At 61.6% G+C, this 57,671-nt stretch carries 34 protein-coding genes (2 of these 34 cut by a window edge); 14 read left to right on the forward strand and 20 right to left on the reverse strand.

Annotated elements, in window-relative coordinates; translation table 11 throughout:
- From JNK74_08005 to JNK74_08015, 3 genes are all read right to left on the reverse strand, one after another.
- Nucleotides 1-723 carry the start of a carboxypeptidase M32 gene (locus JNK74_08005; protein MBL7646115.1) on the reverse strand. Its footprint begins 780 nt before the window's first position, so only the first 723 of its 1,503 coding nucleotides appear in the window; it begins with the start codon at nucleotides 721-723; the stop codon falls past the left edge of the window.
- Between the two features lie 364 nt (nucleotides 724-1,087).
- On the reverse strand, nucleotides 1,088-1,912 hold the full coding sequence (locus JNK74_08010; GenBank protein ID MBL7646116.1) for a sugar phosphate isomerase/epimerase: 825 nt from the start codon (nucleotides 1,910-1,912) through the stop codon (nucleotides 1,088-1,090).
- A gap of 73 nt (nucleotides 1,913-1,985) precedes the next feature.
- Nucleotides 1,986-2,423: a hypothetical protein gene (locus JNK74_08015; protein ID MBL7646117.1), complete on the reverse strand. Its 438-nt coding sequence runs from the start codon at nucleotides 2,421-2,423 to the stop codon at nucleotides 1,986-1,988.
- Between the two features lie 863 nt (nucleotides 2,424-3,286).
- Here JNK74_08015 and JNK74_08020 point away from each other — a divergent pair.
- Nucleotides 3,287-6,178 carry a CHRD domain-containing protein gene (locus JNK74_08020; GenBank protein ID MBL7646118.1) on the forward strand — a complete coding sequence of 964 codons (2,892 nt, stop codon included), beginning with the start codon at nucleotides 3,287-3,289 and terminating at the stop codon, nucleotides 6,176-6,178.
- Nucleotides 6,179-6,284: 106 nt separating this feature from the next.
- Here JNK74_08020 and JNK74_08025 read toward each other — a convergent pair whose 3' ends face one another.
- On the reverse strand, nucleotides 6,285-6,692 hold the full coding sequence (locus JNK74_08025) for a DUF4259 domain-containing protein (protein ID MBL7646119.1): 408 nt from the start codon (nucleotides 6,690-6,692) through the stop codon (nucleotides 6,285-6,287).
- A 173-nt stretch (nucleotides 6,693-6,865) separates the two neighbouring features.
- Here JNK74_08025 and JNK74_08030 point away from each other — a divergent pair, with 173 nt between their 5' ends.
- Genes JNK74_08030 through JNK74_08045 form a run of 4 tightly spaced genes read left to right on the forward strand, consistent with a single transcriptional unit; the run spans nucleotide 6,866 to nucleotide 13,140 of the window.
- Nucleotides 6,866-9,991 carry a DUF1553 domain-containing protein gene (locus tag JNK74_08030; protein ID MBL7646120.1) on the forward strand — a complete coding sequence of 1,042 codons (3,126 nt, stop codon included), beginning with the start codon at nucleotides 6,866-6,868 and terminating at the stop codon, nucleotides 9,989-9,991.
- Nucleotides 9,992-10,035: 44 nt separating this feature from the next.
- Nucleotides 10,036-11,451 (forward strand): DUF1501 domain-containing protein, encoded by a 1,416-nt coding sequence (locus JNK74_08035; protein MBL7646121.1) that lies wholly within the window; start codon nucleotides 10,036-10,038, stop codon nucleotides 11,449-11,451.
- 39 nt (nucleotides 11,452-11,490) lie between these two features.
- On the forward strand, nucleotides 11,491-12,375 hold the full coding sequence (locus JNK74_08040; protein MBL7646122.1) for a hypothetical protein: 885 nt from the start codon (nucleotides 11,491-11,493) through the stop codon (nucleotides 12,373-12,375).
- A gap of 30 nt (nucleotides 12,376-12,405) precedes the next feature.
- Nucleotides 12,406-13,140: a DNA-processing protein DprA gene (locus JNK74_08045; GenBank protein ID MBL7646123.1), complete on the forward strand. Its 735-nt coding sequence runs from the start codon at nucleotides 12,406-12,408 to the stop codon at nucleotides 13,138-13,140.
- Between the two features lie 104 nt (nucleotides 13,141-13,244).
- On the opposite strand, the gene JNK74_08050 is transcribed toward JNK74_08045, so the two are convergent.
- Complete coding sequence (locus tag JNK74_08050) at nucleotides 13,245-14,477, reverse strand: sulfatase (protein MBL7646124.1); 1,233 nt, start codon at nucleotides 14,475-14,477, stop codon at nucleotides 13,245-13,247.
- A 242-nt stretch (nucleotides 14,478-14,719) separates the two neighbouring features.
- Between JNK74_08050 and hemL the strand changes: the two genes are divergently transcribed.
- Complete coding sequence (gene hemL / locus JNK74_08055) at nucleotides 14,720-16,003, forward strand: glutamate-1-semialdehyde 2,1-aminomutase (GenBank protein ID MBL7646125.1); 1,284 nt, start codon at nucleotides 14,720-14,722, stop codon at nucleotides 16,001-16,003.
- 157 nt (nucleotides 16,004-16,160) lie between these two features.
- Entirely contained in the window at nucleotides 16,161-17,858 is a 1,698-nt protein-coding gene (locus tag JNK74_08060) for a polysaccharide deacetylase family protein (protein MBL7646126.1), read from the forward strand.
- A 100-nt stretch (nucleotides 17,859-17,958) separates the two neighbouring features.
- Here the strand turns inward: JNK74_08060 and JNK74_08065 are convergent, their stop codons facing one another.
- The gene (locus tag JNK74_08065; GenBank protein MBL7646127.1) at nucleotides 17,959-18,312 is read right to left on the reverse strand and encodes an arsenate reductase family protein; all 354 of its coding nucleotides are present in this window, start codon (nucleotides 18,310-18,312) and stop codon (nucleotides 17,959-17,961) included.
- Between the two features lie 328 nt (nucleotides 18,313-18,640).
- Here JNK74_08065 and JNK74_08070 point away from each other — a divergent pair, with 328 nt between their 5' ends.
- The 3 genes from JNK74_08070 to JNK74_08080 all read left to right on the forward strand — a co-directional run bounded on the left by JNK74_08070 (nucleotide 18,641) and on the right by JNK74_08080 (nucleotide 29,020).
- Nucleotides 18,641-21,133 (forward strand): DUF4838 domain-containing protein, encoded by a 2,493-nt coding sequence (locus JNK74_08070; GenBank protein ID MBL7646128.1) that lies wholly within the window; start codon nucleotides 18,641-18,643, stop codon nucleotides 21,131-21,133.
- A 194-nt stretch (nucleotides 21,134-21,327) separates the two neighbouring features.
- Nucleotides 21,328-27,585 (forward strand): VCBS repeat-containing protein, encoded by a 6,258-nt coding sequence (locus JNK74_08075; protein MBL7646129.1) that lies wholly within the window; start codon nucleotides 21,328-21,330, stop codon nucleotides 27,583-27,585.
- A 151-nt stretch (nucleotides 27,586-27,736) separates the two neighbouring features.
- Entirely contained in the window at nucleotides 27,737-29,020 is a 1,284-nt protein-coding gene (locus JNK74_08080) for a DUF4145 domain-containing protein (protein ID MBL7646130.1), read from the forward strand.
- Nucleotides 29,021-29,259: 239 nt separating this feature from the next.
- Here the strand turns inward: JNK74_08080 and JNK74_08085 are convergent, their stop codons facing one another.
- Together JNK74_08085 and JNK74_08090 are read right to left on the reverse strand one after the other, a co-directional pair.
- Complete coding sequence (locus JNK74_08085; GenBank protein MBL7646131.1) at nucleotides 29,260-30,624, reverse strand: Gfo/Idh/MocA family oxidoreductase; 1,365 nt, start codon at nucleotides 30,622-30,624, stop codon at nucleotides 29,260-29,262.
- A gap of 184 nt (nucleotides 30,625-30,808) precedes the next feature.
- Entirely contained in the window at nucleotides 30,809-32,170 is a 1,362-nt protein-coding gene (locus JNK74_08090) for a Gfo/Idh/MocA family oxidoreductase (protein MBL7646132.1), read from the reverse strand.
- 385 nt (nucleotides 32,171-32,555) lie between these two features.
- Between JNK74_08090 and JNK74_08095 the strand changes: the two genes are divergently transcribed.
- The gene (locus JNK74_08095) at nucleotides 32,556-34,295 is read left to right on the forward strand and encodes a sigma-70 family RNA polymerase sigma factor (protein ID MBL7646133.1); all 1,740 of its coding nucleotides are present in this window, start codon (nucleotides 32,556-32,558) and stop codon (nucleotides 34,293-34,295) included.
- Between the two features lie 135 nt (nucleotides 34,296-34,430).
- Here JNK74_08095 and JNK74_08100 read toward each other — a convergent pair whose 3' ends face one another.
- The 3 genes from JNK74_08100 to JNK74_08110 form a co-directional block, all read right to left on the reverse strand.
- Nucleotides 34,431-35,783, reverse strand: a complete 1,353-nt coding sequence (locus JNK74_08100) for a Gfo/Idh/MocA family oxidoreductase (protein ID MBL7646134.1) — start codon at nucleotides 35,781-35,783, stop codon at nucleotides 34,431-34,433.
- Between the two features lie 241 nt (nucleotides 35,784-36,024).
- Complete coding sequence (locus tag JNK74_08105) at nucleotides 36,025-37,500, reverse strand: DUF1501 domain-containing protein (protein ID MBL7646135.1); 1,476 nt, start codon at nucleotides 37,498-37,500, stop codon at nucleotides 36,025-36,027.
- Between the two features lie 280 nt (nucleotides 37,501-37,780).
- Nucleotides 37,781-40,861 (reverse strand): PSD1 domain-containing protein, encoded by a 3,081-nt coding sequence (locus tag JNK74_08110; protein MBL7646136.1) that lies wholly within the window; start codon nucleotides 40,859-40,861, stop codon nucleotides 37,781-37,783.
- A 286-nt stretch (nucleotides 40,862-41,147) separates the two neighbouring features.
- Here JNK74_08110 and JNK74_08115 point away from each other — a divergent pair, with 286 nt between their 5' ends.
- The 3 genes from JNK74_08115 (at nucleotide 41,148) to JNK74_08125 (ending at nucleotide 45,697) form a co-directional block, all read left to right on the forward strand.
- Nucleotides 41,148-42,794, forward strand: a complete 1,647-nt coding sequence (locus tag JNK74_08115; protein MBL7646137.1) for a response regulator — start codon at nucleotides 41,148-41,150, stop codon at nucleotides 42,792-42,794.
- Nucleotides 42,791-44,185 (forward strand): sigma-54-dependent Fis family transcriptional regulator, encoded by a 1,395-nt coding sequence (locus JNK74_08120; protein MBL7646138.1) that lies wholly within the window; start codon nucleotides 42,791-42,793, stop codon nucleotides 44,183-44,185. Before JNK74_08115 ends, JNK74_08120 begins: the two co-directional genes overlap by 4 nt.
- Before the next feature lie 99 nt (nucleotides 44,186-44,284).
- The gene (locus tag JNK74_08125; protein ID MBL7646139.1) at nucleotides 44,285-45,697 is read left to right on the forward strand and encodes an O-antigen ligase family protein; all 1,413 of its coding nucleotides are present in this window, start codon (nucleotides 44,285-44,287) and stop codon (nucleotides 45,695-45,697) included.
- On the opposite strand, the gene JNK74_08130 is transcribed toward JNK74_08125, so the two are convergent.
- The 9 genes from JNK74_08130 to JNK74_08170 form a co-directional block, all read right to left on the reverse strand.
- Entirely contained in the window at nucleotides 45,694-46,527 is an 834-nt protein-coding gene (locus JNK74_08130) for a sulfotransferase (protein ID MBL7646140.1), read from the reverse strand. The two genes, JNK74_08125 and JNK74_08130, sit on opposite strands and share 4 nt — an antisense overlap.
- 129 nt (nucleotides 46,528-46,656) lie before the next feature.
- On the reverse strand, nucleotides 46,657-47,865 hold the full coding sequence (locus tag JNK74_08135) for a polysaccharide pyruvyl transferase family protein (GenBank protein ID MBL7646141.1): 1,209 nt from the start codon (nucleotides 47,863-47,865) through the stop codon (nucleotides 46,657-46,659).
- Nucleotides 47,866-48,094: 229 nt separating this feature from the next.
- Nucleotides 48,095-49,630 (reverse strand): polysaccharide biosynthesis C-terminal domain-containing protein, encoded by a 1,536-nt coding sequence (locus JNK74_08140; protein MBL7646142.1) that lies wholly within the window; start codon nucleotides 49,628-49,630, stop codon nucleotides 48,095-48,097.
- Between the two features lie 67 nt (nucleotides 49,631-49,697).
- Nucleotides 49,698-50,870: an alkaline phosphatase family protein gene (locus JNK74_08145; protein MBL7646143.1), complete on the reverse strand. Its 1,173-nt coding sequence runs from the start codon at nucleotides 50,868-50,870 to the stop codon at nucleotides 49,698-49,700.
- Between the two features lie 149 nt (nucleotides 50,871-51,019).
- The gene (locus JNK74_08150) at nucleotides 51,020-52,213 is read right to left on the reverse strand and encodes a glycosyltransferase family 4 protein (GenBank protein ID MBL7646144.1); all 1,194 of its coding nucleotides are present in this window, start codon (nucleotides 52,211-52,213) and stop codon (nucleotides 51,020-51,022) included.
- A complete protein-coding gene (locus tag JNK74_08155) occupies nucleotides 52,191-53,435 on the reverse strand; it encodes a glycosyltransferase family 4 protein (protein MBL7646145.1) in 1,245 nt (414 codons plus the stop codon). The genes JNK74_08150 and JNK74_08155 overlap by 23 nt, the downstream gene beginning before the upstream one ends.
- Before the next feature lie 4 nt (nucleotides 53,436-53,439).
- Complete coding sequence (locus tag JNK74_08160) at nucleotides 53,440-54,348, reverse strand: glycosyltransferase family 2 protein (protein MBL7646146.1); 909 nt, start codon at nucleotides 54,346-54,348, stop codon at nucleotides 53,440-53,442.
- Between the two features lie 27 nt (nucleotides 54,349-54,375).
- Nucleotides 54,376-55,455 (reverse strand): hypothetical protein, encoded by a 1,080-nt coding sequence (locus JNK74_08165; GenBank protein MBL7646147.1) that lies wholly within the window; start codon nucleotides 55,453-55,455, stop codon nucleotides 54,376-54,378.
- Nucleotides 55,456-55,578: 123 nt separating this feature from the next.
- Nucleotides 55,579-57,671, reverse strand: the 3' portion of a protein-coding gene (locus tag JNK74_08170; GenBank protein MBL7646148.1) for a glycoside hydrolase family 9 protein. It continues 487 nt past the right edge of the window; the window shows 2,093 of its 2,580 coding nt (coding positions 488-2,580); its start codon lies beyond the right edge, outside the window; it ends in the stop codon at nucleotides 55,579-55,581.

Raw genomic sequence — 57,671 nt, forward strand, 5'->3', positions numbered from 1 at the left:
GGTAATGTCGAAGTTGGTGCTGAAAGGATGGACGGACTTGTCCTGGCGCCCGGCCTCGAAGTCGTAGCCCATTTCCTTGAGGATCTTGACGCTGAGCTTCCACTGCGCGTCGGGATCCCATTCCTGATCGAGCCAGGCGAGGTCGGGCTGATTGGGCGCATTCACGATCCGCTCAACCAGGGCGCTCTGGCGCGGGGCGAGATCGCCGAAGAGCCCGCCAAGATAGTCGGCGGTCATGCCGCGCTCGTATTCGTCCAGAAGCGCGTCGTAGGGCGAATTCTCATAGCCGAGGTGATCGGCCTTTTCCAGCATGAGATCGACCATGCCCTGGAGGTGGGGCTGAAAGTCTGCGAAGGACGAAGCCTCGCGGGCCTTTACCCAGGCTTCATAGGCGCTGCTCTGGGCGATGGCGAGCTTCTGGACGAAGCTCTCGGGCAGTTTCGTGGCTACCGTGTAGTCGTGGAGGCCCTCAGAAACCATCTTGGCATCATCCCCCGTCAGGGTGCCGCTTTCGTGGAGATCCCGGAGCAGGTCGCCGATTTCGGGCGACGTAAAAAGTCGATGGGCGAGTCCGGAGAGGGTGGCGAGTTGCTGCCCGCGACCCGGTGCGGCCTTGGGCGGCATCATGACTTCCTGATCCCAGTGGAGGAGAGAAATGGCGCTGTGGATGTCGCTGACTTCGCCCAGAAGGGTCTTGAGGGTTTCCAACTTTTCCGAGGACATGGAGAGGCTCCTGATGTTATTGGGATTCTGCTATACTGCGCCGTCGATCGCGAATGGCGATCCTGGCACCTGGCGCTTTCGGGCCGCCAGCCGATTAAGAACGCGCGCCGCCCGGGCGCGCTGGAGCAGTACATGCAGATCTTGCTGGTGGTCTATTTGCTGGTACGGGATACGCTTTTCTTCGTGCTGAATTTTGTTACCGAGGGGATATCGGCGTTGAGTCTGCTGCTGGGCAGTTTGCTGTAGGGCTTTTACGGACCAGGGACCTAAAGGACTCAAAAGACTTAAAGGACCTTTGAAACTTCAGGCGCCATGAACACGTTTTGTCCTTTAAGCCCTTTCTGTCGCTTAAGTCTTTTGTCTCTCAGACGTGTTTCAGGTACGCATTTTTGATCCGCTTGAGCAGACGCTCCTGATCCATGGCCCAGAGGTCGTCGGAGAAGATCTCCACTTCGATGAAGCCTTTGAAGCCCGCCTTCTCCACCCAGCCTCGAATCTCGTTGATGCGGATGCAGCCGTCGCCCATCATGGCGCGGTCGGTGAGGAGGTTGCGCGTGGGCACACGCCAGTCGCAGACGTGGAAGGCGAAGATCGTGCCCGTGGCGCGCTCGATTTCGGCCTTGAGGAAGTGGTCCCACCAGACGTGGTACACGTCAATCGCGATGCCCACCTGCTCGCTGCCGAGCATGAGGATCATGTTGTTGGCCTGGTCCATGGTGCTGACGGCGGAGCGGTCCGCGGCATACATGGGGTGGAGGGGCTCGATGGCGAGGCGCACACCGGCGGCTTTCGCGTGGGGCACGATGGCGTGGATGCCTTCGGCGATCTGCTGGCGCTGCGTCTGCAAGTCCAGATCGGGGATCGCCCCGCACACCAGCACCACGACCGGCGCACCGATCTCGGCGGCTTCGTCGATGATTTTCCGGTTGTCTGTGCGCGCCTGCTCGCGGGCCATGCCGGCGGTGGCGGGGAAGAAGCCCCCCCGGCAAAGGCTGACCACTTCCAGGCCGGAATCGCGAAGCATCTTGCCAGCTTCTTTTGCGCCATAGGGCTCGATGTGGTCGCGCCACACGGTGATGCCCTTCACGCCGGCGGCTTCATACGCGGGCAGGGCCTCCTTGAGGGAGAGGGGCTTCGTAGTCATGGTGTGCACGCAGAGGCGCGAGGTGTCGGTAAGCTGGTCGGGCATGAGAAATCCTACTTGGGCCTGATGGCGCGGTTATTTAGTGCTCAATCACAACAGGCGGCATGCAGCCGCTATTCTATTCGCTGTATCGCCCGTAAGCGGCCTTCACGGATTCACGGCTCAAAACAACAATGGTGAGAATCCCGAGAACGGTTCCGATGGGAACGCTCGTACACACTATACAGGCGAGCACAAAGCTGAACATGTAGCCCGTCCTCCGTGTCAGATGACGGCCCGACACGATCATGGCAATCGAGATGCACTCGCTCAACGTAAACAGGAAAACGCCCATCGCAACTTCGATAAATCCCGATGTCGGCGAGACCCACGGCCTCTCCGGGTCGCCCGCCACACTCTTAATGCCCTCCCAAACAAGGTCAAGGTAGAAGACGGAAACGAGAGCATAGATGCCGCCGAGGACATAGTAAGCAATGCTCAAGCCGCGCAGATGGGATCGGTCATCGGGTGTAAGATAAACGTCATCATCCTGGTATTCCGTGTATTCCATACTCATGGATTGAGCCTCTTATGGAGATTGGCCATGAAAGCTTTCATAACATGCTCATTGTCGAGCCAGTCAGGCAACTAATTTATTGCGACAGATGGGGCGCCCGTACCTGTCCAAGGGCGATGCGAGGGCGTGCTGCTGCCATGGGAATTCCTTCGTGCGATGCGGATGTTGCGGTGTACAGGCGGGATTATAGCAGGCGGAAGGTGCCCGCATCATATGCAGACGCCCCTCAAGCTTGATAGCGCTGAGCGATGCTCTTGTTATTCATCCGGAAGGGCCGGACGAAGAACCGCCAGGCTCCCCGGCGCTTCAAGAACCACAAGGTTTTGACGTAAGCCATTTGTCGCCGCATGGATTCGAGGATGAGCACATCGGTCCTGACCATCTTCCGGCATGATCTCGACAAGTTCGATGGCGTTCAGCAAGCCATCTGGACCCCACATTTTTTTGAAGCGATTTTACAAGGGTCGAATTGATGGCGGAAAGCATTCGGACCAGGATCGCGCCCACTCCAAGGAGAAAAAGTCCGAACAGTACGCTGAGAACGCCGAGTAGCCACATCGCCCATCCTCCTGATGGGTTTCGGTCTCGGAAAGGTCGCTGCAGTACAGCCGTGATTCCAGTCGTTCGCCGAGGGGCCGATCGGTACTTGTTTATATTGGAGTGGGCCCTCGTTTTATTTGGCCAAGACTGTCAGAAAACTGGCGTCAACGGCCTGATTGGGGCCGAAGCGCGACCCCACCGAGAACAACGATAGTATATAAAACGGCTATTGCGCATTTTCCTCTTTCGTGTTACTGTGATCTCCGCGTTCATTTCGGAGTGTTTGTCGCAGCCAATGCACCCATACTGGAGGAGTCACCGTTATGTGTCGCGTTTCCCGTTACTTTGGGTTGTTCCTGGGGACGGTTCTATTCATGTCGGTCAGCGCCGCGGCCGCGCCCAAGGGAGACGGTCCAGTGCTCTGCGAGTTTTCGCTCAGCGCCGCACAGGAGGTTTCCGAAACGCCTGTGGAGTCTGAGGCGACCGGATCGGCCGTGTTCACATTGCTCCAGAGCGGCAATGTACTGGTAACCGTGACACATGATGTCAGCGATCCCACGGCGGCTCATATCCACGGGGCGGCGGAAGGGGCAAATGGTCCGGTTGAAATTGAGTTTGAGAGCGCGGCCAGCCCGATAACGAAAGAGCTGACACCTGCGGAGTACGCGCAAGTAACAGCGGCGCCCCATTACATCAATGTGCACAGCACGAACTTTCCCGGCGGCGAGATCCGCGGCCAGTTGAGCTGTATCGATAGCAAGCCATTTTGCGAATTTCATCTGGAACCCAGCCAGATCGTATCCGAAACCGCCATTGAGTCCAGCGCGGAAGGACATGCGTCCTTAAGTGAACTACCGGGCGGGTTCGTGCGGCTCATCGTAACGCACTCTATCGAGGATGCCCAGGAGGCCAACATCCATGCGGGTGCGCACGGTGCCAATGGCGCGTTGACGATAGATCTGGGCGATCCCGCGAGTCCGATTGTGAAAGACCTCACCCCCGAGGAATATGCGAGCCTGATCGCGGAGCCGCATTATGTGCTTATTCACAGTCCCGCCTATCCGCAGGGCGAGATCCGCGGTCAGGTTCACTGCGAAGGCGCCGAAGGTGAAGGTGAAGGTGAGGGCGAGCACGAGGTGCTCTGCGAGTTTGGGCTCAGCGCCGCGCAAGAGGTTTCCGAGACGCCGGTGGAATCCAGCGCGACGGGTGCGGCATTGGTGACGGTGCTGCCCAGTGGCAATGTGCTTCTGTCCGTAGAGCACGACGTGGCCAATCCCGTTGCGGCCCACATTCATGTGGCGCCGGAAGGGGAGAACGGCGAAGTGCAGATAGATTTGGGCAACGGTGTAAGCCCGATCATGGCGGAGCTCAGTCCCGCGCAATATGCGCTCATTACTTCCGCGCCCCACTATGTAAACGTCCATAGCACCGATTATCCCGCAGGCGAAATTCGTGGCCAGCTCAGTTGTGTTGACGGAAAGGCCTTCTGCGAAACTCACCTTGGCCCGGCGCAAGTTGTCTCGGAAACTCCGGTAGAGTCTTCGGCCGAGGGACTGGCCGTGTTCAGCGAGTTGCCGGGTGGTTATGTTCGGATTACGGTGACCCACAGCGTAGAGGCGCCGACGCTGGCCCATATCCATATCGGTGCCGAAGGCGAAACGGGCGAGTTTGTTTCGGAGCTGGCGAACCCGACCAGCCCCTACGTCCTGGATTTGTCGCCGGAAGATTTCGAAACACTTACCGCGTCGGACTATTACTTTGACGTACACAGTGAAGCCTATCCAGACGGGGAGATTCGCGGCCAGATCAATTGCGGCGGCGAAGAACATAACGTGCTTTGTGAATTCGGATTGGAGGCCAGCCAGGAGGTCTCGGAGACTCCAGTAGAATCGACGGCGACCGGCTCCGCGGTCTTTACACTGCTTGAGAGCGGCAACGTCCTGGTTACCGTGGAACACGACGTGAGCAATCCCACGGCCGCCCACATTCACGCCGCGGAAGCCGGGGTCAACGGTTCGGTCGAGATCGCTTTTGAAAGCGCGGTCAGTCCCATCGTGAAAGAGTTGACGCCGGAAGAGTACGCGCTGGTGACGGCGACGCCGCACTATATCAACGTGCACAGCGTGGACTATCCGGGCGGCGAGATTCGCGGGCAGTTGAGTTGCGTTGACAGCAAAGCATTCTGCGAGTGGCCACTCAGCCCAGGCGCAATCGTGTCTGAAACACCGGTGGAGTCCAGCGCGGAGGGTTTTGCAACATTCAGCGAATTGCCGGGCGGCTATGTGCGGCTTACGGTGCTTCATACGATTCTGGATGCAAACGAGGCCAATATTCACGCGGGCGGTGCGGGCGAGAACGGAGCGCTTACGCTGGACCTCGGTACCGCTTCCAGCCCAATCGTGAAAGACCTGTCGCCGGAGGAATATGCCGGCCTGATTTCTGCGCCCCACTATATCCTGATACACAGTCCGGCCTATCCGCAGGGCGAACTTCGGGGCCAGGTGGTGTGCGAGGGTACGGAAGGCGAGGGTGAAGGTGAAGGTGAAGGCGAGGGCGAAGGCGAAGGTGGCGAGGGTGAAGGCGAAGGTGGCGAGGGCGAAGGCGAAGGCGAAGGTGAAGGCGAGGGCGAAGGCGAGGGCGAGGGCGAAGGCGAAGGTGGCGAGGGTGAAGGCGAGGGCGAGGGCGAGGGCGAGGGCGAGGGCGAGGGCGAAGGTGAAGGTGAAGGTGAAGGTGAAGGTGAAGGTGGCGAGGGTGAAGGCGAAGGTGAAGGTGAAGGCGAAGGCGAAGGTGAAGGTGAAGGTGAAGGCGAAGGTGAAGGCGAAGGTGAAGGCGAGGGCGAGGGTGAAGGTGAAGGTGAAGGCGAAGGTGAGCCAACGGACTCGGAAACGGCCGAGGAACTCCTCGACCGATTCGACGAAGTTGACGCCAATAACGATGGACTGTTGAGTCTGTCCGAGGCCCAAGCCTCCATCGCCGGGCTTACACCCACCGTTTTCGCCCGACTGGACAGCAACAGCGATGGGCAGTTGACTGAGGCGGAACTCGAAGCTGCTATTCCCGAGGTTCCAACCGGTTGTGTCCTTGAAGAGCAGTTTAGTTGCGTATTGGATCCAGATGGAAATTCAGGACAGGTTCAGAAGGTTCTGGGCGATCTGTTCCTGGGCGCGATCTCCCTGTTGGCACTCTACTGGATGCCGAAGCGGGGGATGAACTGATCAACGGCGAGGGCGTGTAGAATTGAATCGACGGCGGTCGGGCAGGCATCGAAGCCTCCCCGCCGCCGTCATTCGTTTCGTGGACGCAAAATGCACATGCTCTCGCTCAACTTGCCGAGCTCAGCCGCGCGATGAGGGCCTCCACGGTGGCCTTCCAGAAGGGGAAATCCTTCTCGTTTTCCGCCCAAAGTTCGCGCAACTCGGAGTTGACGCCCAGGGCGGCGCGGACGTGGGCCAGGGCGGCGTCACGGTAGGGCCGCGCATCCAGACCGCGGTGCTCGGCGACCCAACGCGCCACGTCGACGGGCAGGTCACTGGCGGGGCGACCGAGGAGTGCGGCCACGACTTCGGCGGCGGCCAGGGCCTCGCAGGCATCGGGGGCTTCAAGGTATTCGACGTCGCAGGGGGCCAACAATACCCGATCAACCGGACGGAACCCGGTACCTTCGCTGAGGTCGCAGGCCCAATCCATCGCATCATCGTTATCAAAGGTGCCGATGCCCCAGCATCCCATGGTTCTCTCCTTGCTTGCCATCCAAGAGCGGAGCGATCCTAGCGCCGCACGCGGGGCAAAGGCAAGCGGCCGTTGGCCGGTCCAAACAGGATATTGTCATGGGTCCCCGCAGGTTGTAGACTAGAGGGGAGTCAGGAAATTTCACCCCGCAGTGCATTGTGAGAGCATCAGTCATGCATCGACGTAGTTCAGCCTGGGTTTCGGGATTGGCGGCCGCACTGGCCCTTGTCGTCCACGCAGAAGAACCCCTCCAGTACAACCGGGACATTCGCCCCATCATTTCCAAGCACTGCTTCGCGTGCCACGGTCCCGATTCGGCCGCGCGGAAGGGCGAGCTCCGCCTGGACCGGCCGGAAGATGCCCTGGCGGCCGGGGCGATCGTGCCGGGGGATATCGACGCCAGCGAGGCCATCGCGCGCATCTTCACGGCGGACCAGGATGATCTCATGCCGCCGCCGGAAGCGAAACTGGAGCTTTCGGAGGCGCAGAAGGAAACCCTGAAGCGCTGGATCGCCCAGGGCGCGCAATACGAAAAGCACTGGGCCTTTATTCCGCCCGTGCGAACGCCCGTACCCGCCGTGGATGCGCCGACGCCGGCCGACGCCTTCATCCGCGCGCGCCTCGAAAAGGAGGGGCTCTCCCCCGCCCCGGAGGCGAACCGGGAAACGCTCATCCGCCGCGTGGCGCTGGACCTGACGGGGCTGCCGCCGACCCTGGCGGAGATCGACGCCTATCTTGCGGATTCATCGCCCCGGGCCTATGAGACGATTGTGGACCATTTTCTCAATGGGCCGAACTATGGGGAGCATATGGCGAGCCAGTGGCTCGACGTGGCGCGCTATGCGGACACCTACGGCTATCAGAATGATCGCGACAGCACGGTCTGGCCCTGGCGCGACTGGGTGATTCGTGCTTTCCAGCAGAACCTGCCGTGGGACGAGTTTGTGCGCTGGCAGATCGCGGGGGATTTGATCCCGAATGCCACCCAGGATCAGCGCCTGGCGACGGCCTTCAATCGGCTGCATCGGCAGACCAACGAGGGCGGGAGTGTGCTGGAGGAGTTTCGCGTGGCCTATGTGGCCGATCGCACGGAGACCTTTGGCACGGCCTTCCTCGGCCTCACCGTGAACTGTGCTCGGTGCCACGAACATAAGTTTGATCCGGTTTCGCAGGAGAACTACTTCCAGCTCTTCGCCTTCTTCAATAATATCGATGAATCGGGCATGTATTCCCATTTCACCAGCGCCATCCCCTCGCCGAGCATGTTTCTCTACAAGGACGGCGAAAAGGAACGGCACGAGGCGCTGCTCGCGGCGATCGGGGACCAGGAGGCGGCGGTGAAGGAGGCGCGCGATGGCGCGGCGGAGCGTTTCGAAGCCTGGCAGAACGACCCGAACCGCACCGTGGCGTCCCCTGTGCCGGTGGTGGAGTTGCCCCTGGATACCGTGACCGAGGGCAAGACGCCCAACGTCGCCGGGGCGGGCAGTGAGGCGAAGCTGCCGCGCAACCCCGTGCCGGTGCCGGGCCCCGAGGGCCAGGGCCTGGAATTCAACGGGGATAACGGCGTGGAGCTTCCTGGCGGCGCGGCCTTTGACCGGTTTCAACCCTTCAGCGTCTCGCTGTGGCTGCGCACGCCGGACCACGGCCCGCGCTACGTGATCTTTCACCGCAGCATGGCGGCGGAAGACGCGGCCAGCCGGGGCTATGAATTTCTGCTTCTCGATGGGAAGCCCACCTTCAGCCTGAGCCATTTCTGGCCCGGCAACGCCCTGCGGGTTGAAGCGGAGCAGCCCCTGCCGGTAAACGCGTGGACCCATTGCACCATCACCTACGACGGCAGTTCAAAGGCGAGTGGTGTCACGATCTATGTGAATGGCGAGCCTGTGGCGACGAAGACCGTGCGCGACGGCCTGAAGAAGACCATTCTCTATGATGCGGGCAGCGAAGTGACCGAGCCACCGCTCCAACTGGCCATGCGCTTTCGCGACAGCGGCTTCAAGGGCGGCCGGATCGACAGCTTCAAGATCTTCAATCGCACCCTGACCGCGCTGGAGGCCTCGGCCCTGGCGGGGAAGACGAATCTTGCGGCGGCGGTGGACGAACTGGCCTTCAACGAGCCCTCCGACGGGCGGCTGGTGGATTACTACGCCGCAATCGCGGACGGCCCCTGGCGGGAGCAGTTGGCCGCGCTGGAACAGAAGCGCAAGGAAGAGGCGGACTTCATTTCGAGCGTGCAGGAAATCATGACCATGACGGAGATGGCCGAAACGCGCCAGGCCTATCGGCTGGAGCGTGGCGAGTACAACCATCCCGCGGAGCCGGTATCGCCGGATGTGCCTCACGAGATTCTGCCGCTGGATCCGGGGCTGCCCCGCAATCGCCTGGGCCTGGCCGAATGGCTGAATGACCCGAAACACCCCCTGGCCGCGCGGGTGGCGGTGAATCGATTCTGGCAGCAGTTGTTTGGATTGGGCATTGTGAAGACCCAGGAGGATTTTGGTTCCCACGGCGCCATGCCCACCAACCAGGCGTTGCTGGACCATCTGGCCCTCGACTTTATCGAGTCGGGTTGGGATGTAAAGGCGCTGCTGAAGCAGATGGTGATGACGGCGGCGTACCGCCAGGATTCGCGGGCCGACGTCGCATTGTTGGAACGCGATCCAGACAATGCGCTGCTGGCCCGGGGACCCAGGGGCCGCCTGACGGCGGAGCAGATCCGGGACAACGCCCTGGCGAGTTCGGGGCTGCTGGTGGCAAAGCAGGGCGGGCCGAGCGTGAAGCCCTACCAGCCCGAGGGGCTCTGGAAAGATGGGCCGACGTCGTCCTACAAGCCCGACACGGGTGATGGTCTCTATCGCCGCAGTCTGTACACTTTTATCAAGCGGACCATGCCGCCGCCTTCGTTGCTCACCTTCAATGCGACGGGCCGGGAGTATTGCCTGGTGCGGCGCGAGACGACGGTCACGCCCCTGCAGGCGCTGGTGCTGTTAAACGACCCCCAGTACATCGAGGCGGCCCGCGTGCTTGCGGCGGATGCGCTCGCGGGCGGTGCGGACTGGATGGCGACGGTGTTCCGCCGCCTTACGGGCCGCACGCCCGACGGGGAGGAGCTGCGGATACTTGGCGAGGCGTTTGACGAGCAGCGCGCCCTGTTCGGCGACGATCCCGAAGGGGCGAAGGCCTACCTCGCTATTGGCGAGAAGCCCCTGCCCGCAGGGGCCGATGCGGTCCAACTGGCGGCAGCCACGGCTCTGGCGCAGGCGATCATGAACCACGAGGAGTTTCAGGTAAAACAATGAACACGCCCAACCCCCTATGCACCGGCTCCATCCCCCTGTTGGGCATGACGCGCCGCGAATGCCTCAGCAAAGTCGGCATGGGCCTCGGCGCCCTCGCCCTCGGCCAGATGCTGCACGCGGATGCCGCCCGCGCGGCTGTTCCCCAGAATGACTCGGCGCTGGGCGCGCCCCATTTTGCGCCGAAGGCCAAGCGGGTGATCTATCTCTTCCAGAGCGGCGGTCCGTCCCAACTGGAGACGTTTGATTACAAGCCCGCGCTGGTGAAGCACAACGGCGAGCAACTGCCCGATTCCGTGCGCGCCGGTCAGCGGCTTACGGGCATGTCGGCAAACCAGGCCAGCCTGCCCATGGCCGGGTCCATTTTCAATTTCGCCCAGCATGGCCAGAGCGGCGCGTGGGTGAGCGAACTGTTGCCCCACACGGCGAAGGTGGTCGACGATCTGTGCTTCATCAAGTCCATGTATACCGAAGCCATCAATCACGATCCGGCCATCACCTTTCTGCAGACGGGTTCTCAGCTTTCCGGGCGGCCCAGCATCGGCTCCTGGCTAAGCTATGGCCTGGGTTCGGAAAACGACAACCTGCCCTCGTTCGTGGTGCTGGTGACAAAGGACATGGGCGGTCAGCCGCTCTATGCGCGCCTCTGGGGCAATGGCTTCCTGCCGGCGGCCCACCAGGGTGTACGCTTTCGCTCCGGAAAGGATGCGGTACTATACCTGCAAAATCCCGAAGGGGTCAGCCGCGAAAGCCGCCGCAAGCTGCTGGATACGGTCAATGAACTTCACCTCCACAAGCAGGCGCAGCACAGCGACCCGGCGCTGGAAGCGCGCATCTCGCAGTATGAGATGGCCTTCCGCATGCAGCAGTCCGTGCCGGATGCCACCGATGTGTCGGACGAGCCGGAGCACATTTTTGAGCTTTACGGCGAAGACGCGCGAAACCCCGGCACCTTCGCGGCGAACTGCCTGCTGGCGCGGCGACTGGCCGAGCGGGGGGTGCGCTTTATCCAGCTCTATCATCAGGATTGGGATCACCACGGGAACATTCCCGACGGCATGCGAAACATGACGAAGCTGACGGATCAGGGTGCGGCGGCGCTGATCACCGATCTGAAGCAACGCGGCATGCTGGAGGATACGCTGGTGATCTGGGGCGGCGAGTTTGGGCGGACGAATTACTCTCAGGGCGAATTGACGGCCACGAACTACGGCCGCGATCATCACCCGCGCTGTTTCTCCATGTGGATGGCCGGCGGCGGGGCGAAGCCGGGCATCACCTACGGCGCGACCGATGAATTAGGTTATAACGTGGCGGAGAATGGCGTGCACGTTCACGACTTCCACGCAACGCTGCTCCACCTGCTGGGCATCGACCACAAACGGCTCACGTACGAATTCCAGGGCCGGGCCTTTAGATTGACGGACGTGTTCGGGAACGTGGTGAACGATGTGATCGCGTAGGGGATGCGAGGAATCGCGGTGAATTGAGAGGGAGTAACTTTGGATTACACTGAATTTGATGAAGATTATGAGAACTGGGACAAGCCGTCCATGCCCACGATTACAGCAGAGACAGTAAGGGAACTGCATCAGGACAAGAGTACTAAGCGAATTTGTTTTGCTCCCTACTATGAACACTGCAACTATTTGAAGGTCAAACCAGCGGGGAATGTGTTTGTTGGCGCAGTGAATTTTCCCTTCGCTCAGGGAGTGAAGTGGGTGTTTCCCCGAAGATTATTTCGCAATCGGAACAGTGATAAACCGCTCGATGTTTGGTACGGGATTAAAACGCAAGAAGAGTTCGAATTAATTCAAGACTGGATTCACAGGCAAGGGGAACGCGTCTATCTCCGAGACGGCCTTTCTATCTCGATAGCATTGGCACTTAACTTTCGAGGGCTAGGGGAACAATACACCGAGATTGGCGCGTTGCAGAACGCCGCAAAGTACCGCGAAGATAGAATGGCTACTGAAAGGCTGGTCGAAGCCTGCTGCAAAACAATTGTGGACTTGCCTTACTTGAATTGCACCAAATATATCGCCGCTGTTCCTTCTGAAGTTGGAAAACCTTTCCATTTGCCTTATCAAATTGCAGGGGGTGTCGCTCACCGGCTCCATTTGAATGATATCTCACATAGTTTTTCGGAGTTTGCAAAACAGAAATTGAAAGATCGAGGTATTGAGCAGAAGTGGGACGATTGGGAGGCCACCGGACTCATGGTTAACCGAGACCTGAGCGGACAAGACGTAATCTTGGTTGATGATCTGTACCAATCCGGAACTACCCTTCAGTTTGTCGCGATGAAGCTGCAGAAGGCGGGTGCGCGAAATGTGTTCGGCCTTTGCCTTGTAAAATCTTTAGGGAATACGGATAATAAATCATGAAAAGTTTCCTAGTCGACACTGGAGCAAGCCATGACAACGGACACGGCCCCTGACATCACGGAATTGACGCTTGATTCTGCAGCCTATCCTGAGAAGGTCAAGGTCCTTATGGGTTCCAAGGCTCCGGCGTCGCTATTCGCTGTTGGGAACCTGCGACTCCTCGAAAAGGACGCAATAGGTTTCTGTGGATCTCGAAAAGCCAGTGACCGTGGATTGGAAACGGTTCGGGATTGCGCATTTCAAGCGGCGAATGCCGGTGTTGTCGTGGTATCCGGAAACGCCGCGGGCGTAGATTTCAGTGCTCACTATGTAGCACTGGAAGCGGGCGGTGAGACCATCCTAGTCCTTCCCGAGGGTATCAATCATTTTCAGGTGAAACGTGCTTTGCGACCCGTTTGGGATTGGGAGCGCGTTCTGGTTCTGAGCCAGTTTCGACCGGATACGCCATGGCGCGCGTTTCAGGCGATGAGCAGAAATCAGGTGATCATCGCCCTGAGCGGCGCTATGGTTGTCATCGAGGCTGGCGAAAAAGGCGGGACCATCAGTGCGGGATTGGACACGCTGAAACTCAACATCCCCTTGTATGTCGCAGAGTACAAGGACATGAACGAGGTCGCCGTGGGCAACCGAACCCTGATCGCCAAAGGCGGCAAGAGTTTGCGCAGAAGCGCCACGACGGGCAAGGCCAATATGTCCAATGTCTTCCAGGATGTTCACCAGAAAGCGGGTTGGTCGCAATCGTCGTCACAATTGGGCCTATTTTGAGCGGGATTGTCGTTTAGCAAAATCCATTGCCGTAAAAAAGCGCAAAGAAGGTTCTTGTCTTTGCGCTCTTTGCGCTCTTTGCGTTCTATTGCAGCTAAAAATATCTATTTCCCCAGCCACCAGGCGTCGATGCTCTTTGTCAATACTTCCACGCGCTCGGGCTGCGCCCCAGCCAGATTTTCCTTCTCCCACGGGTCCGCCGTGATGTTGTACAGTTCCGCCGTTTCCCCTGCTCGCGCAGGCAGGATCAACTTCCAATCCCCCGCCACGGTCCAGCGATAAAATAAGCTGGCGGCGGGATTGTCGATATCCGCCACGTCGTGACTGTAGATCTCCCCGAAGACCTGATTTCGACCCGCCGGTGGGCCATTCAGCAGGCTCACACCCGGCAGCTCCGCCACTGGCGCAATTCCGCATGCTTCCAGGATCGTGGGCACGATGTCGACGCTGCTCACGAGGGTGGTGTCATTGCGTGACGGCGTGATCTTTCCCGGCCAGCGGAAGATGATCGGGGTGCGGACGCCGCCGTCGTAGGGTGAGCGCTTGCTCCTGGGGGCGAAGCCGCGCTCGTTCTCATTCTGAATCCAGCCATTGTCCGTGACATAGACCACCAACGTGTTCTCCGCGACGCCGCGCTGCTCCAGCAGGGCCATGAACTCGCCAATCGTTTCGTCGAACCACTCGCACATGGCCCAATATTTTGCGACATATTCTGATCGCCCTTCGGCGCGATACTTCTCCAGCAGACGCTCCGGTGGCGTGTGGGGCTCGTGGGGCATGAAAGGGGCATACCACAGGAAAAAGGGCTTGTCCTTCGTCTCGTCGAGGAAAGTCGCGATGGGCGCCAGGCCTTCGCGGCCGATTTTCAGGCCTTCGTCGCCGTGGCGTCCACCTCGGGCCACATCGCCATGGGTCATACCCTGGGTGAAGCCACCGCGGGCAGGCGCGCCTTCCCACCACTTGCCGGATTGGTGGGACACATAGCCGACCTCACCCAGCCGGTCCATCAGGGTTGTCGCGGCATCAATATGCTTGAGCATGAGGTTGCGGTCCACCCCCTTCATGGGGTCGTTGCCCGTGACCTTGTGCTGGTGGGGGTAGAGCCCCGTGGCGAAGGTCATGAGACTCGGGCGACACAGGCTGGTGGGTACGTAGCCCCGTGTGTAGGTCATTCCCGCTTCCGCCAGCCGGTCGATGTTGGGGGTCTGGATCTGCGGATGGCCCATAAAGCTGTAGTCGCCCCAGGCCTGGTCGTCGCTGAGGATAAGCACCACATTGGGCGGCGCGGCGAAAGAGAGTGCGGGGAGGAGGAGGAAGGCGAGAATTAATAGTCGCATGGGGTTTCCTTTCGTGTGCCGGGTGAGCCTGCATGATAGCGGATCAGTTGACAGTTGACAATGGACAGTTGACAGCGAGGGCGGAAAAGTTCGGCAGATACTGGGCACGCTTCGGCAGTCCGTCCTGTTTTCCGCTGTCCATTGTCAATTGTCCATTGTCAATTACCACCTGCTACACTATCCTCCAGTCGGCGGGAAGCCGGTGCGAATGATCCAACTTGCCTTAGAAAGTGTTTTCCACGATGAATCACACCAAATCCAAAGCGTTGTTTGCGGCGGCGAATCAGACCCTGGTGGGCGGGGTGAACAGCCCCGTGCGCGCCTTCAAAGGCGTGGGCGGCGAACCTTTTTTCGTCAAGTCCGGCAAGGGTGCCACCATTACGGACGTGGACGGCAACCAATATATCGACTATGTCCTCTCCTGGGGCCCGCTGGTGCTGGGCCACGCGAGCGAAGTGATCGAGTCGGCGGTGCGCGATGCCCTGTCCCACGGCGCGAGTTTTGGCATTCCCACGGAATCGGAAATCCGCCTGGCGGAGAAGGTGGCCTCGATCGTGCCGTGTGTGCAGAAACTGCGCCTCGTCAACAGCGGCACGGAAGCGACCATGAGCGCGATTCGCCTGGCGCGGGGCTACACGGGCCGCGATCTGGTGGTGAAAATTGAGGGTTGTTACCACGGCCACGTGGACAGCCTGCTGGTGAAGGCGGGCAGTGGCCTGACAACGCTGGGCGTGCCCACGAGTCCGGGCGTGCCCAAGGCCTACGCCGCCACCACGCTCACCATCCCCTACAACGATCTGGAGGCGGTTCGCACGGTGTTTGAAGAGCATGGCGAACATATCGCCTGCCTTATCGTGGAGCCGGTGGCGGGCAATATGGGTGTGGTGCTGCCGGAGCCGGGCTATCTCGCCGGCCTAAAGGCTTTCACCGAGCAATATGGTTCGCTGCTGATTTTTGATGAAGTGATGTCGGGCTTCCGTGCTGCGCTGGGCGGCGCGCAGGAGCGCTATGGTGTCACCCCGGATCTTTGCGCGCTCGGAAAAGTCATCGGCGGCGGGTTGCCGGTGGGGGCCTACGGCGGTCCGGCGGAGATCATGGATCACTTGTCGCCCGTGGGGCCGGTGTATCAGGCCGGCACCCTATCGGGGAATCCGCTCGCGACGGCGGCGGGCCTGGCTGCCCTGGGCGCGTTGTCCCAGCCCGGCGTGATTGAAGGAATCGAAACGCAGATGACGCACCTGAGCGAAGGGTTTGGCCAGATTGCGAAGGAAGCGGGCATCCCGATCTTCCAGACCCAGGCGGGCTCCATGGCGTGCATGTTTTTCCACGAAGGACCGATCCGCAACTACGAAGAGGCCACGAAGTCGGACACGGCGCGCTATGGCAAGTTCTTCTGGGGCATGCTGGAGCGCGGCGTGTATTTCGCGCCATCACAGTACGAAGCGTGCTTCATGAGCACGGCCCACGAAGACAGCCACATTGATCGGACGCTGGAGGCGGCGCGGGAAGTGTTTAAGGGACTGTAAGTTTCAAAGGACTCAAGGGACCTAAAGGACTCAAGGGACTTTAGGGACGTAAGGGGCTCTAAGGACTTGATGGGCGAGTAAGGCCCATGACCCATAAGACCCATCCGGACTCGCCGCCGTCGCGCGGGCCCTGCAATATTCTAAGGAGAGAGCAAACATGTCGTGGTGGACCAGTCTTGCAATCATCGTTCTTGGGGCGGCCTCGGCTGTGGCCCAGTTGCCCGAGAAAACCGTGGTTCTTACTTTTGACGACGCGGTGAAATCCCATGTGACCATTGTGGCGCCCGCGCTGAAGGAGCGGGGCTTCGGCGGGACCTTTTTCATCACCCATGAGTGGATGGGCGATACGGAGAACTTCCTGAGCTGGGAGGACGTGGCGACGATTCACCAGATGGGCTTCGAGATCGGAAACCACACGTGGACCCATCAGGGCTTTGCGAGTCCCGCCGAGGCCGCGCGGATGGAGGGAGAGCTCGCGCTGGTGGAGAGCGCCCTCAAGAAAGTGGGCGTGCCCAAGCCGGTCTCCTTCGCCTGGCCGGGCAACGCCTTCTGCATCGAGGGCGTGCGCGTACTGGAGAAGTGCGGCTATCAAATCGCGCGGCGCGGCATGCAGCCGGAGCTGCCCTATGGCCGGATTTTCGTCGGACCCCTCTACGAACCGGACCGGCACCATCGGCTGCTCATTCCCACCACGGGCGACGCCTATCCCGACTGGACCCTGGACCATTTCAAGACGCTGGTGAACAGCGGCAAGCCGGGCCAGCCGGTCATCGTGCAGTTTCACGGTGTTCCCGATCCGGTCCACCCCTGGGTGCACACGGACCCGGCGCGCTTTATCGAGTTCATGGACTATCTCAAGGCGGAAAACTTCAATGTGGTTGCGCTTCGAGATCTGATCCCTGTGGCCGATGCGAACCCCGAGGCAAAGGGTATGCCCGCGGACCGCTATCCCCTGCCGAAGGAGGGTGTGCTGAAGCAATCGCCGGAGGTGGAAGCCACGCGCAACGATCTGCGTTATTGGCTGGAGAACATGCTGGTCCATCATGGCTACTCCTTTGAGGAGGTGGCCCAGGTGACCGGATGGGATGTGCAGACGGTAACCCAGATCGCCCAGGCGGCGGCCTTCGGGCGTGAAACGCTGGAAGGGGCGCGCAAACCCGGCCTGAAGATCCTGCCCTATCCCGGCGGACGCCATCCGCGCATTGGCTTTCTGGAAGGGGCCGTCGCACCGCAGCGGGGCACCAAGGCCAGCATCTTCGCGCCCTGGGAGGGCGGCGGCTATGCCGTGCTGGATGTGCCGGAGGCCATCTGGCAACAGAAAGACCTGATCTATCTTGCCCACACCCACATCCCCACCTACTGGGACGCACAAAACGAGCGCATCGAGAATATCGACTGGACCCGCACGGAAACGGGCCTCTCGCTGTCGCGCACGCTGCCGAACAAGGTGTCCTTCGGGGTGAACCTCAGCGCCGCGGATACGACGGTTGATATCGAGATGTGGATCGAAAACGGGACCGATGCCGCCCTGACGGATCTGCGGGCCCAGGTCTGCCTGATGCTGAAGGATCTCGTGGGTTTTGAGGCCCAGACCAACGACAACAAGACCTTCTCCGACCCGGTCACCACTGTGGGCAATGCCGACGGGTCCCGCTGGGTGATCATCGCCTTTGACCCGGTCGATCGCTGCTGGGGCAATGCGAAATGCCCCTGCGCCCACGTGGACCCGCAATTTCCCGACGCGGCACCTGGAGAGCGAAAAGTCGTGCGGGGCCGTATCTGGTTTTATGAAGGGAAGCTGATTGAGACGCAGCAGAAAGCCGCGGAGTCCTGGGCGGCGCAGCCCAGGGATTGACGCAACTGGAGGAACCAGCTCGGTGTTGACGGCACCATGGTATTTAATGCCTGTACCGTGATGCGCGCGGCTGGCCCTGCGTCTCCTGAATTCGTAATTTTCAATTCTTAATTCCAAACATCTCCGCCCACAACGCTTCCTTGAACCCCACCGTCGCCACGCCATCCCCCAGGACAAAGGGCCGCTTCACCAGATTTCCATTCGACGCCAGCAACTCCAATGCTTCCGCCTCGCCCATCGTCGGCAGCTTCTCTTTCATATTCAGCGCCTTGTAATCCATACCGGAGGTGTTGAACAGCTTCCGCACATCGCCCCCCATGGCCTTCAGCATCTTCTTCAACTCCGCCACGGTCGGCGGGGTCTCGCGAATCGGTATTTCTTTGAAAACAACGCCCTGCGCCCCAAGCCACTTCGCCGCCTTCTGGCAGGTCCCGCAATTCTTATAGGCATACATTTTAATAGACACAGCAAATCTCCTTCGCAATCGAACCTTGGATGACTGAATTTCCCCCAAGACATTACACCGCCCCGCGCGCGCATTGCCAACGCGTCACAGGGTTGCAGGGACAGCAGCGACACCAGCGACAGCAGGAAACCAGATCTTCAATGGCTCTCCTCCCTGCTATCCCTATTCGTCCCTTTTTCTTCTTCCCTTCCGTGAAATTCCGTGCCCTTCCGTGGTCAATTCTTATATTTCCCTCTTTGTGATCCCCCGTGCCCATGCGCTACCATTCGTCGAGAGCAATTTTCGGGGGTAACCATCCAACAGGAGCCCATTTTCCATGTTCACCACCACCCGCCTGCTAAGCATCTGCATCGCGCTGGCCGCGTCTTTTGCCGCCTTCGCACTCCCCGCAAAGGATCTCTCCCAGTGGAGCATCCTCGTCGCGCCCGACGCCATCCCCAGCGAGCAATTCGCCGCCCAGGAATTTCAGTCCCTGTGGCAAGCCTGCAGCGGCGTCACCCTCCCCATCAGCAATGTTGGCGAGACCGGCAAAAACTACATCGTGATCGGCCCCGGCATGGCCAACCAGGCGGGCGTGAGCAACAATGACCTGGGCGAGGAGGGCCTCCTGATCCGCGTGGCGCCGAACGCCCTCGTCATCACCGGCGGCCAGCCGCGTGGCACCCTTTACGGCGTCTACGAGTTCTTCGAGCGCTACGTCGGCGCCCGCTTTCTCACCACGGACCACACCTGGTTCCCGGAAGATGCCGCCACCCGCGATCTGAAGAATGGCGAATACCGCTATGCCCCACCCTTCTCCTTTCGCTGGAGCTACTACGGCGAAAACAACACCAACCCCGCGTTTGCAACCCGCATGCGCGTCAACACCGTGGCGACCGACGAAAAGTTCGGCGGCGTCACACCCCAGAATCTCATCAGCCACTCCTTTTACCACCATTGCCCCGCGGAAAAATTCGGTAAGGAACACCCCGAGTATTTCGCCCTCGTCGGCGGCGAACGCAAGCTGGAAATGCACGGCGGCGGCCCCGAGCTCTGCCTTACCAACCCCGCCGTGCTCGATGTCGTGACGGCCTCCGTCCTGGCCGATTTGGAAAAGAACCCCCAGTTGCGCAATATCAGCGTCAGCCAGAACGACAACGACGCCTACTGCCGCTGTGAGAACTGCGAGGCGATCAACCAGCGCGAAGGCACGCCCATGGGCACCTACCTCGCCTTCGTCAACGCCGTGGCGGAACGCATCGAGCCCAAGTTCCCCAACACAAAGATCGGCACCCTCGCCTACTGGCACACGCGCAAGGCCCCAAAAACCATCCGTCCGCGACACAATGTCCAGATCCAGCTCTGCAGCATCGAGTGCTGTACCCTCCACCCCATCAACGATCCAAAGTGCGAGAAGAATCGTGAGTTCTGTGACGACCTCGCGAACTGGAAAGCCATCAGCGACGATATCTGGGTCTGGAATTACAACACCAATTTCGCCAGCTACGACCTGCCCTTCCCCAACCTCCGCGTGATCGGACCCAACGTCAATTACTTCCTCAACAACAACGTCCACGGCCTTTTCATGCAAGCCGCCGGCAACTGCCTGAGCGCCGAGTTCAGCGATCTCCGCAACTACGTCATCAGCCAACTCATGTGGAATCCCGATCAGGAAGGCTGGGCGCTGGTGGAGGAGTTCTGCAAGCTTCACTACGGACCCGCCGCCAAACCGATCCTCGAATACCTCACCGCCCTCCACGACAACGCCGAATCCTCAGGCATGCACCCGGACTGCTTCCCCACCGCCGTGGAAGTCGGCCTTAACCGCGACTTCTCCATCAAGGCCATTGGCTGGTTTCAGATGGCCCTGGCCCTCGCTCCCGACGACGCCACCCGCGCCCGCGTGGAGAAGGCCAGCCTCTGCGCCTGGAAGGCCCTCATCGAAAGCAGCAGCGGCACGCGCTATGAAAACGGCCGCTGCCATATCGCCCTGCCCGAAGGATACGAGAATGCCATCGAGACCTACATTGCCCTCGGCCGAAAAGCCGGGCTGACCATGGCCCGGGAACTTCAGACCGCCGAAGACCTTTACACCAGCCTCCAGGGCCTGAGCGCGGGCTTCCCTGCCGTGCGATTTGAGAATGACACCTGGCAGGTCACCGTGCTCCCCGAGCAAAACGGCAAGCTCGCCTCAATGGTCTACAAGCCCACCGGTCGCGATGTCGTGTTTCCGCGCGGGCGCATGTTCAACCGCCACCGCGCCATGGAAGAATGGGGCGTCGCCGGTTTCACCGACAAAGACCTCCTCAAGTTCAACGCGGAAGCCACCGACAACGGCGTCACCCTGACCGGCACGCTCGACGGGCGTGTCACCATCGTGCGCCGCATCGATTTCGATCCCGCCAACCCCGCACGGGTCCGCTTCCACACGACCCTCACCCACCTCGGCGCGGAGCCGCAGAACTATCAGATCTGGATCCACCCCGAGTACGACTCCAACACCACCGCGGCCAACGAAAAGGCCGTCACCGGCTACGTCGAGCACGACGGCTGGAAGGCCCTCGTGGAAGACGACAAATTCGGCGGAGGCCCCAACGAAGAGACCCTGCGCAAGGCCACCGGCAACAAATTCGCCTTCTATAACAGCGAGCTGAACTTCGGCGTCGTTCAGACTTTCGATCGCAACGAAATCGAACGCCTCGACCTCTTCTGGCGCCCAAACCGCTCCCAGATCAATCTGGAAATGTACACGAAAACAAAAGAACTGAAGACCAGCGAGACCTTCGATTATGGTTACACGTTGGAGCTGCTGACAGCACCCCCGGCATAAGCAGAGCCGACATTCACAATCTTCATCGGCCGGTGCGCCACGCACCGGCCTTTTCTTTGGTCGCAATACTACGAATTTCTTAGAAACGCTACCGCACAATGCGGAATAAACCCGGCATGCGGCCCTGCGCCTATCCCGGGCAATCCCCCCTTCACAGAAATTGGGACTTGCTGTATCATTGAGCTTCGACACCAATGGAGATCATCATGATAAAGTCCCGCTACAGTCTGCCGCTCTTCCTCGCCACAACGTTTGTGACCGGCCTCGGCCTGCTCTCCACCGCATGTACACCGCCGGAGCCCGATGTTCCGAGTGCGGCATTTACCGCGTCCCCGGAAACCGGGCCCGCGCCGCTGGTGGTTCAATTTACCGACACCTCCACGACCTCCGGCGGCGGCGCCCCGGAAAGCTGGCTGTGGGACTTCGGCGACGGCAGCACAAGCACAAGCCAGTCCCCCTCCCATACCTACGAAGGCATTGGTGTCTACACCGTCTCGCTGACGGTCACGCTGGGCGAGGAAACCGACACCGCCACGCAGTCGAACTTGATCGAGGTTCGGGATCCCGATGCGCCGCCCAGCACGCCGGCCAACCTGGTGTTCCCCCAGACGCCCCTGACCGGAAGCGCCGCGACCATTTCCGGAACGGCCGATCCCAACGCGACCATTCACGTTATCGTGTCCACGAACATGACCTTCACGACGACTGCGGATGCCTCCGGCGCCTTCTCCGTGGAAGTTACGCTTCTGGCCGGCCAGCGCAATCGACTCTCGGTCATCGCGGAAAACGCGCTTGGCCTCCGCAGCGCACCGGCCCCGGTCGAGATTACCCAGGACGCGCAGGCGCCCATGGTGGCCATCGATTTCCCCGAGGACGGCCTGGAACTCACCAACGAATCCATTCAGGTCGCTGGACGCATCAGCGATGTGCTCAGCGGCTTCCTGGGCCTCGAAGTCCAGGTCAACGGCGGCGCGGCCGAGGTGTTCCCCGGCATCGGCACCAATGGCTCCTTTGAGCGCCAGGCGGTGCCCCTCGCCCTGGGCGCCAACGTGATCACCGCCACGGGCGTCGACGCGGCCGGCAACAGCACGACCGCCACGGTGACCGTTACCCGCGTGGCCGCGACGGGCCCGCGCTTGACCGTCGTGTCCGGCAATGACCAGAGCGGAGAAATTCGCACCGAACTCGCAAACCCGGTCGTTGTGAAGGTGGCGAACGAAGACGGCTCGCCCTTCGTCGGGAAAACCGTGAACTTCCACGTCACCCGAAGCGACGGGCGCCTCGCCACGGTGTCGGGTGCGGAAGAGCGCGCGATGCGCCTCCAGACGCGGACCGATAGCGAGGGCCTCGCCACGGTCTTCTGGACGCTGGGCTCCGACGCGGGCCAGGGCAACAACCGGATCAGCGTCACCAGCGAAGATATCGCGGGGACCACGTTCTTCTGCGCTTCGGCCCTGGCCGGGCCGCCCGCCCAGATCAACATCATGATGGGCAACGACCAGCGCGCGGAAACAGGAGCCCCGGCGCCGGAGCGTCTGATTGCGTGGGTGAGCGACGGCGGCAACTCCGTGGGGGGCGTCCCGGTTACCTTTCGGGTCGTTTCCGGCGATGGCGGATTCGAACCGGACGGGAACCCGGAGATCACCATCGATACGGATATCACCGGAAACGCACGGACCTACTTCACTGCGGGAGAGACGCCCGGAAAGAACATCATCGAGGCGAATTTTGAAGGGAACACCGGCCTGCCCGCCACCTTCACGATTGAAGGGGTTCAGCGCACCGAGGGCCAGCCCACCACCTTCTCCGGGGTTGTGCTCGACAATGCAAACTCGCCCGTGGGTGGTGTGGAGGTGGACATCTCCGTCAATGGCGTCTTCCTGGAACCGGCCATCACCGATGAAGAGGGTCGCTTTCTATTCACCGGCATTCCCGATGGCCCCGCCCGAGGTCGCTTCGACGGGCGCACCGCCACAACCCTGGGCGGAGAACCCATCACCGGCGGTGGCTTCCCCCGGCTGCCCTTTGAGACGACCATCATCGCCAACGCCGCGAACACCCTGCCGCGACCGGTCTATCTGCCCCAGCTTGACCCCGCGAACGAAGTGCTGTATGACGGCACCCAGGACGTGGAGCTGCGCGTCGCGGGTGTTGAAGGATTGAAAATGGTGGTGAAGGCGGGTTCCATGACGAACTCCGACGGTACCATTCCTTCGCCGTCGAATCCCGCCACCCTGTCCCTCACCCAGGTGCACTACGACGACGTGCCCATGGCCCTGCCCGGCGGCGTGGCGACGCAGTTCGCCTGGACACTGCAACCCTCCCAAGCCCGCTTCGACCCGCCCGTGGAGATTACCTACCCCAACATGTCCGGCCTGCCCGCCGGGGCCGCGGCCTACTTCCTCAGCTTCGAACATGGCACCAACGCTTTTGAAATCGCGGCCTCGGGACGGGTGAGCGACGACGCGAGCGAAATTGTTTCCGATCCCGGCTCCGGCCTCTACGTGGCCGGCTGGGGCGGCAATTGCCCGCCCTACGCCGTCACCGGTGTCGTGCGCAACTGTTTTGAGGTCGCCGTGGCCTTCCTCGAAGGAAGCCCGAGGTGTCCCCAGGCCTTTCCGGGTTTGTGTCCCGAGGAATGGAGCGCGGGTGACTTCTCCGCCGCGTTTGGTCCCCTGGCGAACAGCCTCCGGGAGATTGAGCCCTACCGCGTGACGGCAAAAGTGTTTCCCTCCGCCAACTCCGCCGCGTCGCAACTCTTCGCCGTGAACCAGTGGCTCGATCGCCTCACGGAAGAAGCCCGGGAGAACGTCCCGGGCTCCGCCGAATGCCCGCGCCCCTTCCTCATCCTCGTGGGCCACAGCCTGGGCGGTGACACGGTTCGCCTCGCCGGCGACCTCAACCCGGATGTCGCCATCATCGCCGATGGCATCAGCCGCGAACTGGTGCTGGAGGATTTCCCCGGTGTGCCCTTCTATCAGCGCGATCAGGTGCTGCCCGGCGTCGGCGGCGTCATTAACTTTGTCACCCCCGACGGGCTGACCGATGTTGAACGGGCAAACTGTTCCAACATTGGCGTGGACAACTTCGGCGATATCGAGTGCCTGCGCGGCTTTCGCGTCGAGGGCGATAGCGTGATCGAAGTGCCGGGAACCGATCACAAGTCGATCATCGAGAGTGCCCTCTTCCAGGACCGTGTCCGTCAGGAAGTGATCGATGCCCTCGATCTGCCGACACCGCCCAAGCAGGGGGAAGAGCCCCCGGTGCTGCTGGACAGCCGCTACACCCTCTTCGCCAATGGCCAGGCCTTCCGCGTCGACGACGACGGCCTCTTCGTTATCCCCAATATAACCGCACCCGATCAATTTGGTACCGCGGGCCCCGGCTCGCGGCCCGATTTCATTGCCGACGACGTGATCAGCGTGGTGGGCGTGGCCAACATCGACGGTCAGATGAAGTATGCGACCAGCGGAAGCTTCCGCGTGGTGAACAATGGCGTCGCCATCGTAAACAGCTTCTCCCTGTCCGACACGCCGCCCCTCTTCCCGAAAAAACTCGATCTGGACGCCGTCGCCTCGGTCCTGCAACCCGAAGCCACCACCCAACTGACCGCAACGGCCATCCAGTTTGACGACACCGAAAACGACGTGACCCCCGTGGCTGCGGGAACCACCTACCGCGTAAGCAGCACGGATTTCATCACCGTGGATGAAGCAGGCGTTCTCACGGCACTGCAAAACGGCGTCGCCGTCGTCACCGCAACCAATCAGGGCGTCACCTCCGCGAAACGCGTCACCATTGCGTCGGATACCATCTCCACCACCGTTGAGGGCTTCGTGCGCGACGCCGATGGCAACCCCGTGGCCGGAGTCGTCGTCACCACAACGGCCTTTGGCGGTTCGGCCACCACCGACGCCAACGGCTTCTTCACCCTGGTCCTCACATTGCCCTCGACAACCAACTTCGTCACGCTCGTCACCACGGTAGGTGACGATGAACTCGACTCCGGCCTGGTTCCCGTCGTGGCGGATGGAATCACCGACGCGGGCATCCTCGCGCCCCGGGTGGTCCTTTTCTCCACCACCGTCAGTGGCACCGTGCAACGCGATGACGAATCCCCCGTGGAGGGTGCCGCCGTCTTTACCAGCCTCGGCGGTCAGGGACTCACCAATGCCAGCGGCGCGTTCTCCTTCGTGGTGGAGGGCAATGTGCCCTCCGGCGGCCTGCCGCTCCTCGACGTTACGGCCCGCCTCACCGAGGGGGAAACCACCCTATCCGGCCAGGTCACGGGACTGACCATCGTGCCCGACGGCGTCACCAATGCCGGCGCCATAACCATCACGGAAACCATCGCCCTGCTCTATCCCGGCGCGCGCTTCCCCTTCGAAGGCACCGTCCAGGATGTCGCTACCGGCGACATCAATGGCGACGGGCTGCCGGATCTTGTCGTGGTAACCAGCGACTCGGTGAATTTCGTCGTAGACGCCCGCCTCGTCTCGCTGTTGAACCGGAGCGATGGCACTTTCAGCGCCCCGAACTCCGTCAGCGTGGGGGAACTGCCCGCAGACGTGACCCTCGCCGACATGAACAACGATTCCAACCTCGACGCCATATTTGCCGGATTCATCGATGACAGCGTTTTCATCGCGCTGGGCAATGGCGATGGCACCTTCGATGAGCTCGTGGGTTTCAACGCCTCGGTCGAAGGAACCGGCGACGTGGCCATTGGCGACATCAACAACGACGACGTGCTCGACGTCGTCGCCAGCAGCAGCAATTCCGGCGTTATCAACTTCTTCCTAGGAAACGGCGACGGGACGCTTCAGGAGCCAACCGCGCTCCAGATCACGGGTAACAATATCCTGGATCTCGGCCTGGCAAAGGCCAATGGCGACGACAACCTCGATCTGTACGTGCTGAACCGCGGGCTATCCAAATTCGAGATGCGCCTGGGCAACGGAGACGCAACGTTCCAGGATCCCGTCAGCTACGATGCCGTCTTCGCTCCTGACCATCTCGTACTGGCCGACTTGAATGGCGACGACGTTCTCGATGTGGCCTTCTCCGGACAGGAAGCCCCCCTGGGCGTCTTGCTCGGCGCCGCCGACGGCACCTTCAGCCCCCAGGTGACTTACCCGATAACGGGGAGCGCGCGCTGCGTTTCCGCCGGGGATTTTGACGGCGATGGCAGCATCGATCTGGCCACCGCGAACAGCATCCTCAATTCCGGTAACATCAACTTGTTCTTCAACGACGGCGACGGCGCGTTCCCCGAAATACGAATCGTGGGCTCCTCGCGATTTACCCGATGCATCACAAATCTTGACGCGGACGGCGATTCAATCGTCGATCTGTTGCCGCTCACCGGTTCGGGCTACGGCGATATCGTCGTACTGCGCGGACTGGGCGATGGCATCTTTGACACCCAGCTCGTCGTACCCACCGGCGATTTCGGCAACCGCTCTCTCAATGCAACCCACATGGATGGTGACGATCACCTGGACCTGGTCACCGTTCGCACCACCGACGGACAGGTGCTGGTGTTTCCAGGCAATGGCGACGCAACCTTCGCCGCACCCATCGCCTCGCCCCTGGCCACCGGATTCAATGACTTGGTCCTCGGCCGGGTTAACAGCGACAACCTGCCCGATATTGTCTCCGCCCATGCGACACCCGGCCGGGTCGGCATCATGCTCGGCAGCGGCGAAGGTTCCTTCCAGTCTCCCACGTTCATTGAATCGGGAAGCCGCGTCGCGAGCGTGGCCCTCGGCGATTTTGATCGCGACGGCGCGACAGACGTGGCCGCGGTGCCCTCGCCGAGCAACGGGGTCACCATCCTCCTCGGCATCGGAGACGGAACCTTCCAGAATCCCTTCGATGTTTCGGGCGGAAGTTCGCCGCAGGTTGTGAAAGTAGCCAATATCAACCAGGACAACAACCCAGACCTCGTCACCACCGAGTTCGGGGGCGGGCCGCGGATCTACCTCGGCAACGGCGACGGTTCATTCCAATCGCCCTCCCCGGCAGGCAGCGGACAGCTCGCTATTGCCGTGGGCGATCTGAATGGCGACGGTGATCTTGATGTAGTGGGCTCCAACTTCAACGACAGCACCATCTACGTCAGTCTCGGTCGCGGCGATGGCACCTTCCAGAACGCCGTCTCGTTTGAGATACCCAATCGGCCCTACGACGCCAGCTACTACCGCCTGCACATCGCGGATGTGACCCTGGACGGCGCACCGGACATCCTGTTCGGCGAAGAACCCGGCATCGAATCCGTCGGCGTCATCGTCGGCGACGGCACCGGATTCTTCTCCGGCGCAAGCAGCTACGACCTGACCGACCCCTTCACAACCGGCCTCGCCGTGGGCGATTTCAACGAAGACGGCCTGCCCGACATCGCCGCCGGCAACGGCGGGGCGAACAATATCTCAATCCTCCTGCATCGATAGACTCCATCGACACCAAGCCGCGGACGGACACGTCCGCGGCTTTCTTTTTTCATGGGTCACCTTCGCAGACGCGGTGCTCTTGTTCGTCCTTCCCCCTTGCATCCCGCCATCGCTCTTGCGGTATAACTACCCCTACCGAAAGAGAGCCGCCATGACCGCACCTGCCTTGAAATCGCCCAACTTCAATTTTCTCGCCGATCACGATCCCCAGCTTCTCGAATACGCGGCGCGGGCCGAGCGCTATGTCCTCGACGACCCGAACACGACCTTAATCAAATTGCGCCAGCTCGCCGAGGCGCTGGCGGAGGATGCGGCGGCCTACGACGGCATGCGCCTCCTCCCGGAAGATGATTTCAGCGACATCCTCCGTCGCCTCAAGCGCGAGGATATCATCACGCAGGAAATGGCGGACATCTTCCACGGCCTGCGCAAGGCGGGCAACGAAGCGGCGCACGAGGGCGGTGGCACGCGCCAGGATGCGGTTTCGCAGTTGAAACTGGCCCACCGCCTCGCGGTGTGGTTTCATCGGGCCTTTCGCGATCCGGCCTTCAAGCCGAAACCCTTTCTTCTGCCGCCCGCGCCGGACGGTGTGGCCCCCGAAGTGAAGGAAGAGTTGGAGCGCCTGCGCAAGGCCCGTTGGGATGCGGAGCGCGAGGCCGACGAATCGGAAGAGGCTCTGGAGGTGGCCGAGCGCAAGCGCGCGGCGGCGGAAGCGAAGGCGGCGGAGCTCTACGCGGACCTGGAAGCCGCCCTGGCCCTCGCGCGCGAGTCGGAGACCGATCAGGAGGCCATGTTCCGCAGGCACGAGGCCGCCGTGGCCCGGCTCCGCGCCGAAGCACACTCCGCCAGCCACGAAGAGCGCGCCGCGCGCCAGCACCAGGCCCGAAGCGCCGCACAGGCTTTCGATCTCTCGGAGGCCGAAGCCCGTGAACGTATCGACGCGGACCTCCGCGCGAAGGGCTGGGAGGCCGACACCATCGTCCGCACCCGGGCCCACGGCGCACGGCCCGAGGCGGACCGCAACATGGCCATCGCGGCGGTCCCCACCCCCGCGGGCCCCGCCGACTACATCCTCTATTGCGGACTGCGCGCCGCCGCCGTCATCGAGGCCAAGCGGAGCAACACCGATCTCCGCGCCGCCCTGGACGAAGCCGCGCGCTACGGCATGGTCTATCAGGCCCTCGCCGACGAAACCGTCGCGGAGGATACCGCCACGGGACACCCCATCCCCCTGCTCTTCGCGAGCAATGGTCGGCCTATCGTTTCGGAGTCCGATCCCCGCAGCGGCATCTGGACGCGGGATGTCCGCAGCGGAAAAACTCGTGCGCTAAAAGATTGGCCTACGCCGGAGGAATTGGCCGCGATGATAAAGGCTCCCGCAGACGTGCCACGCGATTCCGCCGGAGGCGGATTCGTGTGCCCTGAGCCTCGTTGACGCGGGGCATTCCAATACCCTCTGCCCTGCCCTTGTTCGCCCGTACAAAAGGCTTTCGCCCCGTTCCCACAAATTGTGCCAGACCTCTTCCCTCAACGCACACGAATCCGCCTCCGGCGGAATCGCGTGGCACGACTTGGTGGCCCTTCCCCTTTCCGCGTGTCTCAACTTGCTCGAGATCAAGAAGCCCCCGGCGCATCCACGCCGGGGGCCTCATTTTCTTAACTTAATTCAAAGGATCAGCAGGGCAGTTCCCAGCCCTTGCGGTATTCCTTGCTGATGAGCTCCGCCGCTTTCTTGTCGTTGGTGACTTTGCCCTTGATGTTGTCCCAGTGCAGCTTCTTGCCGGTGCGGATGGACAGATTGCCGAAGACGACCATTTCCGTGAAGGGGCCGGAGTAGTCGAAGCTCGATCCGGGCTTCGGACCGCCCTTGATGCCGTCGATCCAATTCTTGTAGTGATCCTCATTCTCCACACGGGGAATGGTGGCTTCGGGCTTGGTGTACGCCGCCATCTTGTCGTCTGGAATAAGGCGCGACTCGCCGCCGTAGGTGCCCGTCGTCATGATGCCGCTGGTGCCGTAGAACGTGGAGCCATTGCTGCCGTCGCCCAGCTTCACGTCGTCCTTGATGCCTTCCGGGCGCGGCGGCATGATCTTGCCGTCGTACCAGAGAATCTCCACCGGCGGCATGCCCGCGCGCGCGGGGAAGCTGTACTTCACCACCGAAGACAGGGGCGGGCATTGATCCGTCATGCCGTCCTGGATGGATTCCACGGTGAAATACTCGGCTTCGTTCAGCTTAAGCGCGCGGTAGCAGGGATCCATGATGTGACAGGCCATGTCGCCCAGGGCGCCGCAGCCGAAGTCCCACCAGCCGCGCCAGTTGAAGGGCGCGTACTTGGCGTTGTAGGCGCGCGTCGGCGCCGGGCCGATCCACAGGTCCCAGTCCATCGTGGCGGGCACGGGCTCGCCCGGCAGCGGTGCGGCAATACCCTGGGGCCAGATCGGGCGGTTGCTCCAGGTGTGGACCTTGGTCACATCGCCAATGGCACCCGACCAGACCATCTCGCACAGTTCGCGCACGCCGTTGCCCGAGTTGCCCTGGTTGCCCATCTGCGTGATGACGCCCGTTTCCTTCGCCACGTTGGTCAGCAGGCGCGCTTCCGCCACCGTGTGCGTCAGGGGCTTCTGCACGTAGACGTGCTTGCCGAGGTTCATGGCCAGGTAGGCCGCCGGCGCGTGGGTGTGGTCCGGCGTGGAGATCGTCACCGCGTCAATCTCCGGCATCTCCTCCAGCATCTTCCGGAAATCTTTATGCTGCTTCGCATTCGGCAGCTTGTAGAACGCCTCGCCCGCGCGCTCCCAGTCCACATCGCACAGCGCCACGATGTTCTCGCCCAGCGCATGGCAGCCCATGATGTCGCTCAGGCCCTTGCCGCCCGAACCGATCGCCGCGATGTTCAGCTTGTCGTTGGGCGAAAACTTCTTGGGGACGACCCGGGCCGTGTTGGGTTTGGCCGAGGCGTAATCGCTCATCGCCAGGGCGGCCGTGGTCGTGGTGGCGGCAAGAAATGCGCGCCGGGAAAGCCGTGAGTCACTCATTGTTCCATTTCCTCTCAGACTATCGATTAGGGTAGGGGCGCTCCCCGGCCCGAAAAATTAAATCGTACTATGGTAACGAATGGAAGGATGAAATAGGAAATGGAAGGCTGTAGGTTTCAGGCTTCAGGCTGGAGCCGATAGGCCCGTGAAAATCAGTCGTATCCGTCCTATCCGTCCGATAACTTCAACCGTCAAAGGTCAACTCCCACCCTGGCTGGTAGCTTCTCGTCAGCAGCGCCGAGGCTGCCGGGTTGTCTTTCACCGTACCGTTCACGAAATCATACTCCACCTTGCTCCCCGTGCGCAGGGCGATATTCCCCACCAGCACCATCTCCGCGAAGGGGCCCGCATAGCTGAAATTGGAGCACGCCGGCGCACCGCCCTTACAGGCTTCGAGCCAGTTCCGGTAGTGGGACCCTTTCACGCGGGGTATCGTCTCCGGCGGAAGGGTATAGCCCGCCATCCGGGCCTCGGGCAGCAGCTTTGTGGTCATGCCGTAGGTCCCCGTGCCGAGCAGGCCGCTGCTTCCGATGAGGAAGGACCCGCCGTCCTTGTCTCCCAGCATCTCCGAATCCGGGATGCCCTCGGGGCGCGCGGGCCTGTTGTCGCCATCGTGCCAATAGAAATCCACCGGCGGAAGGCCAGACCGCTCTGGAAAGCTGTATTTGATGACCGATCCCGTAGGCACCTGCACCTCGTTCTGTCCTTCGGCCTCGACCACCTCCACGCTGAAGTGGGTTGCCTCACCCAGCTTCAAGGCCCAGTAGGCCGGGTCCATGATGTGGCACGCCATATCGCCCAGCGCGCCGCAGCCATAGTCCCACCACACCCGCCACTTGTTCGGATGGAGAATATCGCTGTAGGGACGGCGCGCGCCGTTGCCCTGCCAGAGTTCCCAGTCCATTTTTTCCGGAACAGGCTGACCCGCATTAATGCCCGCAGGGTCTCGGTGCCAGCGATCACCCGGACGATCCGTCCACGCGTGGGCCTCGCGCACCTCACCAATCGCGCCCGACCAGAAAATCTCGCAAAATTCCCGCGCGCCGCTCCCCGAGTGGCCCTGATTCCCCATTTGCGTCGCCACGCCCGTCGCCGCCGCCGTCCGCGTGAGCAGCCGCGCTTCCTTCGGCGTATGCGCCAGCGGCTTCTGCACATACACATGCTTGCCCAGTGTCATCGCCGCGTAGGCCACCGTTGCATGCATGAAATCCGGCGTGGACACCGTCACCGCATCGATCTCCGGCATCGCCTCCAGCATCTTGCGATAGTCTTTGTACTGCTTCGCATCCGGCAGCTTGTAGAACGCCTCCCCCGCCCGCTCCCAGTCCACATCGCACAGCGCCACCACATTTTCCTTGCGGCAGTTCATGATGTCGGTCAGCCCCTGGCCACCCACACCCACACCCGCCACATTGAGCTTCTCGTTCGGGGAAAGTTTGCGCGGAATCACCTGGGCATCATTCGCGCGAATCCGCGTCGTCGCCAGGATGGCGGTGGTCGTCGTGGCGGCCAGAAAGGCCCGGCGGGTGAGATCGTTCTGGGACATCATGAAATCCTCCTCTGAATGGTCGAGACACATACTCTAATGGACACCGCCCGCCCCGGCACAAGTTTCACCCGCAGGTGCAGTCATTCATGAGGCTTCGCATCACCATAGGGGATGAGAATCGCGCCCGAGTTCTACCCCCCCTCCCCCGCCGCAAGCGGGGGGGACCAAGAGGTTCACTTTGAAGATTCGGATTCCCCCCGCTTGCGGGGGGGGACCAAGAGGTTCACTTTGAATATTCGGATTCCCCCCGCTTGCGGGGGGGTAGGGGGGGTAAGTTCTCGACCCCACGAACGGATTCTCTCAAATGTTCCTCCATTTCTTGCCGCCGCGTCGACATATACTGTAGAAACCACCCAGCGGCAAAAAAGCGGAGATACACCCCATGCCCCAACCCGACGCAGTGTTACTCGACAAGTGGCGCGCACAAAGCGACGCCGACGCCTTCGCGGAATTGATTTCGCGCCATGCTTCCATGGTCTACGGGGCCTGCCTCCGCGTGGTCAGAAATCCCGGCATCGCGGAAGAGGTGGCCCAGGAGTGTTTCTTGGAACTGATGAAAGGGCCGCGCGGCATTCAGTGTATCGGCGCCTGGCTGCACACCGTGGCCACCCGACGCGCATTGGATCGCGTCAAGTCCGAAGGACGCCGGGCCGAACGGGAGAAACACTATGCCGCGTCGCTGGACACGGCCGCGGAAGTGAGTTGGGACGATACGCGCGAGTATGTGGACGAGGCCATCGCCGCCCTCCCCGACGAACTCCGTGTGCCGATCATCCTGCGCTTCCTGGAAGGAAACACCCACGAAGCCATCGCGGAGGAACTCGCCCTATCCCGCTCGACGGTCCGGTCGCGCATTGAGAAAGGCATCGGCGTGGTCCGAGAGAATCTCGTGAAGCGCGGCGTGGTACTCTCCATGGCCGCACTCTCAACCGGGCTAGAAGGCATGGAGGCCGTGGCCGCGCCACCCGCACTGCTGGCCGAACTGGGCAAGCGCGCCCTGGCCGTGCGCTCCGCGCCCACGCTCCTGTCTGCGACGGCGGGCGCAAAATTCGCCGCAGCGCCGTTGCTGCTGGCGGGCGTCGTGCTCGCGGGGGCCTGGGCGGCCACCCGGAATACCAAGCCCCCGGAAAACAACGTTGAACCCACCGTGGTCGCCGCCGCGGTGACGCCGGAGCCGACCGCCCCCCCCGAAGTACCTGCAGTCGTTGTCGAATCGCCCCTACCGGTGGAGGCGACTGTCGAAAACACGGACGTGACGACCGAGACCCCGTCCAGTATTGCGGAGGAGGAGCAGGGGTGGAAACTCGACCTCACGCCTTCCGAGACCCTCCGAGAGGCCCTGCAAGCCAAAGCGGACATCGAGTTTGAGGAAATCCACATTAAAGATGTCGCAGAGTTCCTGCAAGACTCTTTCGAGATCAATCTGGTCCTGGATCAACGGGTTGTCGCTCCGGAGCTTGAAGAGCATGTAGAAAACGAGGCGGTAGGAGCACCGCCGGGTCTCCAACCGGGACTCCCACCAGGATTCCAACCGGGCCTTCGGTCGGGCGCTTCAGTACCTGGTCCGCCGCCAGCCCCCGTGCAGTTTGTACGGCTGCCGCGAGCGTATTTGACCGACGGTCATATCCGCGCTATCGACCAGAAAGACAAGACACTCGAAGAGATACTCACCACCATCACATCGCCCCTCAACCTGATATGGAGGATTCGGGGCAACGCCGTCTGGATAAGCTCGTCCGCCCAACTCACGGAAGACATGACCGTACCGCTGCCGTCGGCCCCCTTCAAAGAGGGAGAGGTATTCACGACCCTCTCGTCGCCGGTAAACATCGAGTTCGAGGACATTCACGTTACCGAGCTTGTGGGATTCGTGCAAACGGCTTTCAAAGTGAACATAAGCCTGGACACGGCGGTGATCATGCCGGAAACGAAAACGGGGGATAGCGCGCCTCCCGATCCGTCGCAGTTCGCGACGGACGGAAGATTGGACTACATCAACTTAAAGGATGCCTCCATGGCGGAAACGCTCTTCGTAATGACGCGCATGCTTAATCTAAGCTATCGGGTCGGCAAGGATGGTATTTTCATCTCCACGCCGGATCGCTTGAAGGGGTCGTTCTGATCGGTCCGATCCGTCCAATCCGTCCGATTATACTGACACAGAGCGCGCTCCCCATCCGCCGGTCACCACAACAAGCGAAAGGCCCCGCAGACATCGTCTGCGGGGCCTTCGCTATCACTCAAGTCATATTCGACATCAGCAGGGAAGTTCCCAGCCCTTGCGGTATTCCTTGCTCACGAATTCCTTGGGATTCGGCACGTTGGTGACCGCGCCGGCCTTGTTGTCCCAGTGCATTTTCTGCTCCGTGCGCACCGCCAGGTTGCCGAAGGCCACCATCTCGGTGAAGGGACCGGAGTAGTCGAAGTTCGAGGCCGCCGGCTCACCGCCCTTGCAGGCTTCGATCCAGTTGAGGTAGGGATTTTCATCCGTGATGCGCTTGATGGTCTGCTCGGGCTTCTTATAGTCCGCCATTTTCTCGTCGGGCAGGAGGCGCGCTTCGCCGCCGTATTCACCCGCCGTGAGGATGCCGCTCTCGCCCACGAAGAAGCAGCCGTTGTCGCCATCGCCCAGCTTCTGGTTCGCGGGAACGCCCTCGGGCCGCTTGGGAATAAGCATGCCGTCATACCAGAACACGTCCACGGGCGCCATGTCGCCGCGCGCGGGGAAACTGTACTTCACGATGGAGGCCAGCGGCGCGGTCTGGTCGTTCTTACCGGACTGGGCCACGAGCTCCACCGTGTAGTCGGAAGATTCCACCAGTTTCAACGCCCAGAAGGCGGGGTCCATGATGTGGCAGGCCATGTCGCCCAGCGCGCCGGAACCGAAATCCCACCAGCCGCGCCAGTTGAAAGGTGCATATTTGTCATTGTAGGGGCGCATGGGCGCGGTGCCGATCCACAGGTCCCAGGCCATGGTGTCGGGGATGGGCATTTCGTCCAGGGGCTTGGCGATGCCCTGGGGCCAAACGGGGCGGTTCGTCCACACGTGGGCTTCTTTCACCTGGCCGATCGCGCCGGACCAGAGCATTTCGCACATATCGCGAACGCCATTGCCGCAGTGGCCCTGGTTGCCCATCTGCGTGGCCACTTTCATCTCGCGGGCCGTATTCGTCAGCAGACGCGCCTCGGCCACGGTGTGCGTCAGGGGCTTCTGCACGTACACGTGCTTGCCCAGCTTCATGGCCATGTAGGCCGCGGGCGCGTGGGTGTGGTCCGGCGTGGACACCGTACAGGCGTCGATTTCCGGCATCTTTTCGAGCATCTCACGGTAGTCTTTGAACTGCTTCGCGTTCGGCAGCTTGTAGAACGCCTCGCCCGCTTCCTTCCAGTCCACATCGCACAGAGCAACGATGTTCTCGCCCAGCTTGTTGCAGGACATGAGGTCGCTGAAGCCCTTGCCGCCCGCGCCGATCGCCGCAATGTTCAATTTCTCGTTCGGGGATTTCTTGCCCGGAACCACCTGGGCGTCGTTCGGCGCCGCCAATACCGTCACCGCCGTGGTCGTCGTGGCCGCCAGAAAAGCGCGCCGCGTCATGGAATGCTTGCTCATGTAGGAATTCTCCGGTGCGGCGTTCAGGGCTTGAATAGCCGCGGTTTGAAGTTAGGCAGGCCCTCTTCCACAGACTCCGCGGACGCGGTTCAGGTTTCACGGCGCGCCGGGACGCCAGGGGAACAAGGCCCGGGCATGGTCGGGTGAGCATAAACCCTTCCGGGCCCGAGGTCAAACTCGGGCCGTCACCTTTTCCGATCAGTCTAATCCGTCCGATCAGTCCGATCTTCACAGATAGGTTTCAGGTATAGATCGCGGGCACCAGCTCGCCCGCCACATCCGTCAGCCGGAAATCCCGCCCGCTGTAGCGATAAGTCAGGTCCAGATGATTCAATCCGAACAAATGCAGCAGCGTCGCGTGCAGATCGTTGATATGCACCGGATCCTTCACGATATTCCAGCCGATGTCGTCGGTCTCGCCGATGATCCGCCCGCCCTTGGTCCCGCCACCCGCCATCCAGATCGTGAAGGCCATGGGGTGGTGGTCCCGACCCGTGTTCGCTTCGCGGAAACCCGCCCGGTTCTCGCCGAGCGGCGTGCGGCCGAACTCGGAACCAAAGACCACCAGCGTGTCTTCCAGGAGGCCGCGCTGCTTCAGATCCTTGATCAGCGCGCCGATAGGCCGGTCGCACATGTCGGTGGTGAACTTCATTTCATTGTCCAGGTCGCTGTGGTGATCCCAGCTCGCGTGGTAGATGTTGATGAAGCGCACCCCGCGCTCCACCAGCCGCCGCGCCAGCAGGCAATTGCGAGAGAAGGCCGCGAAGGTCCCCTTGGGGCCGCCCCGCGACGCCTTGTACCCTTCCTCCACCCGGTCCACGCCATACATGTCCAGCGTAGCCTGACTTTCGCCCGAAAGATCGATCAGCTCCGGCGCCGCGGATTGCATGCGATAGGCCAATTCATAGGACGATATACGCGCGAGCACTTCCGGATCGCGCGTCTCTTCGTAGTGAATCTGGTTCAAGTCGCGCACCGTGTCCAGCCCGAGCCGCTGGCACTCATGGGGCAGGCCCGCCGGATTCGCCAGATGCAGCACCGGCTCGCCCTGGTTGCGAAACAGCACGCCCTGATAGTTCGAAGGCAGGAACCCGCTCGACCAGTTGGACACGCCGCCCGAAGTACCGCGGCCCGCGCTCAGCACCACATAGCCCGGCAGGTTGTCCGCCTCGGAACCGAGGCCATAATTGATCCACGCTCCCATGGAAGGCCGCCCGAAGGTGGGCACGCCCGTGTTCATCATCAACTGGCCCGGATGGTGATTGAAGGCGTCCGTATGCATCGAGCGAATCATGCAGATGTCGTCGGCGCAACTGCCGATGTGCGGAAGCCACGTGGAGAAGTCCATCCCGCTCTCGCCGTATTTCTTAAACTGCTGGTTGCTCCCCAGCACCGTCGCCGTCTCCTTCTGGATAAAGGCGAAGCGCATATCCTTTGTCATGGACTCCGGCAGCGGCTGGCCGTGGAGCTTGTTCAGCATCGGCTTCGGATCAAACAGATCCATCTGGCTCGGCCCGCCCTCCATGAAGATGAAGATACACGCCTTCGCCTTGGGCGTCGTGTGGTTCGGCTTCGGCGCCAGCGGGTTTACCCCCGGCACCGCACCATAACCGTCCCGGCCCAGCAGCGCCGTCAGCGCCAGCCCGCCAATACCGCCCGCCGCCGTCGTCAGAAACTGACGGCGCGTGCGCTGGATTTGCTCTTCAATCGGATGCATGACTTAATCCTCGGACCGGACACACGGGGCAGCCGGCGAATGGCGATAAAGATGATCTCAACCGCAAATTAACGCAAATTGATTCTGATGATGTGCGGCTCCAACAATACACAGGCGGGACGCCTGTGCCACATTCCCAAAAATTCGCGTCTATTCGCGTTCATTCGCGGTTACATTTTCTTTCAGTTTATTCCGATGCCAATTTGCGAAAATTTGCGTTAATTTGCGGTTCAACTCTGTCCGTGTTTTTCCATGCAATTCCGTGGTCAACCCTCTTATCCTACTCCCGCGTCAAGAACTCGTCCAGATTCATGATCGACCGCGCCAGTATCATATGGGCCGCCGCCTTCTCCGGCGCCACCTCCGCGGGCATATGAGAGCCCACCAGCGTCTTCGCCTCCTCCGGCTGCGCCGCAAACAGGGCCTCCTGCTCCGCCACCAGCTTCACCAGCAATTCCAGCTCCCGATCCAGCGGCGCCCGGCCCATGCACAACCGGAACGCTTCCCGCACGCGCGCTGGTTCATCCAGACCATCCATCTCCAGCAGCCGCTTGCCCAGCGCCTGCGCCGCCTCCACAAACACCGGATCGTTCAGCAGCGTCAGCGACTGCAAGGGTGTATTTGATCGGTTCCGGCTGAGCGCGGCCACGTTGGAATCGGGACAATCAAAGGCCACCAGCATGGGATAGGCCACCGTGCGCTGAAAGAACACATACAGGCCGCGACGATACTTCTGGGGCCCTTCCGACTCGGGCCACTTCACCGAACCCGCATAGCCCAGATCCGCCACTCCCGCAGGCAGCGGAGGACGAATACTCGGTCCCCCGACCTCGTCCACCAGCAGGCCGCTCGCCGCAAGAAACAGGTCCCGTGTGATCTCCCCCTCCACCCGGAATCGATTCTGCCGCGCGATCAGCCGGTTCGTCGGGTCCGACTGAAACAGATCATCCCGCACGTGAGAGGACTGCTTATACGCCGCGGACGACACAATCGCTTTGATCAGCGACTTGGTGCTCCAGTGATGATCCTCCACAAAGCTCGCCGCGAGCCAGTCCAGCAATTCCGGATGAGTCGGTGTTTCCGTTCGCGTGCCAAAGTCTTCGCTGGTACGCGCGAGACCGTCGCCGAAGAGATGCTCCCACACGCGATTGGCGGCAACGCGCGCCGTGAGCGGGTTTGCGGGATCCACGATCCAGCGTGCCAGATCAAGGCGATCCGGCTTGTCGCCCCGCGCCTTCAGCGGCGGAAGCACCGCGGGCGTGTGGGGCTGCACTTCGTCGCCCGGCTGGAGGAAATCGCCCCGGTTGTGAATGCGCGTCACCGGCGGCGTCTCGTTCGGCCGCAGCGCCATCACAATAGACGGAATCGGTGCCGGGGGATTGCCCTCCAACTTATCCAACTCCTCCTTGAGCTTCTTCCACGTCCCATCGCTCTGCCCGTACAGTTCCAGCAGCGTTTCGGTCTGCCCTTCCGTCCGCTCGGCCGCGGGCAACTTCAACGCGGCCACCACCTCATCCGAAAAGATAATATTCGCGGGATCGTTGCGCGTCAGCGCCAGACGGAACCGGCCAATGTTGCTGTAGCCGCCGTAGCCGTGATCGATCTTGATGGTAAAGATGGTGCCTTCGTCGTGGCCAACCGGTGTCTCGAAGGTAAAATCCGCAGCGTGGTCCCGATTCGTGTTCTTGCCGTTGAGAATGCCCCAGCCCGTGGCGGGATTCCCGTCCAGCGCCGCCTCAATGGGATACCCGTCCTGAGCAAAGCCCGCCTTGGCCGACGCGATCTTTACCGGCGCCGTCCGGTGTGGTTCGCTCGCGGGCGCCGCCGTGACCGAGATCTCCGCCAGCACAAAACTGCCATTGTGCGCCCGACCCGGACCATGGTACGTAAGTTCGTCGTGCGTCAGAGTCTCCAGTCGGAATCCCTTTACATCCCGCAGGTCGCTGCGAAATACCACCGTGTACGCATCGGTCAGCGGATTCTCCCCGTTCACCAGCACCGACTTGTCATCCAGTTCCTTGAAACTCGCGCCGCCCGTCGACACATAGGAGATCGGGTCCTGAATATTCCAACCCTCCTCCGGGATGGACAAGGTTGCCTCCCAGGCGGGCAGCCCCGCCAGAAGTGTCGGCCGATAAGCCGCCAGCTCCGCCTTCTTCGCGGCCACTTCCCCCGTGTGCTTTGCCACCGCCGCCGCGTAGGCCTCCTCCTCCCCCGGCAGCGGCGCGGAAATATCCTGCTCCAGCGCCGCGTCAAAAAAGGAATACATCCCGAAGTATTCGCGCTGCGTGATGGGGTCGTACTTGTGCGTGTGGCATTGGGCGCAGCCCATAGTGAGGCCCATAAACACCGCACCGGTCGTGTTCGTCCGGTCCACCGCCTGCTTCACCCGATCCTCTTCCGGATCGATGCCGCCCTCGCGATTCGTCAAGGTATTGCGGTGAAAGCCCGTCGCCGTGCGCTGCGCCAGCGTCGCCCCCGGCAGCAAGTCTCCCGCAAGCTGCTGGATCACAAACTGGTCATAGGGCATGTCTTCGTTGATCGCGTTGATCACCCAGTCGCGATAACGCCACGCATAGGGCCGCGGAGAATCCTTTTCGTAGCCGTCGCTGTCCGCGTAACGCGCCAGATCCAGCCAGTGACGGCCCCAGCGTTCGCCAAAGTGGGGCGACGCCAGCAGGCGGTCCACCAGTGAGTCATAGGCTGCTGGCGAAGGATCCGCCGTGAAGGATTCCACCGCGCCCGGCTCCGGCGGCAGTCCCAGCAAGTCCAGATACAGGCGTCGCACGAGTACACCCGGCGCCGCCTCGGGGCTCGGGGCAACCCCGGCCTGGTCAAGCTGGGCCTTTATGAACGCGTCAATCGCACCCTGGCCCCAGTTTTCACCCGCCGGCGCGGGCACGGCGGGTCGCGTGACCGGTTGAAAGGCCCAATGACTGGATTGCACAGTCGCCGGCGCTTCGTCGGCGGGAATTTCCGCCCCCGCCGCAATCCACCCTTCGATCTTCCCCAGTTCCTCTGCCGAAAGTTTCTCACCCTCCGGCGGCATGCTGATTTCTTCATGGGCTCCGGTAAGAACCCGATAGAGCAGGCTCTCGCTCGCCTTGCCCGCCACAACGGTCGCACCACCATCCCCCCCCTTCAACACCGCCGCGCCCGAATCCAGCCGGAGTCCGCCCTTCTGCTTTTCGGGGCCATGACACTGCACACACTTCGCGGCGAGAATCGGGTTCACATCACGGGTAAACGCTGCGCTCGCCCCCCCATCGTCCGCGGTCACGGGCCAACTCGCCCCAATTCCGAAGATTGCGGCCAAAACGAAGCGGCCCGCGCGGGCCGTGTACCAGTTCTTGTGCGACATGAAGCGATTTCCTGCCTGGATGAAGGACCCCTCCACACTAGCACAGGCTGGAATTTCAGTCCAGCCCCTGTCCCATCGTCTATCCCTGCAATAATCAATTCACGATACCTGCTAAGATCGAGGATAGTGCTCGAGTCAAGAATGAAAGATGGATTAATTGACACTTCATGCGGTAATCTAACGCGTTGTATACTATGGTGCCGGAGTTGGACGTGCTCTCCGGCTGGAGGCGGGTATCGGGATTCGTGGTTGTGGGGCGGGAATGTCACTGTCTGCTAGAGCTTGCATGACCGGAAAGACGCGAATATTGGTTGTGGATGACAATCGCCAGATCCAGGCGCTCCTTACCGAGCTTCTGGGAGTGGCGGGCCATGTCACGCGCGCGGCGGCCTCCTGCGAGGAAGCTCGCGCGCTCATCGATCAAGAAGCGTTCTCCTGCGCCCTCATTGATCTCGGCCTCCCCGACGGAAACGGCCTGGAATTATTGCCTTATATACGTGAACGGCAGCCCCTGCTGGTACCGGTCATTCTCACCGGCGATGGCCGGGCCGAGACCATTATTGAAACCATGCGCGCGGGCGCTTTTGATTTCCTCATCAAACCTTTTGTATCCGCCTCGCTCCATGCGGCGATCAACCGGGCCCAGGAGTACCACGACGTACTCCGTGAACGAGACGAACTGGTGCAACTACTTTCCGACGAACGCGAACAATTGAAGGTGCGGGTGGAAGAGGCAACGGCCGATCTCCGGCAATACGCCAGCCACTGCGAATTGGTCAGCGCGCGGCTGCGCTCCCTGGTGAGGCTGACGCAGGTCGCCGCCAATCTCTATACCGACGAGACTGTGTTCCGCAGCATCATCGAAGAACTCGAAAAATACATCCCGCTGCAATGCGTCGCTCTCGATTCCGCCACCGGGCACAAATTCCTTGCCGCCTGGCGCAACGGCGGCGACGAGATACACGTCATCGCCGTGGACGATGTCGATCTCTCCGCGCACAATGGCCGCTTTGAAGACAGCCCCGAAGAGCGCCTCCGCCGTCTGGTCGAGCGCCATGCCCACCTGGAAACGCCCGGCTCCGCCGCCTATATCTACCCCCAGAGCTACTGGGGAAAGCCCGCGTGCACCGTGGCCTTCTTCCTCGACGGCTCCTTCACGGTCGACGCGGACTGCGACCAGTTTCTCAGCATGTGCGCCCACTTCCTCGGCTTCGAATGGCAGGATGCACGGCTCTCGCTCCACGCCACCCAGCAGGCCAGCCTCGGCAATATCGCCCTGGAAATCTCAAAAGGCCTCATCCAGGGGCTCACCGCCATACGCACCACCGCCGACTTCGTCAGCGAGACCCCCATCAGCGATGAAGCCGCCGAAGGCCTGAAACTCATCCGCGACAGCGTGGATGGACTCCACAACCAGATCAAAGATTTCCGCCAGCTCTCCATGCCCCACAAGGAATCGGTGGAAACGGTCCAGCTCTCGGAATATATCGACCAGGCCGTGGACATGATCGCGCGCGCCCTGCAGAATCGCGGCATCACCATCAACCGCGATTACGACGAAGATTGCGAGTGCGTGCTCATGAACGGGGCAAGCCTCGCGAGAACCTTCCTCGACCTCATCGCCGCCGCCGTGCGCACCGTGGCCGACGGCGGGCAGATCCATCTCGCCGTTTCCGGCATGGAGCCCAATCATATTCTCGTCCAGATCCGGCACGACGCCGTCACGGGCGAGCTCTTTGGCGTTCCCCGCGACGGGGGAGAGGTGCCCATCCTGATCGAAAGCCACCCCCAGTTCATCCTCGCTTTGCGAACCATTCAGAGCTGCGGCGGAAAACTACTGTTGAAATATGAGGAAGGCACGGGACGGGCCTTCAGCATTATCCTGCCCCGAAACCCCCTGCGCGCACACCGTCCGACTGAGGTGCTCACGTGACGACCACGCCTTTGCCCCAACGGTCCGCCGCGCCCGACTCCGGGCGCGTGCGCCAGAAACTCCTTGTGGTCGACACCGACCCCGGCGTCTGCTGGTCCCTCGAAAAGGGGCTGGGACTCTCCGGCTATGACGTCTCCACCGTAAACAACGCCGCCCACGCCATCCAGCGCGCACGGGCGGAGTCATTCGCGGGCGTCCTCCTCGAAATCATGCCGGAGGCCGGACTCACCGTCGAGACCCTGTCCCAGTTGCTGGACCAGGAAGCCGCGCCGAGTGTGGTCTGCGTTTCTATCGACGCGCCGCCGACCATCGTAATCGACTGCATGCGCCGCGGCGCAACCGACTTCCTCGTGAAGCCCTTCAGCCTCGCCGAAGTCCGCGCCGCCATCGCCAAGGCCATCGCACCGCAGAAATCGCCCGGCGCCGATGCGGACGAGCCCGTGGAAGAGTCACCCGAACTCGCCGCCTCCCTGCTCGTGGGCGTCAGCCCCCCCATGCAGGAGTTGCGCACCGTCATCAAGCAAGTCGCCCAGACCGATCTCAATTGCCTCATCCGCGGCCAGAGCGGCGCGGGCAAAGACGTGATCGCCCGCGAGATCCACCGCCTGTCCAAGCGGAACGAGAAGCCCCTCATCAAGGTCAATTGCAGCGCACTTCCCGAGCAGCTTCTTGAAAGCGAGCTCTTTGGTTACGAAAAAGGCGCCTTCACCGGCGCCATCGCCGCCAAGCCCGGCCGCTTCAGCCTGGCCGACAAGGGCGTCATCTTCCTGGACGAGATCTGCGAGATGCACCCCAACCTCCAGGCCAAGCTGCTGCAGGTCATCGAGCACAAGGAATTCACCAAGCTCGGCGGGCGCCAGTCCGTGAAGGTGGATGTGCAGATCATCGCCGCCTCCAACGCCGATATCGAAGCCAAGACCAAAGACGGCAGCTTTCGGCAGGACCTGTATTTCCGACTCAACGAAGTCTGCATCTGGGCACCGCCGCTGAACAACCGCAAGGAAGACATTCCACTGCTGGTCAAGCACTTCACGAAAAAGTACAGCAATTTCACCGGAAACCGGCCCTTCCAGGTCACTGGCGAGGATCTGACGCGCCTCACGGAACGCGACTGGAACGGAAACGTCCGCGAACTCGAGAGCACCATCAAGCGGTGGCTCGTTCTGGGCAAGACCGACATTACGCCTCCCCCGATCGCGCCCGCCCGCGTGTCCGCACCGGCGCAGTCGCCCGGCGTTCCCGCACAGGACCGGGAGTACTCCCCCGAGGAAATCCTTCAGGCCCTCGACCAGAACCAGTGGAACCGCCGCAAGGCCGCGGAATCCCTCGACATCAGTTACCAGTCGCTGCGCAGGCGGATCGAAAAGTTTAAACTCGACCAGCGCCGCTGATTACCCGCCGGGAGAAGGCCCCCAAATGCATTGCGAATTCCCCCCTCGACCTGAAGCACAAGTCCATCGAACCGGCCGGACCGGCCATCCCCCGCGCCCATGAAGGAAGCGATCTTCTTCGGCGGCTTCCTTTGCTGCGTCCCCGTCGGCATCTTTCTCGCCGTCACGTTCCCCAAGATTCACAAAGCGGTATTCTTCGCCCTCGTCCTCGGAACCACCAACACCGGCGGCCTTTTCGGGCTGCCGCTGGACATTAACTTCCTCAGCCGGGAATGGTACCGGGGCACCACCCGAGGCATCGAAGTCTCCTACCTCGACCTCCTCGCCATCATCCTGCTCTTCAGCACCCTCATCGTGCGCCACCGCGAGGGCAGGCGGATATTCTTCTGGCCCGCGAGCCTGGGATGGATGCTCGCCTACCTCGGTTATGCATGCCTCCATACCCTGGCCCTGGCCGACCCGAAAATCTTCTCGCTCTTCGAAATTTCAAAAACGATTCGCGGCATCTTCATCTTCGTGACCGTGGCGCTCTATGTGCGGAGCATGAAAGACCTCGAACTGTTTATCTGGGCGCTCTGCACCGCCATTGGCTACGAGGCCTTCGTCTGCCTGCGCGACCGCTATATCTACCATATCCACCGTATTCGGGGAACCCTGGGCCACCCCAACAGCCTTTCCATGTACATGGTCATTCTTGTCCCCATCATGATCACCACCGCCCTCTCAAGAACCAAGACACCGCTTCGCATCGCCTGCTGCCTCGGCTTCCTCGCCTGCGCGGGCTGCGTCATCCTGACCATCAGCCGAACCGGATTCGCCACCCTTGTCCTCGTCTCCGTGTGCTGCGGGCTCGTGGCCATGGGACTGCGCTTCTCGATCCGGAATGTCGCCATCGTCCTGTTCGCCGCCGTGCTCTTCATCTTCGTGCTGGCCAAGTCCTGGGACCAGATTGAAAGCCGCATGTTGAGCCAATCCTACGAGGACGAGTTCGGCGAGGATTCCTTCGGGGGGCGCGGCATGTACGTGAAGTACCTCAAAGCCATCATGGCCGACAAGCCGCTCGGGGTGGGACTCAACAACTGGTCCTACCGCGTTACCAACGACTACGCCGCTTCCCTCGGGGTTATCTACAACCCCTACATCGGCACGGACATCCCCCCCAGCCAGGATCTTCGCGGGCTGGTCAACACCATGGGCGGAGCCCAGACCGCGCCGGCCCACAATATTTTTATCATCACCCTCGGCGAACTCGGCTGGCCCGGCTTCATTTTCTTCTGCGGGATGCTGGGCTCCTGGCTCTACATGAGCGTCACCTATCTGCCAAAGCGGACCGAGGCCCTGGTCTCACGCTACGGGCTCGCCGCCTTTTTTGCCGTGCTCGCCATTATCTTCCAGGGCCTGACCGAATGGGTCTTCCGCCTGACCCCCATCTTCATCCAGGTCCATGTTATCGCCGGTGTCCTGGCCGCCCTTTATCACGGACGCGATCGCACAAAGCCGTCGCGCGCCTAAACGCTCCACTCTGAAAAATCCCGCCCCGCCACTTCGCGAAGGCGCGCGATATCGTCTTGAAGCAAGGCCCGGATTTCCTCGCGTTTCTCGTCCGAAAGCAGGGGTTGCAGCCGCTGCTCCGGCTTGCGCGCCGTCATCCGACTGTACGCCGTCGCAAGCGGGACCGGAACCAGCGGTTTCCAGCGGCTCTTGAAGGGCACCTTGTGCATCACCTTGCCCAGGGCGTTCCGCTCATACTTGTCCACCGATCGGTTGTGAACCAGCGCCCAGTCTTTACCCACAAAGCCATCCTCCACGCCCAGAAAACGAAACACCTTCTGGATCGTGCCCACCTTGTCCCGGACCAGCTCCTCCAGAGTCAGGATCTGGATCTGTTCCATGGGAAAAAAATCCAGAAACGCTGAAAGCTGAAAATGGTAACTGCTGGAAAGTACATAGTCGCTGCCGGGCAACTCGTCCAGGACCGCCTGAAAATCCCGCTGCTCCAGCCCCATCAGGCTCAACTGGGTAAAATGCGACACCACGCGCTCCACCGGATCGCGTAAGAGATAGAGCAATTTGAGATTCGGGTTCATTGCGTGGATGCGCCCCGGGACCCCGGCGTACTTGTGGCGCTGCGTATAGCCCACCGAAGACTCCCCGCGGATGGCCGCACTCTTCGAAAAATGGGATTCATACCAATCGAATCCCTTGTTCCAGCGGCGCTCTTCGATGAAGAAATCCAACTCTTTCGGGGAGGACATGGAAATATCGGGATGCTCGTCGAGATAGTGATGCAAGCTGCTCGTGCCACTCTTCATCGCCCCAATCATGATGAAATTTGGAAGCATGCTTTCAACCTTTCCTACTGTCTGACAACGCGCGCCCGCGCCACGCCGCGGGACCCGCCGGAGTCGCCGCATTCGAGCCCCTCCCGGCCGCTCAAACACCCGATGCCAACTCCCGAGCCGACTGCGGAGCTATCCGGCAATCGCCTTGGACAACAGCACCTTCGCCGAGGCCAGTCGCTCCAGCCCCTCCGTCTGCACCGATTCCGCCCGCGCGCGGTAGGCCTCGGGGGACTCCAACATGCGCGTCACCTCGCGCCTCAACGCGCCAAAGTCACAGTCGTCCACGCTGCCCACGGGCACAAGCCCGAAGTGGGCCAGGAAATTATCCACCTTGGACCCCCGTGCAATTCCGACGATGGGAACACCCACGATCGAAGAGAGAATAAGCAGATGCAAACGGCTGCTCACCACAACCGACATGCGCTCCGCCACCGCAAGTATCTCGGACGGCTGGTATTCGCCCGTGAGCACCGTAATCTGCTGGCGATGAACCATTCGTCCGGCCAGCCGCGCCATCAGCGCCGAGTCGGTCAACGGATTCATCGGGATGGCTACGATGTGGGCCCCCGTTGAAAAGGCGAGTTCATCCAGGCAATTCGCCAGCTCTCGCTCCTTCGTGATCGCCGCCTGGGCCGAAACGCAAAGGCCGATCTTCGAGCGCGCGCTCTGGAGAAGCTCCAGCACGCCCGGCGCCAGGGGGATCTGGTCCAGCGAATCCGGCTTCAACAGGATGGCCGAGTCCGCGCCCACATGCAATTCGCGGGTCACGCCGCTCCGCACCACTTCCGCCCGGCTCTGCGTGTCGCGGAGGATAACCAGATCCGCCCGCTGCAGACACTCGGCGATCTTCCGCCGGCTCCGCGCGTCCCGGCGTTTTTCTTCCATGCTGATCGCGTCCACGAGGCCCAGACTGATCAGACTCGCGAGCTTCAACACTTTCTGCGAACGCCCCGGTTGCACCCGGTGAAAGGCCGGATTCAATTCGTCATTCATGCCCACGCCCCAGAGGATCGTCTTCTTCCCGAGCGATTGGGCCACCTGCATCAGCGCGGGTGTTACGTGGGGATAATCGGAAAGACCGGTCGCCCCGCACCACACGAAGCAGTCGTGGGCGTCGATGAGCGCCCGCGTCTCTTCGGGCGATACATCGTTGAAAAAACCCAGGAGTCGGCAGGTCTTTATGCCCAGACGCGCCGCCGTCCGCTCGGGGTCGTTCGTGCTCGCCGTAAGCTCGGCCCCGGGAAAGACCTCGCGAAAAATCGCCACCGCGCATTCAAGAATGGCTTCATCGCCGACATTCTCGCATCCGAACGGGACACCCGCTAGCAGTATACGCATGTATTCCCTCTCCAATAGGGGCCTTCTCCCGCCCGGGGCTGCGGGTCGAGGGCGGCGCCGCCCTGGCCAATATTCCGCATGAAATTCACTCCCCAAACAAGAAAAACGATACTTTGGCTGAATGTTGATGTGACGCCCGTTCCGAAAAATCGGCCCCGGACCCATAGATGCGTTGGATACCCGGATGTTGGGCGGTTCACTCGCGCGGGTGGAAGGAGCGAAAATGGGCTCATTTTCGCCTCATCGAAAACATCCGCTGGATGTCCTCCAGATCCCGTTGGCGTGCTGCAAAGACGTATAAACATGTTACATAGGCCACGCTGCCCAATGCAAGGGTTCCAAAGACGCCGATCAACGTGTCGGTGCCCAGCAGTACGCCGCTCCCCAGATAGACCGGCGCGGCACACAGCGCCGGCACCACACCCGGCCACAGCACCTCGCCAAACCACTCGCCCTTTGTGATCGAAAGCGTACTGCGCGACAGCGGCCAGATCGTCAGGGGATAGCAGATCGCCGCCGAAATGGCGGTGGCCGCGCAACTCCCGATCGCGCCATAACCCAGCCACCCCACGAAAACGAATGTCAACACCAGATTGAAAACATTCGCCCCCAGCACCAGCAGGCAGAAATCCCGCGGCTTTCCAATCGCCTCCACAATGGTGGAAAAGACCACCGAGGGCACCACCACCAGAAAGCCCAGGAAGTTGATCTGAATCAACAGGGGCGCAAGCCAGAGCTCGTCTTCGATGTAGAACTTGATCAGCGGATAGGCCAGCAAGGCCAGTGGAAGCCCCGGCAGCAGGAAGGCCCACAGCGCCACCCGGTTGCCCCGGAGAAAGGCGGAGCGGAGCCGCTCGTTTTCACGACCCGCGTGCATCGCGATCAGGGACGGATTGATCGTTCGCTTGGCCATATTGAGCGTGTACCACAGGTGCTGGAAGGGCAACGACGCGATGTTGTAGCACGCGATGTCCCACGCGGTGGAGAAGGCGTTCAGCACGATCGGATCCAGCGCGTTGCGGATCGTAAGCCCCAGGACCATGAGGAACTGCCAGCCCCCGAAGCTGATGATATCCCGAGAGATGGACCAGTCAATCGCGGACCGCCGGAATCGGAGCGACTTCACCAGCGACATGGATATCGGTGTAGCCACAGCCAGCAGCAGAAACTCCCCCGCCACCGTGGCCGCCGTCACCCACAGCACCCGCGTGCTGATCCCGAAAATAAGCCCGAACAGCAGCGCGATACGGAAAAGCGTTGCGCCGATGTTAATCACGTTCTGAAGAATGAACCGCTGCCGGACGAAAAAGCCCACGCCGAAAGGGGCCGCGGGCAGGCGCAGCGCCGCCGTGAACATCAGCGCGGCCAGCATCACCTGCGCATCCCACACCCGGTCGGGTGGAATATTCAGAAAGTGCTCGATCTTCCACGCGAAGAGCCAGCCCCCCGCCAGAAAGACCAGACCCGCGCCCAGCAGGATCGGAAACATGGTCGAACAGATCCGGGTCACCCCCTCGTCATCGCCCTTCGCATAGGCCTCGGTGATATAGCGCCCTATCCCCCCGGTCAGCACCACCGTGGTCAGCGGCGTGAAGGCCATCACCGCGTAGAGCACCGGCAAAATGGCGTACTCTTCCTTCGATATCTCCAGAATCAAATGGCGCTGCAACCAGAACAGCACCGTGATGCTCAGGACCTGGGCAACGGCGGATCCCACGAAATTGATGGCGACCACCTTCTTGCTGATGGCTATTCGCTCGCTCATGGCGGGAGCGCCTTCGATGTCCGGACACGACGACCCGCCGCCCGGGCGCGCGCATCGCCCGACTCCTTCAATGCGAAGCCTCCACGGACGCCGGCGAGGTCGCGTCGTCGCGCATCAGCGCATAGAGATCCTCCAGGCCGCGGGGCACCTGCTTCAGCGGAACGCTCGACATGAACGATGCGGTCGAATCCTTATCGTGGGGGGCAAATCCGTGCATCCCCGCCAGCGGCTTCACGCCCATGTGGCTCGGACAGATCAGCACGCCCGGGTCCACCAGAAAGAAAAGCTCGCCATAGGTCTGGCCCGGAAAGTCGCAGCCGTAAGACGCGAGCTCTTCGTCCGTCATAATGTGGCCCCTGGGCTCTTCACGCAGGGCCGCTTCGATCTTTTCGCGAACGCCCGGCTTGAGGAACCAGAAGCGGCCCATCGTGCTGTCGTAAGCAGCGGCATAGTCTTCGCCAAAGGTCAGCCCCAGCTTTTCGATGCGGCCCATAACATCGCAGACTTCCTTGATGTCGGTCATGCCGTGATCGGAGAAGAGAAACAGGCTCACCTCGCCGTAGTGCGCCACCGCCTTCTCGTACAGCCCGCGGATCTCCCGCTCGTACCACGCGATGTGCCGCGTGCACTCCTGCGACTGCGTGCCGTATTGATGAAGTATGGCGTCCAGCCGACCCAGAAAAAGATACACGAAGCGTACGCTTTCGGATTCGATCGCGCGCGACACTTCCGCCATACTCTCCGGCTCGTTATACCCCTCCGGACGGCAGTAGGGAATCTGCCGCTCCTTCAAGAAATCGAAGATCGTGGCCTGGCCCCCGTTGATACCGCCCGGCTCGAAAATATTCGCCTGCTCCGTGTAGTTGAAGAGATGCAGCTTCTTGAAGGGCATGTTGTAAAGCTGAAAATAGCCCGTGAAGCCATGTACCCGCTTCATGATCTGGCTCAGCTTTCCCCGCACCCGCCCGCGCTGCATGATCGACTTGGGGAGCAGGCTGAAATACCGATAATTCTTAAAGGGCGAGTTCTTCGGGTCGTAGGCAAAGAACGCAAAGTGCCCGTGCTCCCGCGGGAGCTTGCCCGTGAGAATCGTAGGATCGCACGTGGAACTGTAGCCGAAGATCGTGTTCAACGGCGCCTTCACCGCAAGGATATCGTCTAGAAAGGGATGGCGCTGAAGCACTTCCCACCCCAGCGCATCAATAAAGACGCACAGGGTCAGTTTTTTTTGATCATTCATGCCAATCTCCAAGTGCTACGCGGTCTCTATGGGTCTTATGGGTCTTATGGGTCTTATGGGTCTTATGGGTCGTATGGGTCGTATGGGTCGTATGGGTCGTATGGGTCGTATGGTTTCTTGATTGTACTCCACGGCCTGAAGCCTGAAGCCTACAGCCCAATGCCTGCAGCCTGCATCAAGTGCCCTTCGAGCGCATCCACATAGCCCCCGAAGGAAAAGTCTGCTCTCACCCGCGCGGCGCCGCCCGACCCGAGACGCGCGGCCAGCGCATCATCGGTCAGCAGGCGTTCCAGCGAGGTCGCATAGTGCGCCACATCCTGCTCCGGCGACAGCAGGCCCGTTTCCTCGTGACCGAGCCAGTCCGGTATCCCGCCCACGGCGAAGGCGGCCACGGGCCGGCCATGGCGCATCGCCTCCAGCCCCACCAGCCCGAAGGGCTCCGGCCAGGCCGACGGCACCGCCACCAGCCGGGCGCGCTGATAGTAGGGGGCCACCGCATCGTTGGGAACCCAGCCCGCGAAGCTGACCCGATCACCCAGACCCAGCGACTGCGCCTGACCCTTCAGATCATCCTGCGACTTGCCCGTGCCCACTACCGTCAGGTGAAACGGGCAACGGAGACGGTGCAGCGCGTCCAGCATCAGGTCCACGCCCTTTCCCCGAATCAGTGAGCCGACATACAGGATCTCCGGGGCTTCGGGCACCGGCGTCACCTCAGGGTCGCCTTGATTCAGCACCGGATGGCACAAGTGCATGCGTTCGGCGGGGTAACCACCCGCCAGGAGCCGCTCACGGATGAACGTGCTGTTCGCCAGCACCGCGTCAAAGCCGTGGTAGCGCGCCATCTGACGAATCTTCGCCTGGATATTCACCAGCTTCACCGGAATTGGTCCGCTGCTGGATTTCTCCAGAAAGGCGAGGGCCGTGTAGCAGCGCCAGCCCGCGGTATGCGTGCACGTCTTGCGGTTGTGCCGGGTGTAGCCGAGACCCGTGGGGCACCACAAATCGTGATCATGCACCAGCACCACCTTGCGATAGTCCGTAGCCTGCTCCACACCCTCGGGAAGCCGCGCCAGCTTATGCACAAACAACACATCGGGTTTGACCGTGTCCACAATCGCCCGAAAGGTCATGCCCCGGTCCCCTTCGGGTGGCCACCCAAACTCCGTGCAGCGCGTCACACTTGAAAACGCTTCCGAGAATGAATCCGCATCGGGGCGCGCGTGGCCATAGGCCAGATGGCATTCATGGCCGCGGCGGACCAACTCCTTCACCGTATGGGCAATCACCTGCTCCACACCGCCAAAGTGCCCGCAGAGATTATTTGCGAAAAGAATTTTCACGGATCGCATCCTCGTACACGCCGATCAGCCGCTCCGCGATGACGTCCCAGTCGTAGCGCTCTCGCGCCTTCCGCCTGCCCATTTCCGCAAGTGAACGGGCCCGCTCGGGGTGGGCGGCAACCCCCTCGAAGGCCTCCAGAAAGCTCGACGCGTCCGCCGGATCGAAGAGCAGGCCGTCCGTGCCCTCTTCCACGAAATGGGGTATCCCCCCGATGCGCGACGCGATGACGGGCAGTCCCGCCGACCACGCCTCCAGCACCACGATACCGAAAGGCTCGTGAATCGATGGCAACAGGAATAGATCCGCCGCGTGATAGGCCGCGGTCAAGTCGGAGCTGTCCGACGCGATACCGGGTACGACCGTGAGGTGATCGCGCACGCCCAGGTCCTCCGCCGTCTTCACAACCTTATCGTGGTAGTCCGTATTGGTCACGTTGCCGACGAGTACCACGTGGGTCTTTGGCTCCCGCTTCAACAGTTCCGGCAGCATCTTCACCGGCAGCATCTGGTTCTTCTGCGAGTCGATTCGCGCGAGGGTCAGCACCACATAGGCGTCTTCGGGAATGCCCCGGGCGCGGCGAAATCCGGGGCCGTCGCCTTCGGAAAAACGCCGCGTGTCCGCGCCATTGGGAAGGTAGACGACATTCTTGTCGGGCATCTTCTCCTTCGCCTTCACGCTCTCCGGAAAACCCACGCACAAAATGGCGCTCGCGTCCGCCAGGACCCTGCGCGCGCCCACCCACATGCCAAGCGCCTTACCATAGTCAAAGGCGCCCTTCGTGGGCGCGGCCATGGAGGCCATCTCCGCACTGGGTATGTCAAAGGCGCCGCCGTGGAGCGATATCACATAGGGAATACGGCGTTGAAGGGCCACCTTCCGACCGATCCCGCCGAGCCGGTTTCCCGTATGAAGATGGATCAGGTCGAGTTCCGGCTCCCGCTTCAGGGCCCGCATCATGGGAAAGGAAAAGGGACTGCCCCCCTTCTTGTCCAATATCTCGCGTGCGCCGGGCTTCAGCCCCAGAAAGGGATAGAACGATGGAAAGCGCCGGATCCGAAGTCCCTTCAGATACTCCTCCGTGCTCCCCGCCGAGGCAATGGTGCAAAAGACCTCGGATGGATGGCCCTTGGCCACCAGCCGTTGGGTCGTCTCAAAGATTACGGTCTCCGTGCCGCCCCAGTCGTCGCGCACGACCCGCTTCGCAAGCTGTATCGTTCGCATGGGCTCAGTTCCTGAAGAACTCTTGGGGGAAGCCCTGGTTCTTCGCGGCGGCGCTGCGGCCGCTGAAGTGGGCATAGTTGAACACGGCCCGGTAGGCCAGGTTGAAGGGAATCGTGTCCGGACGACCGTGGCGAAGCGCGTAAAGCACATCGCGCACCATATGGCGCGCGCAGGCAATGCCCTCACGCGCCAGCGACGGCCTCTCGCCGAGCACCTGGAAATAAACCATGCCGTGGCCCCGCTCGCGCTTGTACAGCGTCTTCAGCGTGTAATTGTGCGAGTGCTCCACCACCGATTCCACCGCAATCGCGAAACGCGCCCCAGCCGCCTTGCAGCCCACCGCCCAAACAAAATCCTCGCCCCAGCCCTCCTCGGGGAACTTGTGCGCTTCCCAAAGCGACCGATTGAATGCGCAGGCCGCCGCCGAAAAGAAACTGTGACCCGTCTTACCCATGTTTGCGGGGCCGTAGACCCGATCCAGATCGTAGCGCACCACGAAGTGGGCGTCGGGCCGCGCCACCTGCCGGCTCGTCACGCCATCCGCCTCGCCCCGATAGAGCGGCGCCAGCAGACGTTCCAGCCAGAAGGCGTCCTGGGGAATGCAATCCGCGTTCAGCAGCACGATGACCCGCTCCGGCGCGGCGGCGATCATCGTATTCAACACCCGGCCGGGAATATACGACGACGGCGCGATCTCCGTCACCCGTTCGGGGTGGGGATTGTATTTCTTCACGGCTTCCAGCGTGCCGTCCGTCGATCCAGAGTCCACGTTGTACAGAACAAAGTTCTGCACGCTCTGGGTCTGCAGCGCTTCCAGCGTCCGCTCCGCGTAGGGCTGCTCGTTTTTCGAGCGCATGATAATCGCGACCGGCTCGCCGGGGTCCGGAGCCATCGAAACTGAGGTTGTATCCAAGGTGATCGGGCCTTCTTCTTCCGGCGCTCAGCCGTAGTGCTTCCAGATATGCAGAACATGGGAGAGTTCCGCTCCATCCCGCCCCTGTTCATTCAGCAGCCGCGGCAGTCGTTTCAATATTCGGTCCCGCGGATGGAGCAGCCACTCTCCCCCCGCCGGGCGGGCGTGGCGCGCATTGCGGGCCGCATTCTTAAACCGCTCGGACAGGGACATGCCCGGAAACCGGGTGGGCAGCTCTTCGTAGGCCGGCCACTCCAGATCCGCCATGCCCAGACGGCTGCGCTCAAACCACAGGTACACTTGCAGATAAAGCGCCACCACCTCGCAATGCCACTCGTCCAGGCTCTTGCCCGGCGGAACATCGTGGCGGGGACGCATCTTGAAATCCAAAGACGCCTCATAGGCCTCTCGAAGCCGCGCCGCCTCCGGTACGCCATCGAGCGGCTGCGCCGAAAAGCGGCGGCGGCGCTCCACATAACTGGGGCTGTAGTCGCCCGCCAGAAACAGCACGCTGTCGCCCATGGCCATCATGGCCTTGTAGATATTGCGCACCACAAACTCGTGGTCTTCGGTGTTCAGCGGCGGCCGCTGACCGAGCGTCATGCGCGCAAGCAGCAGACCGATTCCCCGGTTCATGAAGAGGCGCGCGCACTCGTCCAGTGGAGGATGGGTCGCATCATAGGCGGGAAGGGCCGAAAACACGTCGGGCGGCCCCATCACCACATGGTGGCCGTATTTCGCTTCCATGAACATCAATTCGTAGGGGAGCCCGCCGAGACTGGACCGGGGCATGGGCGGGCTGAAATCCACATGGATACCGCAATCCGGTTCCACCGACTCCTTCACGCCCCGCAGCAGCGACGAGAGTTGACGCCTGCGCCGTCTCGATTCGTACGGAACCACCACGAAAAAATCGTAGTCGTTGTAGACCCGCTCTTCGCCGTCCACCTCAAAGACACCGCCCTCGCCGCGCCCGTAGCCGCCACCCAGCACCAGCGCGGTCAGCTCCTCCGCGGGAACCACCTCGGACACGCGCCCGCGGACCGTCGCCATGTCACGGGCAATTCTTTCTTCGAGTTCATCCGAACCGTCCACTGTAAATCGCATCGCTATCCTTAATCGTCCCGCCACCCCGATGACTAACGCTTCGTGGTGCCCGGCGCGCGCCAAAATGCGCGCCAGCCGGGAGTGTAACATACCCCCGGCTGGTGGCCGAAGTCTATTGGATTCTCAGGGGAGATACCAAGTCCCGTAGAGGAACTCGGCGGGGCGGGGCTGGCGGCTCTTGAGCGCGTTGGTCGGTTTCCAGCCGGGAGACATCAGCATGGCGCTGCAAAAAAGCGTGGGGCTGATCGTCTCCTGCACCGTGAACTCGCACTGGCGCGTGTTGTAGATCGGGTGGCAGGACCAACGGCGCCACAGCGGCACATCCGGCACCTTGAAATCGATCAGATCCGGCGACAGCACGCCACCGGGGGAACGCCAGACCGTGTCGCGCAAGGTCGTGTGCATGCCCTCCGTGACGCCGTAGACCGTGATGCCGGGTACCGGATCCGCGATGCCGTCCAGCTCGCTCACGCCATGCTGGATGTCGGTCGGATAGCTGTACCCCAGGCCCGTCGTCCACGACATGCCCATCGGGTTCGCACCCAGCATGTAGTCCATATTCAAGATGGCCGAATCGCGATACTTCTGATCCCCCGTGAGCGCGAAGGTCGCCAGCAGGCCCCGGGCCGCGTTGGCCATGTCCGTCGCGCCCCAGGACATCCAGAAATCCTGATTCCGCGGCCATGTGCAGCGATAGGGCATCTCTTCGGTATACGCCAGCAGCGAATCCGCGTGTGTGGTGAAGTGGCTCTTGATCAGTTCCGCACGCTGCGTCTCGGAAACCACCCCGGGTTTGTTCACAATGCCGTAGAATATCCAGGGCGAGTAGTCCACCATGGAATAGGGCCATTTGAACGGTTTGCGCACCTTCGCGATCAGCGCCGGCACGTCCGCCAGATAATCCTTCTTGCCCGAGTAGCGGAACATCCGGACTTTCGCATGAAGTATGAACGGATCAATATACTCCTGCTTCTCCTCCCACGTTAGCGTATAGGGATCGCCCAGCCCCCGGTTCGCCCGGCACCGGATCGTCGTCAGTCCCAGGCTGTTCTTCGGATCCATTCCGAAGGCGTAGGCCCGGTTCGCATACCACGCCCAGCGGCTCGCGCCCGTGGAATCAAAAGGCTTCATGTGTTCCGCAAGCTGGATAGCCGCCGCGGCGAACATCAGCGAGTCCCAACGGGTGCGCCGCGAAAAGGCATAGTCGATGTCCGAATCAATCAAGGGGTGGGTGCTCGTCTCCACGAAACCCGACACACCGCCCGCGGAGTTCATGCTCCGCTGCCACACGAGAAGACCGTAGGCCGCCTCGTCCAGCACGTCCGGAATACCATTGGCCGATTCCGGGAGATTCAACTGCCCGTCGGAAAATCGCTCCGGAGCCATTTCATACGCGTTCAGCAGATCAAAAATCGGCGTGTAGTGCGCATTGTTGCGATCCCAGTCCGCCGCGTCGTGCCATCCGCCGGTTGCGCCGTTCGTCTGGCGCGTCTTGTCCAGCGATCCGCCCACGACGTCAAAGCGCTGATAGCCCGCCGGTGGGTTGAAGATCCCTTTGCCAAAGGCGATCATGTCGCTCTCGTAGATCGGGTCCGTGTGGCACTTGATTCGGGGCCAGTTCGTGTAGGGCGCGCCAAGGGCAATCCCGCAGCGCTGGTGAAACATCCCCCGCGCCGCCGTGTAAAACGCTTCGCCGTAGGCGTCCGGCCCGTGATAGAAGGGCCAGGAACGGCCCACGCCGGGCACACGAATGAAGAAGTTGCCCGTGGCGCTCAGCGCGGAAAAGTCCATCTCATATACTTTTTCACCCGTGAGCAGGGGCGGAACCGTCGACGGGTCGTTGTCTTCGATCAGGGGAACGATTCGGCTGTTGTTGTCCCGAAGGCGGACGGTCCCCGCGAGGACCACCGCGCCCGTGGCCGCGTTGACCACTTCGAAGCGGGGATAGGCGCCGAAATCCATCGGGCCCACTTCGTAGATGTGGCAGCCCATATAGGCAAATTTGCGGGGGGCATCCGGCAGGTAGCCCACCTGATTGGTCTTGATCGCCCGCGATACCGTCCGATTGGTGTCAAACAGGAAGGTCACCCGCTTCGTACCGCGCACCGTCACGGTGTACGTCGTATTATTACGTAGCGGCTGAGGGAGATAAATATAAGAATAATTGATATAGTCCACTTCCGGCCCACCCGTCACCGTCGCGTCTCCCAGACCCA

This window comes from Candidatus Hydrogenedentota bacterium (assembly GCA_016791475.1).
GTDB lineage: Bacteria > Hydrogenedentota > Hydrogenedentia > Hydrogenedentales > JAEUWI01 > JAEUWI01.

What these genes read in the sequence shown, in the direction of transcription:
- JNK74_08010 (MBL7646116.1), bottom strand. Translation starts at nt 1,912, where the DNA reads ATGCCCGACCAGCTTACCGACACCTCGCGCCTCTGCGTGCACACCATG.
- JNK74_08015 (MBL7646117.1), bottom strand. Translation starts at nt 2,423, where the DNA reads ATGAGTATGGAATACACGGAATACCAGGATGATGACGTTTATCTTACA.
- JNK74_08020 (MBL7646118.1), top strand. Translation starts at nt 3,287, where the DNA reads ATGTGTCGCGTTTCCCGTTACTTTGGGTTGTTCCTGGGGACGGTTCTA.
- JNK74_08025 (MBL7646119.1), bottom strand. Translation starts at nt 6,692, where the DNA reads ATGGGATGCTGGGGCATCGGCACCTTTGATAACGATGATGCGATGGAT.
- JNK74_08030 (MBL7646120.1), top strand. Translation starts at nt 6,866, where the DNA reads ATGCATCGACGTAGTTCAGCCTGGGTTTCGGGATTGGCGGCCGCACTG.
- JNK74_08035 (MBL7646121.1), top strand. Translation starts at nt 10,036, where the DNA reads ATGACGCGCCGCGAATGCCTCAGCAAAGTCGGCATGGGCCTCGGCGCC.
- JNK74_08045 (MBL7646123.1), top strand. Translation starts at nt 12,406, where the DNA reads ATGACAACGGACACGGCCCCTGACATCACGGAATTGACGCTTGATTCT.
- JNK74_08050 (MBL7646124.1), bottom strand. Translation starts at nt 14,477, where the DNA reads ATGCGACTATTAATTCTCGCCTTCCTCCTCCTCCCCGCACTCTCTTTC.
- hemL (MBL7646125.1), top strand. Translation starts at nt 14,720, where the DNA reads ATGAATCACACCAAATCCAAAGCGTTGTTTGCGGCGGCGAATCAGACC.
- JNK74_08060 (MBL7646126.1), top strand. Translation starts at nt 16,161, where the DNA reads ATGTCGTGGTGGACCAGTCTTGCAATCATCGTTCTTGGGGCGGCCTCG.
- JNK74_08065 (MBL7646127.1), bottom strand. Translation starts at nt 18,312, where the DNA reads ATGTATGCCTATAAGAATTGCGGGACCTGCCAGAAGGCGGCGAAGTGG.
- JNK74_08070 (MBL7646128.1), top strand. Translation starts at nt 18,641, where the DNA reads ATGTTCACCACCACCCGCCTGCTAAGCATCTGCATCGCGCTGGCCGCG.
- JNK74_08075 (MBL7646129.1), top strand. Translation starts at nt 21,328, where the DNA reads ATGGAGATCATCATGATAAAGTCCCGCTACAGTCTGCCGCTCTTCCTC.
- JNK74_08080 (MBL7646130.1), top strand. Translation starts at nt 27,737, where the DNA reads ATGACCGCACCTGCCTTGAAATCGCCCAACTTCAATTTTCTCGCCGAT.
- JNK74_08085 (MBL7646131.1), bottom strand. Translation starts at nt 30,624, where the DNA reads ATGAGTGACTCACGGCTTTCCCGGCGCGCATTTCTTGCCGCCACCACG.
- JNK74_08090 (MBL7646132.1), bottom strand. Translation starts at nt 32,170, where the DNA reads ATGTCCCAGAACGATCTCACCCGCCGGGCCTTTCTGGCCGCCACGACG.
- JNK74_08095 (MBL7646133.1), top strand. Translation starts at nt 32,556, where the DNA reads ATGCCCCAACCCGACGCAGTGTTACTCGACAAGTGGCGCGCACAAAGC.
- JNK74_08100 (MBL7646134.1), bottom strand. Translation starts at nt 35,783, where the DNA reads ATGAGCAAGCATTCCATGACGCGGCGCGCTTTTCTGGCGGCCACGACG.
- JNK74_08105 (MBL7646135.1), bottom strand. Translation starts at nt 37,500, where the DNA reads ATGCATCCGATTGAAGAGCAAATCCAGCGCACGCGCCGTCAGTTTCTG.
- JNK74_08110 (MBL7646136.1), bottom strand. Translation starts at nt 40,861, where the DNA reads ATGTCGCACAAGAACTGGTACACGGCCCGCGCGGGCCGCTTCGTTTTG.
- JNK74_08115 (MBL7646137.1), top strand. Translation starts at nt 41,148, where the DNA reads ATGACCGGAAAGACGCGAATATTGGTTGTGGATGACAATCGCCAGATC.
- JNK74_08125 (MBL7646139.1), top strand. Translation starts at nt 44,285, where the DNA reads ATGAAGGAAGCGATCTTCTTCGGCGGCTTCCTTTGCTGCGTCCCCGTC.
- JNK74_08130 (MBL7646140.1), bottom strand. Translation starts at nt 46,527, where the DNA reads ATGCTTCCAAATTTCATCATGATTGGGGCGATGAAGAGTGGCACGAGC.
- JNK74_08135 (MBL7646141.1), bottom strand. Translation starts at nt 47,865, where the DNA reads ATGCGTATACTGCTAGCGGGTGTCCCGTTCGGATGCGAGAATGTCGGC.
- JNK74_08140 (MBL7646142.1), bottom strand. Translation starts at nt 49,630, where the DNA reads ATGAGCGAGCGAATAGCCATCAGCAAGAAGGTGGTCGCCATCAATTTC.
- JNK74_08145 (MBL7646143.1), bottom strand. Translation starts at nt 50,870, where the DNA reads ATGAATGATCAAAAAAAACTGACCCTGTGCGTCTTTATTGATGCGCTG.
- JNK74_08155 (MBL7646145.1), bottom strand. Translation starts at nt 53,435, where the DNA reads ATGCGAACGATACAGCTTGCGAAGCGGGTCGTGCGCGACGACTGGGGC.
- JNK74_08165 (MBL7646147.1), bottom strand. Translation starts at nt 55,455, where the DNA reads ATGCGATTTACAGTGGACGGTTCGGATGAACTCGAAGAAAGAATTGCC.